A 57,671-nucleotide genomic window follows, 5' to 3' on the forward strand; every position below is an offset into this window, starting at 1 on the left:
TATTTGTGACTAAACTAGTTAATCACGTTGTCATTAGCCTTATTTGATGCTAACCTATTTGATGTCAATACGTCAAAGAACTGTCTCTCTTTCGAGATTGTGGCCAACCGTTGTTGGCCTTCCTTATATTTGGGAGTGCAAAGGTATTGCACTTTTTCTTTCTTGTCAAGAAAAATTTGAAATTTATTTTTTCAAATTTTTCAACTTTCTCCTGTTTAACTACTTGATAAGAAGGCGATTACTATTTGCTAGCTACCGTCTGTTCGTGTTTGGGAGTGCAAAAGTAGGAGACTATTTTTATGAATGCAAGTCTCTTACAAAAGTTTTTCAAATAATTTAATCGGCCTGTAAGAATGGATAAGCAAAGTGCCTGGGACTCACATAAGTTTCCTTAATTGTACGTGCGGAAACCCACCGGTACAAATTCAGCGCAGATCCCGCCTTATCATTCGTTCCAGACGCCCGGGCACCGCCAAATGGCTGTTGTCCCACTACCGCCCCCGTTGGTTTGTCGTTAATATAAAAGTTACCAGCGGCATTCTGGAGCACTTTTGATACTTGATCGATCACATACCGGTCCTTCGCAAAGATAGATCCTGTCAGCGCATAAGGCGATGTTGTGTCGACAACCTGAAGAATAGCGTCAAATTCAGATGGCTCGTACACATAGATCGACAGTACGGGTCCGAATATCTCTTCGCACATGGTTCTGTATTGAGGATCGTTTACCTGTAGGACGGTTGGTTCTATAAAATACCCTTTCGAGCCGTCGTAGTTTCCACCGGCCACAATCCGTACCGCATCACTTTTTTTAGCCGCATCTATATAAGCTGTGATTTTTTTAAACGATTTTTCATCGATCACAGCATTAACGAAATTGGTAAAGTCTTCGACCGCGCCTGTTTTGATCTCGCTTAGGAATTGTTTCACTTTTGCTTCAACAGCTGGCCACAATGTTGATGGAATGTACGCGCGTGAGGCAGCTGAACATTTCTGCCCCTGGTATTCGAAGGCACCACGCACCAGCCCTGTCGCCACTTCTTCCGCATCTGCGGATTCGTGGGCAACGACGAAATCTTTACCCCCTGTTTCACCAACGATACGAGGATACGATTTGTATTTGTGGATATTGGCTCCAATCGTTCCCCAGATGGTTTGAAAGACACCGGTACTACCGGTGAAATGAATGCCTGCAAAATCCGGATGATTAAAAATCACGTCACCAGCCACAGGGCCATCCACGTAAATTAGGTTTATTACGCCGTCAGGTAGACCCGCTTCTGTCAATACATCCATAATGACTTTGGCGGATAATACCTGTGTATAAGCTGGCTTCCACACAACCGTGTTTCCCATCATGGCCGCCGATGTAGGCAGATTTCCGGCAATGGCCGTGAAGTTGAACGGCGTCAACGCAAAAACGAAACCTTCCAGCGGTCTGTATTCTAAGCGATTCCAGACACCCGGTGATGAATTTGGCTGCTGACGATATATTTCTGTTGCGTAATGAACATTGAAGCGAAGAAAATCAATGAACTCGCAGGCAGCATCAATCTCAGCCTGATATGCATTCTTCGATTGACCAAGCATTGTTGCCGCGTTGATTTTTGCCCGGTACGGGCCGGCTAATAAATCCGCTGCTTTCAGAAAAATGCTGGCTCGGTGTTCCCATGTCAAACTAGCCCAATTTTCCTTCGCGGCCAAAGCAGCGTCAATTGCCTGCTCAACATGCTGTGCATCTCCCTCGTGAAAATACCCGAGCGTATGCTGATGATCGTGGGGTGGCGAAACCCGCAGTTTGCGCTCTGTTCGCACCTTCTGACCGCCAATGTACATTGGAATATCAGTTTCTGTAGCGCGGAAATCCTGCAAGGCTTTCGTTAACGCTTCGCGTTCTGATGAACCTGGCCGGTACTCTTTCACCGGTTCGTTTACTGGATTTGGAACGTTAAATAACCCAATCGACATAACTAATTGATGATTATGGGACGATATGGCCTTAGTTAGCAACGGTTACTCTGCTTTTCTGACCAATCGCTCCTTTTGTGTTGTGAAGCATTTTAGCCCGTAAATGTACGGGTTGGTCTAGTTATCCACTAATCCACATCAGTTTTACATATTTTCAGGGGCTTGAGTTCGATTCATTAAACTGATTTACCGTACTTTGTAACTTTACTTTGACTTTCTTTATGCGATTTTATAGCACAAATAGCCCTCAGCAAACTGTTTCCGCCGAGGAAGCCCTTTTTCACAGTTTACCTGCTGATAAAGGCTTGTACATGCCGACTCCCCTACCGCATTTAGGTGCCGATTTTTTCGAGAAGATCGCCGGTCAGTCGTTGGCCGACATTGGGTTTGAAATCAGTAAAGCTTTATTCGGTGATGAGATTAGTACGGCTGATCTGGAAAATCTGACTCATCAGGCTTTTTCGTTTGACACACCGATTGTTGAGCTCGAACCAGGGAAGACGAGTGTACTGGAGCTGTTTCATGGTCCTTCACTAGCATTCAAAGACGTTGGTGCTCGTTACATGGCAGGCTTAATGTCTTATTATTCGAACCGTAATGATAAGGAAGTAAATATTCTGGTGGCTACTTCAGGTGACACTGGGGGAGCTGTCGCGATGGGTTTTCATAACGTTCCGGGTGTTCGCGTTTCTATCTTATATCCCACGGGGCGGGTGAGCGAACTTCAGGAAAAACAACTGACCACACTTGGCGGCAATATTCAGGCGTTTGAAGTAGATGGCTCATTCGACGATTGTCAGGCCATCGTTAAACAGGCTTTTGTTGACCCTGAATTGAATACGCATCTGTCGCTCTCATCGGCGAATTCGATCAATATCTTTCGATTGATTCCACAGGGCTTTTACTACGTTCGCGCTTATGGACAGGTGCGCAAGTATAGCAAGCCCGTCGTTTTCTCTACCCCAAGCGGAAACTTTGGTAATCTCAGTGCCGGTGCCATGGTCCAACAAATGGGCCTGCCGGTAGCCCATTTTGTGGCAGCAACCAACCTGAACAATGTTGTACCCGCTTACATAAAGACGGGATTGTATGCAACTAAGCCATCTGTTGCTACGGTCTCCAATGCGATGGATGTTGGAAGTCCCAGTAACTTCGTTCGGCTTTCTCATCTCTACAGCGATGGGTATGATCGCTTCAAGGAAAACGTTTCTGGCTATTTTTACGATGATGACGAAACCCGGGCGGGGATGCAGCGAATCGATGATCAATACGGCTATGTGGCCTGTCCTCATACGGCTATCGGCATTATGGGACTAGAAGCTTATCTGGCAGAAACGAAATTGGATTACACGGGTGTTGCTCTGGCTACGGCTCATCCGTCGAAATTTAAGCCGCTGGTCGAAGAGGTTCTAGGACGCCCTATTCGTGTTCCTGAGCGGCTAGCCATTTTGGCTGATCGGGATAAGCAAAGCATCCGCATCCCTGCTGATTACGAGGTTTTCAAAGAATCTTTACTGCAATCCGTTTCCTAAACGGTTATCCACAAAAAAGGCCTGACAGTCAAACGGCAGGCCTTTTTTGTGGATAACTACCAACACACGTGGATAACTAGTAACACAATTAATTAACGGTATCCCCACGCAGCGCCCGGAATCGTTTCCTGGATTCGGCACCATAAATACTTCCGGGGTATTGTGTCAGAACCTTTTGGTATGCGTCCATAGCGGCTGCTTTATCTTTCAGCCGATCTTCATAAATCTTTCCCTGCGTAAACAGCGCATCATCACCCAGAATATCTTTCGGGTAGGAAGCGGTTATCTTTTTCAAATCTTCCAGCGCTTCTGCGTTCTTCCCCTGTTTAAGGTAAGTATTTGCGCGAAGCCAAAGGATCTCATCAGCCAGTGGGTGTTCGGCGTACTTTGTCCACATGCCTTTGAGCGCTTCAATAGCTTCATCCGTTTTATTTTGAAACAGCAGCAGATCGATGGCTGCGTATTCGCGCATGGCGGCTTCGGTACTATCCATGCCCGTGTTATCCACAATCAGCAAACTTAACTGCTCGGCATCGTTGGCTATTTCGCGCGATGTAGCAATTTTCAATACATCCAGAATATCCTTGGCTACCACTAGATTTCCTCGGTAGTAGTGAAGCTTGGCATTTTTCAGCTTAGCCTCATAACCCAGCAACTCTTCTTTTTGTGACTTTTCAACCTGAGAATACAGCAGTGTGGATTCCCAAGGTTCCCCTTTCAGCAAGTAGATATCGCCTTTGTCGAGTTTGCAACGGTCAACGAAATTTTTGTCCGTCTTACCCAATTCAATGGCTAGATCAAGCACCGTTAAGGCTGTGTCTTTGCTGTCGAGGTAATTGCCGTATAGATTGGCCGTACTCCGGAGGGCTTCGAGCGTTTTAACATTGGTGCCGATTTCCTGAAGCATTTTCTGGTAGTCACCAATCAATTTACGAATTTCAACCTTGTCAACCGGATACGTATTTTTCACTTGCTCTTCGCGAGCCTGAATAACCAGCCGCCGAGCAAACGGATAGAGTTGACCCTGTGGATACGTCGTGGTTATATATTCGAACGACTCAGCGGCTGTTTTGTACTCTTTGTTGTTCATCGCCAGCATGCCGAGATCATATACACGGCTACCGTTCAGTTTTACGCGCTTATCAGTCGCTTTCTCCTGTAGCAAGGCTCGGCCAAATTTCTGCTTTTGCACAAAATACCAGATCAATAATTCATTGTAGGCGAGTTCATTCGGTTCTTGCTGTATTTTGGCGTACAGGGCTTTTTCCACAAGTGGCTCATCCTTGGTGTTGATAAACCCCTGAAGGGCTGCCAGCACCGTTTCTTTTTTGTCTGGCTGTTTACTGGTTGTTATGATTTCATTGATCGCTTTTTCGGTTTGACCCGTCGCCCGGTAGAGGCCCATTAAGTCCTCGCTGTAGGCCGTTGGCTCCTTACTGACCTCTCGGGCCGTCTCGAGTGCCCGGACCGCCCAGCGGGCCTCTCCTGCTTCGTTGAAGGCACTCGCTATCTTTTCGAGCTTGTTGGTCGCTGACTTGCTCGATTGCAAAGCCGCATTAAATTGATTACTCGCCAGCACCGTGTCACCCTGTTGGGTAGCTAACTGGCCCATCAGCAATTGGTAGTATGGGCGGTTCGGCTCATCGCTTCGTTCCTGCTTGCGCAGGTATTTGGCGGCTTCATCCGTCTTGTTACTTTTTTGCAGGCTATTCACATACCGCGACAGGCGAATCCAGGTCACGTCGGTTTTCAACAGCTTGGCATATTCGTTCGCGGCTTTTTCGAACTCCCCTGCTTTGTAATATTCTTCGGCCAACGTCGCCCCCCCCTGCCCCAAGGCAAGTCCGGCTGACAAGAGCCACATCAGCCCAACAAAGACTTTTGACCTTATTAACATTTTATATAAAAGATTTTTTAAAGAAACATTATTATAACCATTAGCTGTGTGGATATGTGTATAAATAAGTTGTCCACTTCTCAAGATACATAATGTGGATAAGATCCACAACATATCCACGTACCAGTTTAATGTTATCCACTTCTAACCTACTGGTCGCTAGGTAAATAACATTTTATCCACATTTTTCTTGCATAACGAGTGTGGATTTGTGAATAAATTTTGTGCACATTTTCGAGTGGGGACAGCGTGTGGGTGAGTTTGTGATATGTCGTAGTTTCTCCACAAGAATCGTCCGAAAAAAAAGGGATGTGGATTACTGCTCGATTCATCCACATCCTCTTATCCCTTTATAAACAATTTATCCACGTTTAACCCCTAGTTATACACATGGTTATACACATAAAATTTTAACTTTTTTAATTTAGAATTGACCTTTCCCTATCAAGCTGAAAAAGGTCCTCTTAGGCAGTGAATAACTGGCTTATCGGCTCTTTTGAAAGAGATAGATCAAACTGGACGAGTTGCCTGTTTGCTTGGCGTGGTTATTCGAGGCTAATCCTATCCGCACACTTTTCAGATAATCGGTCTTACCTGTCATGTACCGTGTACTCAGCATAGCAATATAGAATGCGTCAAATACCATAGGCTTTTTGTCAACAAGCGTTAACCCATGTTTTTTGAATAGTACCTCAATGGTTGATGGGGTAAAATGATGCAGGTGACGAGGTACATCGTAAGCGGCCCAGTACTCCTTGAAGTACTGAGCGTCGTAAGAGTCTGAGTTCGGAACAGCAATCAGCAACGTCCCCTTTGGGTCAAGTAAGTTATTAAGTTGCGGTATTGTCTCGTTCAGGTTCGGAATGTGTTCGAGTACATGCCACAGCGTAATGATGTCAACGGGTTGCTTCCCGCTAAGCGATTCAAGGCTTGGCTGAATATCGGCGTTCAGTTTTTTTTGCGCAATAGCACGAGCGTCCTGATCGGGTTCCATCCCTGACACTTGCCAACCAGCCTGTTTACATGTATCCAGAAAAGCGCCCGTCCCGCAACCTACGTCGAGCAGTTGACCCTTGCCCCCGTTGAGTTTGTTGATCAGTGTTAACTTCGACTGAAGCGTGTGATTACGAACTAACCGATACGCTGTATTGATCAATCCACTGCTCTCATCATTGTGCGAAACATACTGCTCCGATTTGTAATAAGAGCCTATCGACGTTTTATCAGGTCGCGGGTTTGTAAATCTGAATCCACAGGTTTGGCATTGGTCAATCGTGAATTTTTCACTACTAACGAGATAATCTTTACAAACCAAAAAAGGCGTAAATGCAGTGCTGTCACAAACTGGACATGAGTGTGTGGTTTCCAAGATGAGAGGGTGAATTGCGTGAAAACAAGGAGGCCCTGATTACTTGTTACGCAACCAGGGCCTGACTAATTAATTAACGGCCCATATAGACCAGAAGAATCGAAACATCGGAAGGACTTACCCCGCTGATGCGGGATGCCTGACCAATCGTTGCTGGCCGAAGCCGTTTTAATTTTTCTTTTCCTTCAAACGACAACGCTTTGAGCCGGTCATAGTCGAATGTTGGATTGATCGACAAACTTTCCCATTTATCTAGTTTCTCGGCATTCTGTTTTTCCCGGTTGAGGTAATCCTCGTACTTGATCTCAATGACCGTTTGTTCCAAAGTCTCCTCCCCTACCCCAGGCATATCCGGAAGAAAACTCAGCAACTCTTTTACGTCAGACTGGTCTATCTCTGGCCGTTTCAGGAGTGTGTATAGACTGTTCTTCTCGCGTAATGGGGAACTACCCTTAGCTTCCAGCCAATCATTTATCTCTTCCGGTTTTACTTTAGCTAATCGTATTGCCTCGGTTAGTTGGGCAATACCACTACGTTTGGTAACCATCATTTCATACCGTTGCTGCGATGCCAGACCAATGGCATAGCCCTTCTCAGTAAGCCGCAGATCTGCATTATCCTGCCGTAATAAGGTACGGTATTCAGCTCTTGAGGTAAACATGCGGTATGGTTCTTCGGTGCCTTTCGTGATCAGATCGTCGATCAACACACCGATATAGCCTTCTGAACGCTTGATCGTAAATTCAGCTTCTTCGTTCACGTTTCGGTGCGCATTGATACCGGCCATCAAACCCTGACAAGCCGCTTCTTCATAGCCCGTTGTACCATTGATCTGACCGGCGAAAAAGAGATTTTTGACTAACTGCGTCTCAAGTGTTGGCTTTAATTGCGTGGGTGGAAAAAAGTCATATTCAACCGCATAGCCTGGTCTGAACATGCGTATATTCTCAAAGCCAGGTATTTTTCGCAAGGCATCGTACTGAACCGTTTCGGGTAGCGAGGTCGAGAATCCGTTCACGTAGACTTCGACAGTATCCCATCCTTCCGGTTCTACGAAAATTTGATGTCGATCTTTATCCGCAAACCGATTGATTTTATCCTCGACCGATGGACAGTAGCGCGGACCCAGCCCTTTGATCCGACCCGTAAACATGGGCGATTTTTCAAACCCTTTCTTGAGTTCGTCATGAACAGCCTGATTTGTGTACGTTATCCAGCAGCTGCGTTGTTTCGTCAGGGCTGGGGTATTCGTGTAGGAAAACTTGCCTGGTTTTTCGTCACCTAGCTGTTCTTCCATCAAATCATAATTGAGACTTCGGCCATCGACTCGGGGAGGAGTTCCGGTCTTCATCCGACCCGACTCGAAACCGAGCGTAATCAGCTGTTCCGTCAAACCCGTTGCCGCTCGCTCCGCTGTTCGTCCGCCACCGAATATTTTTTCGCCAATAAACATTCGACCATTTAGGAACGTGCCGTTTGTGAGGACAACTGCTTTGGCAAAAAAATCGACACCCAGACTGGTTTTTACACCCGTTATATGACCGTCTTTAACAAGTACTTCATTAACGGTATCTTGCCAGAAATCAATATTTCTGTTTTCTTCTAACGCTTTTCGCCATTCTGACGCAAACACGTGCCGATCGCTTTGACAACGGGGACTCCACATGGCAGGGCCTTTCGATCGATTCAACATTCTAAATTGAATCATACTCTTGTCACTAATGATTCCCGACAGTCCGCCAAGTGCATCGACTTCACGCACAATCTGCCCTTTGGCAACACCGCCCATAGCCGGGTTACACGACATTTGTGCAATGGTCTGCATATTCATTGTGATGAGCAATACCTTAGAACCCATAGTGGCGGCAGCACTAGCCGCTTCACAACCGGCGTGCCCTGCTCCAACTACAATGACATCGTAAGAAGAAAACATTTTTGATGATTTTTGAAAAATGTTTCACGTGGAAACTTTTCACAAAATTGATAAAAGTTGATGAAAAGCAAAAAAACGTGAATGACTTAATAGTAGGGCAACAAAAAACCGTCAGCCTTTGTGCCAGACTGACGGTTAAAAAAGAAACGGGTAATCAATCTCTATTTACTTACTTTTTGCAAATACTGATTGGCTTCCTTTTTGTAAAACAGATTATAGTTAGGCGTCACTGACCGAAGTACTTCAACCTGTTTCGTTTTATTCTGCATGTTCGTAGAATCAAAGAAAGAGGGCGAACTACGCTTCGTTGACTTAGCTGCTTCAGCTTGGCGCTTTGGATCTTCCTCCTGCTGCTTGAGCGCTTTTTCGGACTCAAGCAGGCGAGTCAAGATTTCATTCTGACGGTTGATGGTTTGCGGATTCACACGTTTATTGACCAAATCAGTTTCCGTCTCGTCCATTTTCTCCATTAGTTCTTTAACCTGCTTCTCCTGTTGCTTACCGGCTTCGGTCCCTTTTGCACTCTCTTCCAGCTTCTTAAGCAGATTACGAATCATCGCCTGCTCAGCGGCCATTTGCGAAAGTTCTTCGGAAAGTCCCCTGCCCGTCTTCCCGCCTTTTTGAAGCTGCTGCATACGGCCATTTAATTGCTTCTGCATCTCCCCCATCTCACTACCCGGACTATTTCCTTTCTTACTACCTTTTCCCTTGCCGGGCATTGCCATGGCATTCATTTGTTGCTGCATGTTTTTTAACACGTCGCTCAGCATCAAAGCAAGGTTGTTAATGGATGTCATAGCAAACTGTTGTTTCGAGGCTGCCATGCTCAGCCGACGATCACGCAATTGCTGAACGCTTTCGTCCATGTACGATTTCATGTTTGTCAGCTCGCGGGTTACGAACGACTGAATTTGCACGACACGGCTGGCCAATGCATTAAGACTGTCCTCAATAATTTTAGCATCATCCTGAAGTTTCAGTTGCTCTTGCGACAGCTTGGTCACGCGGGGATCCTGTAGGCTCATACCACGAAAATCCTTCATGACATGCTCTTGTCCGAAGGAAAGTGTAATGAGATTCTCAAGAATATTCCGAAGGTCATCCATGTTCTCCTGCATTTCCTGCATCTCCGACGACTCCATCGATTCCTTCATCGATTTGCTCATGGAACGCATTGATTTGGCCGATTTGCTCTGCGACGACGAAGCCTTTTTGCTTTGATTTTGTTTCATCTGCTTCGTGGCCTCTTCCATCTCCTTCTCAATTTCTTGCTGTTCCTTTTCTGAGGATTCAGGCTTGTTGAGTTCATCTTTCTCGGCCTGCTTCTGCAACTCTTTTAGTTGCTCTTCGGTCTTCTTAAAATCCTCCTGTGACTTTTCCTGTTGCTTCTGTTGCTCTTCAGACGATTCATTTTTCTTGGCATTTTCTTCAGCCTGCTTGTCCAACTGCTCCGCCTGTTTCTCAAGATTCTCCGCAATGTTGTTAACTTTTTGTTCCAGCTGCATTTGCTTGAAGAGCTTCAACGCCCGGTCTAGGTCACGTTCCAGATTGCGCTCTTTTCGACTTAACTTATCGAGCATTTCAGATGCTTTTTCATCCTGCTTGCGTTCCAGTAGCTGCTTCAATTGCTCATAAAGCTGTTTCGATTCAGGATCAAGCAAGTCATTGAAAAGCTTCTGCAACTGCTGCATTTTGTCCTGCATCTCCTGATTTTTCTCCGCAAAGCGCTGCTGCGTATCATTCGTTTTCTGGAACTGCTCCTGAAGCTTCTGAACCTCTTTCATCAGTTCTTCACGCTTCTGCAAAATATCCTGCAGCTGTTTCTTATCCTGAAAGTCTGACGATTTCTTGGTGCGCATTCGGTCTTCCATGGCGCTTAGCTCTTTCTTGATTGCCTGTGTTTTGCTAAGTGCATTATCAATTTGCTGCTCGGTCTTCTCCGCCGATTCATCGACTTGTTTCTGGATTTCAGCGTTCGATGGGATGACGAAATTCAACTGATTCGATCGGCTGGACTTGGGTCCATTCACACCATCGTTGTCCCACACCTGAACGAAATATTCCAGACGGTCTTCTTGGCCGAGCTTCAAACTGTCGAGCGACCAGTTATAAATAAAGTTCTGTGAGGTGGTCGATCGGTTGACAGGAATCTCCTTACTGTACATAGGTGATGGCTTCCCATTACGATTGATCTTGTAGTTTAACCGCAGTTTAGAAAAACCGTAATCATCCGAAACCAGCCCGGAAAGTGCGATATAATTGTACGTAACCGTGTCCTGAATACGATCAACCGAAATCTGTGGGAAGCGGTCGGGTATCACCTGAACATTGTACTGGATAGTTGACGGTGTTGAAATCTGACCATTCTTCAGCGACACCGTGTACATGGCGTTCTGCATTAACCGGCGATTGACCGTAAACGTGTTGGCATCCGCTAAGCGTGCTGGTGTGGGTTTAGCGTCGGTGTTAAAACGAAGCAAAAGCGAATCTGTGTGATCGGCGGCAAACTCCCAATTCACTACTGTTCCCTGTGGCACAAGCAGGTTACCAACGTTCGCCAACTGCTCGGTTGGCTTGTTGAGGTAAGCCGGATAATCGAGCCGAACGTTGAACGACAGTACAGCCGGGCGATCAATGAGCGTCACTTTATAGGTGGGAGAATTAAAACCTGATGCCTCTAAATGAAAATTAAGATCCCGTTGCAGGTTATCAAAATTGTAGGTAAACCGATCTCCCGACTGCTCAAGTTTAAACCGTGTTCCGTTGGTAACCACGTAAACAGATTGAGGTAATGCGTCGCCTGATAGCCTAACAGAAAGTGGGAAATCCTCATTTCGAAACGCCTTCATCGATTTGTTCTGCACGACAAATTGAAAAGGAGCTTCTTCTACAAATTCCTCATTATAGTTTACTAATCGCGTTGATGAGCTGGTGAAAAAGGCTGGATTCAACACTAGTATCAACAAGATAAGGGCAAGGGGCGGTATTGCGTATTTCAGAAACTGTCGGTTGCGACTAATCTGAATGGCATTAGAAAATCGGTTGATGAGCAACTGCTGTGAACGCTGATTCAGGCTTGCTTCCAGTAGGTCGCTCTGGTCGGTCGAGATACGCTGGAGCTGTAGCGTGTTCAGAAGCTTATCCCCTATCTCCGGAAAAAAGAGACCAATCTGTTTAGCCGCTTCATCATTCGATAACGGCTTGTTCAGTCCATAAAGACTCATGAGTGGTCGCAGGACCAACAGATATAAACCAGCCAGAACGGTCAGCAAAAAACCAAAGAAAAGAATGCCACGTCCTGTAGAATCGAACCGACCAATAAATTCGGCCGTGTTGATCAGTAAGTAGCCACTTCCGAGCAAGGCAATGAAGAACAAAACGCCTTTCACCAATTGATTCTGAAAGTAACGCTTCTTGTATTCCTCGATGCGTTGCACTAACATCGTGTACGAGTTTGATGAGTGCATAGGGGTTCAGGTTGAGCTATTGAACGAGTTCAGACTGGAAGTAAGTGATAACGTGTTCTTTTAGAAAATTCTCCTGAGCCAATAAATCGGCATGAGGAATTGATTTTATCAGGGTCCATTGAGGCCACCCATCTTTATCGTAGCCATCAAATGTATAATACCCCGATTGGCTCAAAACGCGGCAGACGGCAATGTGCATTAAGTCCTGTTTGACCTCTTTAGAAAATCGTCTGGGACCTTTGCCCAGTTCCTGTACGCCAATCAGGAATAAAACGGCGTTGAGGTCAGCCGGGCGTTTTCCAACCAACATTTCCAGTTGATCAAGCAACACTTCCCAAGCCTCATCTATGGGTTTTGTATTCACAGTAATCCAGGTATTTATTGTTCTGTGTAATTTACAATGATTTCTATTAACTAACGAACAATCACCATGTTTCGGTTTATCCGCACCCTATCCGTTGACTTTATAAATCTACTTTTTCCTACCCTTTGTCTGGGTTGCAATCGATCACTGGATATTAACGAAAAACTACTGTGTACGCATTGTCGAATTAACTTACCCGAAACAGGTCAGCATCGCCAGCCCTACGACGTAACGTTGCTCAACAAGTTTGGCGGCAAAGTGCCTATTGAGTTTGTTGCTTCGTTCATGTATTTCTCAAAAGCAGGAATCGTGCAAAAGCTAATCCATCAGATCAAATACAAGGGTCAAAAAGAGGCTGCAAAGGAGATCGCAGAATGGTATGGTAGTCAGCTGAAAGCAGAAAGTGATCTGATTCAGGATATAGACGTATTGATTGGCGTTCCGTTGCACAAAAGCCGTCAGCAACAGCGCGGTTATAACCAGGCTGACTGGATTGCGGAAGGACTTGCCGAAGCGCTTGGCGTTCCGGCACGAACAGACTTGCTTATCCAGAAACGGTTCAAAGAATCACAAACGCGAAAGAATAGAATCGAACGCTGGCAGAATGTAAACACGGTATTTGCGGTGCCTAACCCAGAAGAGATTCGGGGCAAAACCGTCGTAATTGTCGATGATGTACTAACAACAGGGGCAACGATTGAAGCCTGCGCCATTGAGCTATTACAGGCTGGCTGTAAATCGGTCGGTGTGCTTACGTTAGCTGCTACGCATCGGTAATAGAAACTATGGGGAATAAAAAAGCGGCCATTCATTGATGAATGGCCGCACTCTACGTTTATTTTTCGCTAATCAGGGACGCTATTTATTACGGCCAACACCGATCATCGCACAACGGAAACCAATCATTGCCGTTGCCGAATCCTGATCCAGGAATCGACGTGTACCCGGAGACAGCCAATACGCTACGTCATTCCAGGAACCACCTTTGTAAACGCGCAATTTATCATCGATCAGCGACTGCTTATTTTTCGAATCGTAATCCTTGGCTTCATCCAGGTAGCCGTTCCGACGAATCGGGTTCAGGTCATTTACATCCTGATACGATAACGGACGATAAACGTCATATACCCACTCATTTACGTTTCCGGCCATGTTGTATAAACCGAAATCATTGGCAGGATACGAATAGATCTCCGCTGTGATGATCGCGCCATCATTCGAGCGACCAGCAATACCCGCATAGTCACCACGACCACGTTTAAAGTTGGCCAGCATCTGACCCTGTTTCCGACCCTTCTTAGGGTTCCGTACCGACGAGCCATCCCACGGATAAATCCGCTGGTTGATCTGATTCTCATCCATGTACTGCGTTCCGATCAGGGCTTTTGCCGCGTATTCCCACTCGGCTTCGGTTGGAAGACGATAGTCGGGTAGAATCATGCCGCTTTCCAAACTTGGTTTTGACGGAGTCGTTGACGTTGAGGCTTCTGCCAGAGCAGGTTCTTCAGCTGCTTTGGATTTCCGTTTCAGCGAGAAACCGCCCCCCTTTTTCTTCGGAGCACCCCCCTTTGCCAACTCATTGTTTACGGCATTTGACCGCCATACCGCGTAATCACTTGCCTGTACCCACGATACGCCGACAACGGGGTAATACCGGAAAGCCGGATAACGAAGATACTGAGTAACATAGGAGTCATTGAACGAAAGTGGATTTGCCCAAACGGTTGTATCAGGCAAAGCCGCTTTTACTACTTCTTCGGACGAGTCGCGCGTGATGGCGTTTAGATACTCAAGGTAGTGGACGTTCGCCATTTCGGTTTCGTCCATGTAGAACGACTGGATCGAAACGGTGCGCTCCCGGTTATCGCGACTGTTCATCACGTCCTCTTCGAGCGCGCCCATCGTGAACCGGCCCCCTTCAATGAAAACAAGGTTCGGACCAGCTTTCTGTCCCGCAAATTTCTTGACCTGAAAACCATCTTTCTGGTTGTAAGCAATACCCGTAGCCGTACTTTGCTTGCCAGGTTTCACGCTGGTTGGGTGCTTAGACTTACAAGATGCAAGGGCCGCCGTTGCCAGTAGCACATAAGCCACTCGTTGCAGGTGATACTTTTGAATCATTGCTCTATTTTGTGTAAAAACGTAGGTGCAAAAATCGTAATTAATTTGTCAACTCTCCCAGTATTTCTGTCAGTTGCTCAACGGAATATACGTCGTTATGCGTAAATACTAGGCGGCTTTTCAGTTCCTTCAACGAACAACGGGCTGGATTTCGTTTAATGTACTCAATTACCTTGCCAAACCGGTCAGACTTGAAGAAGTCATCATTCCCGTTAGAAACGAAGTATCCTTTCAGGATATTATTCTTAAGCGTCAGTTTTTCAAGGTATAACCGTTCTGCACTCCACCGAACGTTCACCATTTTGATCAGATTTTTGACTTCTTCCGGCATTGGGCCGAAGCGATCCGAAACTTCCTGACTGAATGCGTTCAATTCGTCGACATCCTGAATACTGTCTAACCGGGTGTATAAAGCCAGTCTTTCCGAAATGTTAGATACGTATCGCTCGGGAATAACCACCTGAAGATCGGTTTCAATGATCGTGTCCGGTAAAGCCAGTTTCAGATCACCGGGTTTGGTCTCGAACAAATCCTTAAACTCATTCTCCCGTAATTCCTGCACCGCTTCGTCCAGTACTTTGTGGTACATCTCAAAACCCAGATCATTCACAAAACCACTCTGTTCCGCTCCCAGCAGATTACCCGCGCCACGGATGTCGAGGTCGCGCATGGCGATTTTGAATCCTTCGCCCAGGTCCGAAAAATCCTCAAGGGTTTGGAGTCGTTTCCGAGCATCCGATGTCATCACCGACGGCGGTGGAGTCAATAGATAACAGAAGGCTTTTCGGTTCGAACGGCCTACCCTACCGCGCATCTGGTGCAGATCGGACAGGCCAAAGTAGTGCGCGTTATTGATCAGGATCGTGTTGGCATTAGAGATATCAAGACCGGATTCGATAATGTTGGTCGAAATGAGTACGTCGAAATCGCCCTCGATGAATCGGGTCATCACGCGTTCCAGCTTATCACCTTCCATCTGGCCGTGGGCAACGCCAATCCGCGCTTCAGGAACCAGTCGCAAGATCAGGTTACCGATCGATTCAATATCGTTGACGCGGTTGTGAACGAAGAAAACCTGACCACCGCGCCGAACCTCGTAACTGATTGCATCGCGGATCGTTGCTTCATTGAACGGATGAACTTCGGTGGTTACAGGCTGGCGGTTTGGCGGTGGGGTAGCAATGACGGAGAGGTCACGCGCACCCATAAGCGAAAAGTGCAGCGTACGTGGGATAGGCGTCGCCGTGAGCGTCAACACATCCACTTCCACCCGCATTTCTTTCAATCGATCTTTTGTTTTAACGCCAAATTTTTGCTCCTCATCAATAACCAGCAAGCCTAAATCTTTGAATTTAATGTCTTTATTGACGATTCGGTGCGTTCCAATCAGAATACCGATTTCACCGGAAGCAACGCCTTTCAAAATTTCTTTCGTCTGGGCTGCCGTCCGGAAGCGGTTTATGTACTCAATTTTTACCGGAAAGTCGGCCATGCGTTCGCTGAACGTCTTGAAGTGCTGCATCGCCAAAATCGTTGTCGGCACGAGCACCGCTACCTGCTTATTGTCGGTTACGGCTTTAAAAGCCGCACGAATAGCGATCTCTGTCTTGCCAAACCCAACATCGCCACAAACCAGCCGGTCCATTGGGTGCGGCTGCTCCATATCGTCCTTGACATCGTTGGTTGCTTTCGCCTGATCGGGGGTGTCTTCGTAGAGAAAAGACGATTCGAGTTCGACCTGAAGAAAACTATCGCGGCTGTAAGCGAAGCCAGGCGCATTGCGTCGTTTGGCATACAGGGCAATCAGTTCGCGGGCAATGTCTTTTACCTGCTTCCGAATGCGTGACTTCTTCTGCTCCCATTCCTGCGAACCCAGCTTGCTCATGGTTGGCGGCCCACCTTCCCGACCGCTGTATTTCGCGATCTTGTGGAGGCTGTGAATGCTGACTAGCAAGATGTCATTATCCCGATAAATCAAGCGAATCGCTTCCTGTTCGTTGCCCGCATGATCTACTTTCTCTAGACCGGCAAAGCGACCGATTCCATGATCGACGTGGGTCACGTAATCACCGGGTTGAAGCGTTTTTAATTCGCGTAAGGTTAGCGCTTTCGATTTGGAAAACTTGTCCTGAACGCGAAATTTGTAATACCGATCGAATATCTGGTGATCCGTGAAGCAGGCTATTTTTAGCGCGTCGTCAATGAACCCTTCCCGCAAACCAACAGTCATCGGCTGAAACTTAACGAATGGGTCAAGTTCCTCAAAAATGGTTTTTAGCCGGTCGAGCTGTTTGAATGATTCAGCCGCAATGATGTTGGTATATCCTTTCGATTGATTCTCGCCCAGTACATCGACCAGACGCTTGAAATCTTTATTAAACGAGGGCTGGGGTTTGGAATGATACTGTTGCCGGCCCTCGGTTTTGAAATAGAATTTACGACCAAATTCCACCGTCCTGAAGCCTTTCAATTGATTGAGAAAGCTTCGTCTGGTTTCAAACAGATCATTCGGGTCTGCTACAATCTGAATACCTCCGCTGTTGGCCAATACCGTTGTAAAACTTTGCTCGGCTTTCTCGTAACACTTCTCGATCATTTCGAGCGTAAACTCAACATCTTTCACCCAGATCGTAGTCGCATCAGGCAGGAAGTCGAAGAATGGTTCGCGGGTTTCCTCGATGAGTTTGGTCTGAATATTCGGTATGATGTTGATAAAATCAACAGGGTCGGTCGATAGCTGCGATTCCGGGCTAAACTTGCGAATGCTTTCAACCTCATCATCGAACAGATCGATCCGGAATGGGAACTCGCTGGCAAACGAAAACACGTCGATAATGCCACCACGCACTGAAAACTGTCCCGCTTCGTAGACGAAATCCGTTTTCTCGAATTCATAATTCTGAAGCAGCTCGGCTACAAAGTTTGTATCCAGCTTCTCCCCTACCCGAATTGTCAAGGTATTGGCCTGCAATGACCGTTTGTTGATCACTTTCTCCGATAACGCTTCCGGATACGTAACCATCAGCAAGCCGCTTTTGGGAGCTGGATTGAGCTTGTTGAGCACCTCCGCCCGCATCAGCACGTTTGCGTTCTCAACTTCCTCATACTGGTACGGCTTCTTATACGACATCGGGAACAGCAAAACCTCCCGACCCAGCAGATTCTGGAGGTCATTGAAGAAGTAAGCCGCTTCGTCGCGTTCCGTCAGCACAAATAAGTGATTGCCGCCCACCGATTTGAAAATAGTCGAGGCCAGTACAGCGTCTAGACTTCCGGCCATCCCTTTGATTTGCAGGCGTTGCGGATCGCTGGACGGTTTGTGGCTGAACGGTTCAGCTAGCAATTTTATAAAACTATCGTCGGCGTAAATACCGAGCAATTCTTCTGGTTTCAAGCGACGTTCAGGTTGTATGAGCAAACGCGAAAAGCCGCTGGAAGGACATTCCGGCGGCACGTAGATGTAACAGCAGGTTTGGGAAATTTGTTGCGTCCCAGGCTTATTTCAGATCGGCCAATAATTTATAATCGATACTCTCCTGATCCAGCAGTTTCCGGATGCGGGGACTGTCTTCCAGCACAACAATTAGCTCTTTTTTGTCGATAGCCTGATCGTCTTCATCGATCCATTTCCAGTCTTCGGCGGTGGCATCCAGCAGGCTCAGGACGCTTCCCATTTTAGCCGGATCACGCTCTTTGCTGATAAAGTCATTCGTGTTGGTAACATATAAAACGATGCGTTCGTCTTCGAGCCACTGCAAATCGTTCAGCGAATCATTCAGCGATTCCAGGTTAAAACTCAGGTCAGGTATCTCCAGTAAGTCGGCTATCTCTTCGTAGAACTGGCGAAGTGTGACTGTCTTTTTACCATCGATATGGGCAATGAAGTCGTCTGCAAAGTGGGCTTCGAGTTCACGTTCCGACTGGCAGATTAAGATGTTTGGGGTCATATGCTTATGCTAAAAATTGGTGGTTTTGAAGGCTTTGGAAGATGTTTTCACGTGGAACTGATAATCAGTTACTTATAATCTTATGTAACCAGTTTAAACCTGGTTACTTGTACGTTTTTGGGCAAATTAAGCCTGCAAAAGTACCGCTCTTGCAGGCAAGAAAAAACCTCCAATCAGGAGGTTTTTTGACTTCATTAGTTCAATGAAAATAAGGGTATTCGAGCAGCCACCATATTGTGAAACATCAACTCGGTGATCATCGGTGTCATATACTTTATCAAGGGAAACTCCGATATTGATTCCATAACTTCCAACTCCGAATCGGCTTTGAAGATGCACCACAGCTTTTGGCGATCGACGGAAAGTGAATACGAAAGCAGGAAGCCTTTCTCCATTAATTCTTCCACTTTGAGCCGTTGGGCAGGGATGCGGTTTGTGAAACCTTCATCCATCACAGCCGGAAGGTCAAATTCAACCATATACTGGCTCATAGGCATTGTCGTTAAACGTCGGCCGGACAATTAGCTTCCGGCTATCAGCAAATTAACAATCTTTAGCTCATCTTCGTTGATCGAGTGCGGAAAATTTGGATACAATTTCGCCGTAACCTCAGCGCCCATTCCCCGAAATATCCCTTCCGATTCCAGAACACGCTCTTTTGGTACGTGCGAATCGTGATCACTACATCCCAGAAAAATGGGCGTGTTGTCGAAGGTGCCTTCGTAGTTTCGGGGTGTTCCTTCGGGCCCGATCAACCCACCACTCAAGCCGAAGACTCCACCATATTGGGTGGGATTGCGCGCTATGTATTCAAGTAATAGACAAGCACCCTGCGAGAATCCTAGCCAGTAAACCTGAGGCATCTTAAAATTGAAGTCAGCTTGTAACCTGGCCCGGAGACTTGCCAGAACATCTAACGCTGACGATAAGTAAGGTTCGTTTTCCTGCGTTGGCCGCAGAAATGAGTAGGGATACCAGGTGTTGCTCTGCGCTTCGGGAGCGATAAACGCAAAATCAGTATCGTTGATATGGCCTGCCAGGGAAAGGATATCGTTCGCCGAACCACCCCGGCCATGAACCATAATCATCACCTTCGATGCTTCTTCGAGCGGCTTTCCAGCGGTTCGGATGTTGTTCGGATTGTGGATCATAAGGATATGGAGATAACGTTTACGGGTAAGCACAGCGTCTCAGAGATTGTCTAATCTATGCGACGCTGTATTCCTCTATTTTATACTGATCGCTGGCAATGCTGCTTCCAGTTTTGCCCGGCGTGCCTCATATTGGGCAGGCAATTTGAGCGATGTTCCCAACTCAGCAACGGGCTCATCAACGGCAAATCCCGGTGGGTTGGTCGCTACCTCAAAAAGAATACCACCGGGCTCACGGAAGTAAATACTGTTAAAGTAATTGCGATCCTGAACCGGCGTTACGTGATAACCGGCACGCATCAATTGCTCCTGAATGACTAGCTGTGTTTCGTCCGAATCCGTCGAGAACGCGACGTGGTGTACGGACCCAGCGCCTTGCAACGAATGCACGTCCTTCGGCGAATGAAGCACATCCACGTAATTGCCGGAACCACCGATGCCCGCTTTAAACCGGAACCGTCCCTCCTCTTCACTAACGAGCGTATGCTGCATGCTGTCGGTTAGAAGCCTGATCGTGCGATCCGGATTCAATTCGTTCAGCGTGACCGTATGGAATCCGCGTAGTGAGAATTCCGCCGGAATCCGGCCGTTGTCCCAACCCGGACGCTGATCGTCGTTCGTGAACACGAGTTCGATACCCATGCCGTCGAAATCCTCGAAGCGCAGATACGTTTCATCAAAGCGTTTGTAAGGACCTGCGTACGTTATGGTACGCTCATGCAAGCGATCCATCCAGAATTGTAGCGAGGCTACTGGTGCCGAGAAGGCGGTGTAAGTTAGCTGACCAACGCCTTTACGACCACGGGGTAGTTTGCCATAGGGGAAGAACGTAAGGATCGTTCCCGGCGAACCCGTCTCGTTGCCATAGTATAAGTGATAGACATCCGGTGCATCGAAGTTGACCGTTTTCTTGACCAACCGAAGACCCAGGATGTCTGTATAGTAATCAACGTTTCCTTGCGTGTCACCGGCTAGCGTGGTAACGTGGTGAAGGCCATTTATGAGGGTTTCCATATGCGTATGTGTTATTAACGGGTTGATTGATTTACACCTACAATTATAATGTCATTACATTTAATGTATATACAATTAATTGAAAAAAAATGTTCAATAAAAAATGTCCAACCCGTAGAGGCCAGACATTTTTTATTGTTATCGGATCGCTTTCGGGCGGTCTGTGTCGTAGTAGATCAAATTTCAAACGATAGTTACTCCATCAGGAATGGATAATCTTCCTGCATGTAAACGTCTTTGTAAGCTTCTTCGGCGGGTGGGTATGGAGACTCTTCCGCGAATTTGACGGCTTTATCCACAATAACTTTGATCTTCTGATCGATGGCCGCCAGGTCTTCTTCGGTTGCAATCCCTTTCGACAGGATTGTAGCCTTCACCTGTTCAATAGGATCACGCATTTTGTACTCCTCAACCTCTTCCTTCTTACGGTACTTCTGCGGATCGGACATGGAGTGACCCCGGTACCGATAGGTACGGAATTCAAGAAAGGTTGGCCCTTCTCCGGCACGCGCGCGTTCAGCAGCACGGCTAACCGACTCATAAACCGCTTCGACACTCATCGCGTCGACTGGCTCAGAAGGCATATCGTACGCTTCGGCAAGCGTGTACAGATCAGTAACGTTCGATGTACGGGCAACCGACGTCCCCATGGCGTATCCGTTGTTCTCAACGACGAAAATAACAGGTAGCTTCCAGAGCATGGCCATGTTGAAGGCTTCGTGCAACGCACCCTGCCGAACAGCACCGTCACCCATGAAGGTGATGCAGAGGTTTCCGGTTTTGTTGTATTGCTCCGAGAACGCGATACCCGCTCCCATCGGAATTTGCGCACCGACAATACCGTGGCCGCCAACGAAGTTAACGGACTTATCGAAGATGTGCATCGAACCGCCTTTTCCTTTCGAGGAACCCGTTTGTTTACCGAATAACTCAGCCATGATCGCACTCGGATCAGAACCAAGGGCGAGTGGGATACCATGGTCGCGATACGCCGTAATCCACTTATCGTCTTTGGTCAGTGCTGAATAAGAACCTGACGAACAGGCTTCCTGACCGATATATAAGTGACAGAAACCCCGTATTTTCTGTTGTCCATAAAGCTGACCGGCTTTTTCTTCGAATTTCCGCTGTAGCTGCATGGATTCGTACCAGTACATGTACCGCTCTTTAGGATGCTCTGCTTTTGCAGCAGCTGGAGCTTTGCCGTTCTCTTTAGCGGGTGCCCGCTCGGATTTCTCTTTGACGCTTGCCATGAGGAATGAGTTCAATATAAATCAGCAGTCGGTTGGCGACAATTGAGAGCCTGTTTACCTAACAAACCGACCGTATCTTTGTTGCCAATATCAATTGCTTATTTAGTCCAATGAGCTAGATGAACAATTAACTGCTGCGAAATTACGCATTATAGTGTTATACAATACACCTATGCACCTGGAAAAGCTGAGCCTGACCAATTTTAAGAACTATGAAGATGGCCGGTATACGTTCGGGCGGCAGGTGAATGTGATCGTTGGACCAAATGGGAGCGGTAAAACCAACCTGCTGGATGCGGTTTATTTTCTGGCACTGAGCAAAAGTGCCTTCCAGAGTCAGGATGCGCTAAGTATTCTGCACGATGCCGACTACTTCATCCTTGACGGCGTTTTTGAGGAACACAATCGGTCTGTGCAGATCACGATCAGTATTCAGCGGGGACAGCGGAAAGTGTTGATGGCCGATAAGAAGCCGTACGAACGCATCAGTGAGCACATTGGCCGCTTTCCGGTCGTGTTGGTCGCACCGAACGATACGGATCTCGTACGGGAGCATAGCGAAGACCGACGCCATTTCTTTGATGGCGTATTGTCGCAGCTCGATGCCGATTACCTCCGAAACTACCTGATGTATCAGCAGATACTGAAGCAGCGGAACAGCTTGTTGAAACTATTTGCCGAACGGAACCAGGTCGACAATGACCTATTGGATACTTACGACGTTCCTTTGCTGGACCTGGGCCAGAAGATACACGATCGGCGGAAATTGTTCGTTGAGGAGTTTTTGCCTGCTTTCCGGGCCCACTACGCCTACCTGAGCGAAGCGCGTGAAACGGTGAATATTGTTTATGAATCGGAAGTAAGTGACTCGAACTTTGCGGAAGAGTTCCGTCATTTCCGTCGGCGTGACACGGTGTTGCAGCGTACGACCATGGGAATCCATAAGGATGACTATGGCTTTATGATCGGTGATGTGGCACTGAAAAAATTTGGGTCACAGGGGCAGCAGAAAACATTTGTAATTGCTCTGAAACTGGCCCAGTTTGATCAGCTTCAAGCCGAGAAGGAGGTCAAGCCAATCTTATTGCTGGACGATATTTTCGATAAGCTCGATGACCGACGCATCGGTAAGCTTATCCAGCTAATGGATGAAGGTACGTTCGGACAGCTTTTCATTAGCGACGCCCGCCCGGAGCGCACCCGTGAACTACTTGCCAATGTACAGACTGATGTACGCTTTTTTGAGATTGGCGGATAGGTAATAACGATCCAGTCGCAGTCCGATTCTTAACCCAACTTACTTCCCTACAAAATTTGGCCCGGCGCTTCGCAAGTTCGTCGGGTTTTTTGGTTGGTTCACGCTGATATTTCAGCCGTTCGTCACATAACGAAAAAGATCGTGGAAACCGAGAACTATATTTGAGTTTCCGAAGTTCATCTCGTAAAAGTTCTATTTTTTTTACGATGAAAGAGCGGATTCTGGCGGAGACTGAACGGTTATTTTGGCGATATGGTGTACGGTCTGTGACCATGGAAGATATAGCCAAGCAGCTTGGCATCTCGAAGAAAACCATCTATCAGCATTTCACCGATAAAGAACAGATTCTCTATCAGGTTTTACAGGATAAACTGGTCAAAAATCAATCTGAGATGGATTGTATGGCCATCAGTACAGATAATCCGGTGGAGGAAATTCTGCATGTACTCACCATCATGCAGAAACATACGGACCGAGTTAGCCCTAATCTACTAATCGATATAAAGCGTCATTATCCGCAGGCGTTCGCCTTATTCCGTCAATATAAAGAACGTCATATTATGCAGTCTATTCTTGATAATATTCAAAAAGGTATGCAGCAAGGGTTGTATCGGACTGATATAAATCCCGCGATTATGGCTCGCCTGCGAGTCGAGCAGATTGAGCTGGCTTTCAACAACGATATCTTCCCAACTGACGAGTTCAGCATGATGGAAATACAGCATGAGTTGATTCATCACTTCGTGCGCGGTATGCTAACTGAGAAAGGATTCACCATTTACAATCAGTATGTTACGCTTAAAGACGAACACAACCTCCCTGCTTATGAAAAAAAATAGTCTACTCCTCATTGTTACACTTTGTCTGTCGACGAGCTGGCTGAGGGTGATGGCGCAGGTACCTACGCAACCCTCGGTTGGTCAGCAGCCCACTGGAGCAGCCGCCAGCGGTCAGCAACCCGGAGCGCAACAACCTGCCGGTACGGGAGCCGTGGTAGCCCAGCCGGGTACTACACCGGGCACAGGTATCGCTGTTCCTGGTCAACCCGGCAGTAGTGAGTCGGGTGCTGTCCCTTCATTGAACCCCTCGACTGGACCGGTAAACCTTCAGCCCAGCGTAATTTCAACGTTTAATTCGGGATTAGGGCTTGCCCCAACGGGGTTGACAGCTACGGGTCAGGTAGGTACCGGAAAAGGGTTTACGTTACAGGAAGCGATTGATTTTGCGATCCAGAAGAACGTCAATGTCCGTAACAGCCAGCTTGATGCTGTAAGCTCCGAAGCACGGATCAAAGAAATCAGAGCTTCGGCCTTACCGCAAATTGCCGGAACTGCTTCATTAACCGATAACCTGATCATACAGCGAGCCTTTTTGCCTGCCAATTTTTTCGACGTAAATGCGTCACCTGATGCGCCAGCCGTACCGGTTCAGTTTGGGGTGAATTACGCTGGTAACGCAACGATCAATCTTAATCAGGTTATCTACAGTGCCAGCTTGAACGTTGGTTTGCGGGCAGCCGCTACGTATCGTGAACTGGCCCAGCGTAACCTGCAATCCAGTAAAGTTACTGTAGCCGAACAGGTCGCCAAGGCATATTATGGTGTACTGGTGGCGGTAGAGCGGGCGAAACTACTGGATTATAACATCAGCCGACTGGATACGATCTTCAATGAAACGAAGGCCATGAACCAGCAGGGTTTCGTTGAAAAACTCGATGTGCAACGGCTGGAAGTTCAGGCTAATAACCTGCGCGCCGAGCGGCAAAACGTGCAGAACCTGATCGAGTTGAGCTACACGCTGCTGAAGTTTCAGATGGGTCTAGGGGTCAATGATGAGATCACCTTATCGGAGCAGCTTCAGGATCGTTCCATCGACGATTTACGGCCCTTAATTTCACCTGACCCCACTTTTCAGTACCGCAGCCGGATTGAGTATTCGACGCTGGAAACGCAGATCAAACTGGCAGAGCAGGATATTGAACTGACCCAGAAAGGCTATTACCCGTCGGTGTCCGGGTTTGCAAACTACGGCTACAACAGCGGACGCAATATTTTCAGTCAGCTTATTACCGCTCCCTGGCTCAATTTTGGAACTGTGGGCTTGAGCTTGCAGGTGCCCATTTTTGATGGATTCCTGAAAAAGAGTCAGATCATTCAGAAACGGATCACTCTGCAAAAGGCGCAGAACAGTGGCGAATTGCTACGTAACTCGATCGATCTGCAAATCCGGCAGTCAAGCATCGTATTAAATAATGGTTTACAGACGCTACAAACGCAGCAGCGTAACCGTGATCTGGCGCAGGAAATCGTACGCGTGTCGCAGATCAAGTACAAGGAAGGTGTCGGTTCGAGCATTGAAGTCCTGAACGCGGAGGCATCGCTTCGTGAAGCGCAGACCAACTACTTTTCATCCCTATATGATTTCCTGATCGCTAAAGTAGATCAGGATCGGTCATTGGGTCGGCTTTATGTCGGGAACTAAGCACTACAAGTCAGGCCAGGTCAATTGGAAGGAGTTCAGGAGTCATGGCAAAATCAGAAACCTTAAATCGTAATCCATTCGAATGAAATCATACTACGCTATTGTCCTGGTGAGTTTACTGGCAGCCTGCTCACAGGAAAAAAAATCAGACCTGCAAGGTAAACGGGACGAACTCGCCGAGTTGAAATCGCAACAGACCGAGCTGAATTCGAAGATCAAAACGCTGGAAGGCGAGGTAACGAAACTCGATCCGAAGAAGACCGAGGAATCCCGGTTGAAAGACGTAACGGTGGCTCCTTTATCGATCGGTACGTTCAAACACTTTGTCGAATTACAGGGTACGATCGACGCGAAGAACAACGTGCAGGTATCGCCAAAGTCAGGGGGCGTCGTTACGGCGGTCTACGTGAAAGAGGGTGATCAGGTCCGGGCTGGACAAGCGATTGCAAAAGTCGATGATCAGCTTTTGCGCGAATCGGTATCCGAAGTGAAAACGCAACTGTCGCTGGCCAACACGGTCTTCGAAAAACAGGCATCGCTCTGGAAACAGCAGATTGGCACAGAGATTCAGTATTTGCAGGCTAAAAACAACAAGGAAACGCTGGAACGTCGTTTGTCGACGCTGAACGCTCAACTGAGTCAGTCAACGATAACGGCTCCCATTTCGGGTGTGGTTGATCAGGTAAACGTAAAAATTGGTCAGTCAGCCGCACCAGGTGTGGGGCTCGTTCGAGTGGTGAATTTGTCGCAGTTGAAGGTTGTGGCTAAAGTGTCGGACACCTATTCGGGCAGCGTACACAAGGGTGATGCGGTGCAGGTTCGGTTTCCGGATATAAGTCGGGAGTTGAGCTCACGGATCACATTCGTGTCAACAACCGTAGACCCGCTTAGCCGGACATTTACCATCGAGGCTCCCCTCCCATCGGATAATAGTTTGAAACCGAACATGCTGGCCCAGATCAAAATCAACGATGCCACGAAAGTGAACGCCATTGTCATCAACCAGAACCTGATTCAGGATACCGAAAACGGAAAGCTGGTGTATGTGGCCGTGAGCGAAGGCGGTAAGAAAATAGCCAAGGCAAAAACGGTGAAAACGGGCCAATCCTACGGAGGCCAGATTGAGATTACGCAAGGGTTACAGTCGGGCGATCAGATCGTGACGGCTGGTTATCAGGATCTGGTTGATGGACAACCAATCAATTTCTAATTGAACCGTTCAGCACATGAACTCGAAATACCTTCAACATGAAATTTGAACAATACAAAACCCTCGGCTTTACGAACTGGTGCGTCGAAAACCGGACGGCGATTTACATATTCACCTTCCTGATTACACTCGGTGGGTTGTTTGTGTACAACAACTTGCCGAAAGAGCAGTTTCCGGACATCAAGATACCACAGGTATACATCAATACCGTTTACGTTGGTACGGCCCCGGCTGACATCGAGAATACCATTAATAAGCAGATCGAGAAGCAGTTGAAGTCCGTTTCGGGCGTGAAGCGGATCAAGTCGAATGCATTGCAGGATGTATCGGTCATTCTGGTCGAGTTTAATCCGGATGTGGAGTCAGCCGAAGCCCTCCAGCGCGTTCGGGATGCGATCGATAAAGCGAAGCCCGATTTGCCCCAAAAACTGGATTCTGGCCCAACAGCGCAGGACGTGGATATTTCGGAGCTGCCGATCATGAATGTGAACATGGCGGGCAATTTCTCGCTGAAGCAGCTCAAGGAATACGCCGAGGATTTGCAGGACGTCATCGAGGGAATGCCCGAAATTCGGCGGGTCGACATCATTGGTGCGCTGGACCGCGAAATCCAGATCAACGTCGATTTGCCACGTATGCAATCCGCCGGATTGGCATTCAGCGATATTCAGCAGGCTATCCAGGGTGAAAATATCAACGTATCGGGCGGTGATCTGAACGTAGACGGTATTCGCCGGACGGTACGGGTGAAAGGCGAGTTTACGGACGTTACCCAGCTTCAGAATCTGCAAATTCGTACTGCTACGGGTGCAACCGTTCGACTCGGTGATATTGCGGAGGTGCGCGACAATTTCGAAGAACAGCAAAACTTCGCCCGGCTGAACAACAAATCGGTCGTCACGCTGAACGTCATCAAACGCGCTGGTGCTAACCTGATTTCTGCCGCCGACCGGATCGAAAAGACCATAGAAGAGTACAAGGAAACGCGCTTCCCGGCGGGTCTGGACGTGAAAATTACGGCTGACCAGTCAGAGCGTACGCGCGAAAGTGTCAATGACCTGATCAACACGGTTGTTCTGGGCTTCATCTTCGTGGTGTTGGTACTGATGTTCTTCATGGGTGTTCGGGATGCCATTTTCGTAGGCTTGTCGGTTCCACTTTCGGCGCTGGTCGCTTTCGTACTGATGCCGGTTGTTGGTCCCGTTGTTGGGGCTACGTTCACGCTGAACATGATGGTGCTGTTTGCCTTTCTGCTGGGCCTGGGCCTTGTGGTTGATGATGCTATTGTGGTTATCGAAAACTCGCACCGGCTCTTTAACGATCACAAAGACTGGGACATCAAACAGGCCGTGAAAGCGGCTGCCGGTGAGGTATTCGTGCCGGTATTGTCGGGTACGCTAACGACAATTGCCCCGTTCTTCCCGCTTCTGTTCTGGCCGGGTATCGTGGGTGAGTTCATGAAGTTTCTACCCCTAACGCTTATCCTGACTCTGTTTGCGTCCTTGTTCGTAGCGTACGTGATCAACCCCGTTTTTGCGGTCACGTTTATGAAACGGCACGAAGACGATAACCACGAGGACAAACAAAGTTTCGCCGAAATCAAGCGGCCACTCATGATCATGACCGCTCTGGCGGGTGTTGGCTACGTGATCGACCGTGGGATTGGCAACCTCTTTGTGCTGTTCATCATTCTGTATGTGTTCAATCACTACATCCTGACGCCGAAGTTGATCGTACCGTTTCAGGCCCATTTGCTACCAGCACTAAAGAACGGCTATCGTCGGTTGATTTCGTGGATACTGACCGGTTGGCGGCCCGTACTGGCTATCCTGTCTGGCTTTGCCCTGCTGATCATTACGTTCGTTATCGTTGATATTGCCAAGCCTAAGGTGCTGTTCTTCCCTAGCGGTGAGCCCGATTACATCTACGTCTATAACGTGATGTCGGTGGGTACGGACGCTCGTGTGACGGATTCGGTGACGCGGGTGATCGAGAAGCGGGTCTTCAAAATTCTTGATGAAAATAAGGCTACCGATATCGTTAACTCAGTTATCTCGAACGTTGGCAAAAATGCGGGTGATGCACAAAACCCTGATCGGGCGGCAACACCGCAGAAATCGAAGGTGACGATTGCGTTTAAACCGAACGAGGAACGGCACGGTATTTCGACGGATTCGCTCTTGGCTAAAGTCCGGATTGCCATGCGCGGTTTGCCCGGTAGCGAAATTTCCGTAGAACGTGAATCCAACGGACCACCGACCGGGAAGCCGATTGCCATTGAAATTGCGGGCGAAGAGTTCGACGAATTGAAGAAACTGGAAAAACAGGTACAGCAGAAAATCGCTCAGGCCGGTATTCAGGGAATCGACCAGTTAAAATCGGACCTGATTACGAACAAACCCGAAATTGTGGTTGATATCGACCGCGAAAAAGCAGAGCGCGAAGGCATATCGTCGGGGCAGGTAGCGCTGGCGATCCGGACGGCCTTGTTCGGCCTGGAAGTGTCTAAATTCCGCGATGCGAAAGATGAATACCCGATCATGGTTCGGCTGAAGCCTGATGACCGGAGCCAGATCGATCGACTGCTGAGTCTGAATGTTGTGTATCGCGATATGGTGATGGGCGGTCAGCTGCGGCAGGTTCCCATCACGTCGGTAACGAAGATCAGTTATTCGACGACGTTCAGCCAGATCAACCGGAAAAATCAGGAACGACTCGTTACCCTCAGTTCCGATGTTGTACCGGGTTTCAACGCCAACGAGATCGTGGCGCAGATTCAGGAAGTGATCAAAGACATCGAAGTACCAAACGGGTACACCGTCAAAATGGGTGGTGAACAGGAAGATCAGGCGGAGTCGATGAACTTCCTGGTGTCGGCGTTTGGTATCGCCATGCTGCTCATCTATCTGATCATGGCGACGCAATTTAATTCGGTGGTGAAGCCGCTGATCATTTTTGTGACGATTCTGTTCTCGCTGATCGGCGTACTGCTTGGGTTTGTTATCTTCAACAAAGATTTCTCGGTGATCATGTCGGGGGTCGGTATCATTGCCCTGGCCGGTATCGTGGTGAAAAACGGTATCCTGCTCATTGAATTTATCGAAGAGCTTCGGGGTCGGGGTATTCCGCTGCGGGAAGCCATCATCGAAGCGGGCGGTATTCGACTCACACCGGTACTCCTAACCGCTTCGGCGGCTGTACTGGGACTTATTCCGCTGGCACTGGGTATCACCGTCGACTTCGTAGGTCTATTCCGTGATTTCGATCCGCATGTGATTATAGGGGGTGACAGTTCTGTGTTCTGGAACATTCTGGCCTGGACGATCATTTTCGGCCTGACGTTCTCGACCATTCTGACGCTTGTCATTGTTCCCTGTATGTACTGGATCAACGAGCGAATCCGGATGAAGTGGTTTGGCAAAAAAGACCCCGCGCTGGAACACAAAGAACAACTGGAAGAGGAACTGGTGTAGACTAAAAAAGACCGATGACGCATGCCGATGGGGTTTTTTCCTATCGGCATGCATCGTTTTACCGCGTAGCATCGGCGCGCTCATGGCTAATTCTGGTGATTATATTCATGGTTTACGCTCACTCAGGTGACAACGAACCCCTGTTGATGAGAGAAGATTTTTATCGTTTATACCGTAACTCAAAAAAAATACACCTAGCTGTTTGCGATTGCAAGCTATTTGCCGACAAATAAGTACCATCGTTTGATCATGATCAATGGTCTTTCGGTTAAGTTAATCACGCTTTTATCCACACTAGAGTAGCCGCGCCTGAATTGTTAGGCGCGGCTTTTTGTTTGCACGAAGGGGTCAAACACGTTATCATTGACAGCTACTGTACACGCAAAAAACACTGGCGACTGGTACTGGTTTTATCTGTTAGTGGTAATTAGGGCTTTTACTAAATAAACGCAGCTAGTTGTGCGCGCAAACCCCCACAAACAAAGAACTCATCTTATTGGCAACCGGGATAATTAAATCCATTCATGAACCGTACTGCTCTCTTTTTTATTCTCCCGGCAATTTTATTGCTCATTGATACCTACGTCTACCAGGCGATCAAGACCCTAAGCCGGTCGGCCAGTGAAAGCACCCAGCGAACGATCGCTATTATTTACTGGGGCTTTACAGGATTATCGATTTTACTGTATGTGATCATGCAGTTCCTGCCGCCCGACTCCATTAGTCGTACTACGCGCACGTTTCTGTGGGCGGCCATCGCCATTCCTTACTTCTCGAAGTTTTTTGCGGTACTGGTCATCTTCATTGGCGACATTGCCCGGTTCTTTCAATGGGTCGTGTCGCTATTTTACAAACCCGAAGTGAGTGAGGCTGTTGTGGACACGACGACCAAAACTATGCCGTCCACTGATTCAATTCCTCGCTCGGAATTTTTGATGAAAACCGCCCTTGTCGTTGGTACGATTCCGTTGGTAGGCTTCAGTTGGGGTATTCTGTCCGGGGCTCATGACTACCGAATCCGCCGAATCAAATTACCGCTGAAAAATCTGCCCTCCGGCTTCAACGGCATGACGATTGCCCAGATCTCGGACATTCACTCGGGGAGTTTTTTCAATAAAACGGCGGTGCGCGGGGGGGTCGAGATGCTGCTTGGTCAGAAACCGGACATTATATTTTTTACGGGTGATCTGGTCAACAGCCACGCCGAAGAGGTGAATACCTATATCGATGTATTCAACAAACTAAAAGCGCCGATGGGTGTCTATTCGACCCTCGGTAACCACGATTACGGGAAGTACGTACAATGGCCAAGTGCGCAGGCCGAGCGACAAAACGTACTGAACGTGATTGCCGCTCACAAGCAGATGGGCTGGAATATCATGCTTGATGAGAACAAGATTCTGGAGCAGAATGGCGATAAAATTGCCCTGATCGGGGTTCAGAACCTTGGCTTTGGTCCGGCGGCACTGCGGGCGGGTAACCTCGCCAAAGCGTATCAGGGAGCCGAAGATTACCCGGTCAAACTGTTGTTATCGCACGATCCCACGCACTGGGATGCCGAAGTTCGGCCTAAATACCCCGACATTGATGTGCAGTTTAGCGGACATACACATGGGGCGCAATTCGGTGTCGATCTGGGCGATGTGAAGTGGAGTCCGGCACAGTATTTCTACAAGCAATGGGCTGGCCTTTATCAGGAAGGTGACCAGCGACTTTATGTCAACCGGGGCTACGGCTACATCGGGTATCCGGGGCGGGTGGGTATCCTGCCGGAGATAACTATTTTCGAGTTAACAAAAGCATAAGATGATGACGCCGAAAAATGGGTAGATTGAACGCTGGTAGCGGACAGTCTACCCATTTTTGCCTACTGGGTTAACTAATTCCTTACTCATTCGGTTACCTTATCTACCCAATCAATTAATCACCAAACACGCATGAAAATCGTTTTCATCACCGGGATTTCCTTCTTTATGTCGCTCTTCTCCTGGTTAGTACCCGATCAAAAAGAAGAAACGAGAATCCCCGTTTGCCACACAAGCGGTAATGATATGTCGGCGATGGCCGCCGATCCCGCCTTTCAGCGTCTGCACGAAGCGCCCCTACCCTTCACCTACACAGGTGCCGGTGAGATGATTAAGTTCTCGACCCCCGACGGCCAGTCTGCCAACGGATTTTTACTGAAAGCCAGTAAGCCTTCCAACAAGTGGTTGCTGGTCTATCAGGAATGGTGGGGACTGAACGATAATATCAAACAGCAGTCGGAAACGTTCTACAATGATCTCAAGGATGTAAACGTGCTGGCAGTGGATATGTATGATGGCAAAGTGGCTACTGAGCCAGCCGAAGCCGGAAAACTGATGCAGGCTGCCAGCAAAGATCGGTTGACCAGCATTCAGAAAGGGGCCATTGCCTACGCAGGTCCGAAGGCTGAGTTCGCGAGTGTCGGCTGGTGCTTCGGTGGTATGCTGTCGTTACAGTCGGCTATGCTGGAAGGCAAGCAGGCAAAAGGCTGTGTGATGTACTACGGCCGTCCGGAGCAGGATGTAGAGAAGCTAAAGACGCTCAATACGGATGTGCTCGGTTTCTTCGGAAGTCAGGACAAAGGCATTTCACCGGAATCCGTCAAAACGTTTGAAGAGAACATGCAGAAAGCCGGCGAGAAAGTGACCGTCAAAATGTACGATGCCGGTCATGGTTTTGCTAACCCGAGTAACCCGGTTTATAATAAAGAAGCAGCCGCCGATGCCTATAAACTGGCACTGGCCTATCTGAAGGACAAGCTGAAGGCGTAGCCAGTCAGTACAGGACGTTTTCCAGAAGAGCCTGATTGCAGCGATGCGGTCAGGCTCTTTTAATAAAACTTTAACGGTACTGCCAACGTTCTGATTAAACGCTGAGGCTGTAGATCTTTCTAACCTACAAATCGGGTGAAAGCCCACCAACGCGATGAAAACAACAAGATGGAGTGCGTTTATAGCGGGTGCTTTGTTGAGTGCAGCTTCGGTTAGTTTCGGACAGAATAACGGTCCTGTTTATGGGCAACCCTATCCAAATAACAATGGCTACAGCCAGAACTATCCAAACGGAAATGGCTATGATCAGACCTATCCGAGCCAACCGTATCCGAACACAAATGGCTATGATCAACGTTATCCGGACAGATACGCTAATGGCCAAAACTACCCAAACCCATATGGTCGATATGACCAGTATGGACGTCCTTATCTACCCGTGCCCGCGCAACCGCCGGTGATCATCGTACCTCCACGGGTTATTGTTGCTCCGCCGGTTGTGTATGGACCTCCGATTGTCGTGCGTCCATACGCTGTTTATGGTTACGGACATCACGGCTGGGGTGGCGGGTATAGAGGCCGTCGCTGGTAGGCAGATTTTCTTGTGAAGTGTTTGGTTTATAAGCGGTTCGAATCGATACGATTCTTAAACCAAACGATAAATGAACAGTTTAATAAACAAACAGTAGACAAAATCATGAAAACGATAAAACTAGTTCCTTTGCTGACCGCAGGTTTGTTGATCGTTCTGATGGCAAGTTGTGGTCCCTCATATGTTAGCACAGGCGTTGGATACGCTCCTCGTCCCTATTATGGATATGGTTATAACTCGTACGGATATGCTCGTCCATATAGCTATTATCGTCCGCCGGTGATTGTAACAAGACCAAACGTAATTGTGCGCCCTCGTTACAACGCGGCTCCTCGCTACTACAATAGCCCGAACGCTCGTAGTGGCTTTGGCGGCAATGGCGGAGGCTACCGGGGTGGTAGCCGTGGCCGAGGGCCAAGGTAATGGTATGTAATCATTAGTAAAACAATCCCCCGACATTTAACTGTGCCGGGGGATTGTTTTTATTACCTTACTAAAGCTGGTTCAGGTGGTGGTTGTAATCGCCGGATTGGATAATCGCTTTGTCGTCGGACGGGTAATTGTAGATATAAACCCAGCAGTCGATAATGGTCCCTCGACACCGGACGGGAACAATTATCCGAACATATTCAGTTGGTGACTCGAATTCAGAGCCAACTCCTTCGTAATAGTCCAGATACGTGAGAACGGTTTCGCTATTTTTACGTATATCATAAACAGTCCCCCACACGACTGTCGGGCTGTTTTTTTGATAGACTGCACCCGGATAACTCCCTAAATCGAGAAGCGTTCCCGGAAACGATCCTTCGCCGGTATAAAAGGCACGTTGACGAAGATATTGAGAAAATGCATTGTCAAAAGTTGGCCGCAACGTACCATAGACGAACAGAAAGTTAGACGAATTGCTCATAATAGGCTAAATAAGAGATTTTTAGCCAGTATTGCGACTTTCAGGGGCAAAATTGCGTTATGAACAAAACAGGTTGATGCATGAAAAAGACGAAATTACTTCTGTTGACTGCAGTGTCATTGATGCTGCTTGAAGTGCCACTTGAAACGATGGCTTCTGCCCGTGAACATACGACCGAAACAGTAGCCATCGGACGTAAGCGAAAGGGGTATAAAGTCAAGCGCGGAGGCCTGTTTAACACCGGATTGTTTCGCAAAAAGAATCCGTGTGGTTGCCCGAATCATTAAGCAATTGTTAAGAAATTGTATTTATACCAGAGATGAGCCTTTCTTTAGGCTTTTTTCGTTTTATTAGTTGTAAAATTCTGTGTTTCAGCGCAAAATTTTGTATCTTTGCGGCAAAATTATCTATCTGGACTGTGATTCGTGTGATTGTTATGATTACGCTGATTTGGATCGATCATAGTTCATCAGGATACACAGAAGACTTCAGTTCAGGACAGTATGCAAGCAATTCGCAACATAGCAATCATCGCCCACGTTGACCATGGCAAAACTACGCTGGTCGACAAAATTATTCACGCGTCTAAGCTCTTTAGGGATAATCAGGAATTTGGCGACCTGATCTTAGACAACAACGATCTGGAACGGGAACGGGGGATCACCATCGTTTCGAAAAACGTATCGGTTCGCTACAAAGACGTTAAAATCAACATCATCGATACACCGGGCCACAGTGACTTCGGCGGTGAAGTTGAACGCGTTCTGAAAATGGCCGATGGCGTTTGTCTGCTGGTCGATGCTTTTGAAGGCGCTATGCCACAAACACGGTTCGTGTTAGGTAAAGCACTTTCGCTGGGGCTGAAACCCATCGTTATCGTTAACAAGGTCGACAAAGAAAACTGCCGTCCTGACGAGGTACATGAGCAGGTATTTGACCTGATGTTCAACCTGGGTGCAACAGAAGATCAGCTTGACTTCCCGACCGTATACGGTTCGTCGAAACAGGGCTGGATGGGTCCGGATTGGAAAACGCCAACCGATAACATTACTTATCTGCTTGATACCATTGTTGAGCACATTCCGGCTGCACCGCAACGGGAAGGTCTGCCACAGATGCAGATCACTTCGCTCGACTATTCAGCTTTCGTTGGTCGGATCGCTATCGGTCGTGTACACCGGGGTATCCTGAACGAAGGTGCCAATATGGCTCTCGTGAAGTCGGATGGATCGGTGAAGAAAGTCAAGATCAAAGAACTACAAACCTTCGAGGGACTTGGTAAATTGAAAGTTGCCGAAGTCCAGTGTGGCGATATTTGCGCCGTTACGGGTCTTGAAGAATTTGAGATCGGTGACACGTTAACGGATGCCGACACACCGGAAGCACTAGATCGGATCTCGGTCGATGAGCCAACGATGAACATGCTGTTCACGATCAATAACTCGCCATTCTTCGGCAGAGAAGGTAAATTCGTGACATCACGTCACCTGCGTGACCGTCTTTACAAAGAGATCGAGAAAAACCTGGCGTTGCGCGTAGAAGCTACGGACAGTGAAGATCGCTTCCTGGTATTCGGTCGCGGTATTCTCCACTTGTCGGTCTTGATCGAGACGATGCGTCGGGAAGGATATGAACTACAGGTTGGTCAGCCACAGGTTCTTTACAAAGAGGACGAGAATGGCCATAAACTGGAGCCCGTTGAGACACTTGTCGTTGACGTACCGGAAGAAACAGCTGGTAAGGTAATCGAACTGGCGACTCAGCGCAAAGGTGAACTGCTGATCATGGAGCCAAAAGGCGATCTGCAACACCTTGAGTTTGAAATTCCGTCGCGTGGTCTTATCGGCCTTCGGTCGAATGTATTGACCTCTACGTTCGGTGAAGCGGTTATGAGTCACCGGTTCAAAGAATATCAGCCCTACAAAGGACCAATTCCTGAGCGGATCAACGGTTCGCTGATCTCAATGACCAGTGGTTCCGCTACGGCCTACTCAATCGATAAACTTCAGGATCGTGGTTCGTTCTTCGTTGAGCCCGGTGATGAGATCTACACCGGTCAGGTAATTGGCGAACATAATCGCCAGAATGACATCGTGGTAAACGTACAGACGGCAAAACAGTTGACCAACATGCGGGCCTCGGGTTCGGATAACAACGTCAAGATTGCGCCGAAAATATCGTTCTCTCTCGAAGAATCAATGGAGTACATCCAGAAGGACGAGTATCTGGAAGTAACACCGAAGGCGATGCGTATTCGTAAAATCTTCCTGGATGAGAACGAGCGCAAACGGAATCAGAGCAAATTTGCAATGGCTTAATTGCTAGGTTATATAATAAGTTTCAACAAGAAAAAGGTCTTCAGATTAATCTGAAGACCTTTTTCTTGTTAGTAGTCATCTAGAATGGTTGTACCAGTCGAAAGGCAGCGGTCTGTTTAATATCATCCGGAATACCGGACTGGGGCATAGCAGCGGTCGAATTTGATAAGGCTGCCTGTGCTGTAATGTACTCGTTCTGTCGGTGGGTATGGCGATAACCTGCAACGAACAGTGTTATCCCGACAACAATCATAGCCGTCTTCTTCATAACGTATTTAAAATCACTCAAAAATTGATCTTCATCCGAGAACAGTCTCGGTTGCAGTATTGCTAGTTCAGTCGTAGCTGTATCTGGAAATTGTTCACCAGCTTCTGTCGATAACGTTCCAGTTTCCGGTAAAGACCCACGAAAAGGAAGTACGTTCCAGTTTTCCTTTTGCTGCAGATGCCAGTATTCAGACTCCATACTTCCTTGTTTTAGTTCGTTAACCTGTACGTTTGATACCGAACATGTAGTAAGGTTTAAGACAATTGAACGGGGAGAACCGTTGTAACCACTTGATACTAATTTCGTTAGGCGAGGCTCGCTGATCGAACAGGTGGTTTTTGTCATAGTATCAGAATGAGGTTCAACGGTACGACGCGATAGAACCCAGTACATATAACGTAGTAACTACAGTTAATGTTAAATTTCCTGAGTTACCGGCATATACTAAGACGTGAAATACACGTTTGGTCATTATTAAAAACTAATTCCTAATCGAACGGTCATCCGGTTGTAGACTCTCGTTTCGTGTTTGGCAAGTTCATTCCAGAAAAGAGGTTTGTCGGCTTCCGCTTCCTGTCGTTTATAGCTGAGGGACAAAATGAAATTCGAATTGGTTGGCCTACCGATCCGGAAGCCAATGCCGGGCGAAATGACCCAACCGCCCGTGGTCTTGTAGCCTGTCGGATCTTCATTTAACCAGGCAACCCCCCAACCGGTATCCAGACTAGTGAACACGCGCAGGTTTTTTTGGCCGGGCTGCGCCAAATCGTAGCGGATACCAGCGCAAATGGGCATGAGTAAGGCGGTATTGTACCAATCGACACCCACCGTTCCGCCAACGGCCAAACGCGGACTTAGCTGAACACCATTGAAGGTCTGCGCAGTCAGGTTTGTCCGTTTCGATACTGATTCGGACGATTGTATCCCGTATCGAACCTGCCCAAATAACACGCCGAGTTCGGTCATGTTCGTAAAAACGGGCTTGAAGCGTTCCTTCTGCCCGAATCCTACGGTCGATATAAGGCTAAACAGGATGAATAATGACGTTCTCATAGCTAGAAGATTGCGGTTTAGTAGGGTCGATCAACCGCAATTTTACTGAGCTGACGCAACTGGGCTGGATTGGTATAATCGAATTGATAGAGCCCATCGCGACCGACCATAAGCAGCGTTTTGCCAAGCGGAATAACATCGTAGGCATTCATCCCGGACAGATGCTCCAGTTGCTTGATATCCATCGCTGAACTGGCATTGAACGATTTTAGACCATGCTGACCCTCACAGATGAAAAGAGAAGGAAAATCGACGCCTAACCCATGTGGATTCTGCATTGGGTAACTCTTGATCAGACGGGGACTGGTCAGGCTGCTCACGTCGACAACATCTAACTGGTTCGTAAATCCTCCGCACTGAGAGCCGTTTCGAAGGGTTACGTAGGCGATGTTGTCATGCACCACAACCGGATCACACACCCGCGCATGCTGGAAAGTGGACAGATGAACAGGTTTCGCCGGATTAGCATTGTCGTAGATGAGCATACCCGTCTGGGAGCCGATGAATAATTTGTCTTTGTACGGGAAAATCGTTTCTATACCCCACCCCATCGTTACTCTGTTGCGTGGCGTTGGTTTGGTCGCATCTTGAATATCAAACAGTTGTAAGTCTGACTGGCTCACGGTGTACAGAAAGTTATCGTACAAGGCAAATCGCGCCATAGACCCGGACGTACCATTGGTGGCCGGTGCCGGCGAACTGGAAGAGGATGCAAAATTTAGGACGCCATCGAACTGGACACAGTTTGGGCAGTTGTTACGCCATTGCCCGGCCGATTCGCAGTCGGTTTTGATCGTTTCTGTTATATAATCTACCCGCTGATCGCTTAGTGTGACGGTTTGCGTATTTACGCTCCAGAATCCGCCGTCAAACTGTCCGTTGGTGAATACCGACTCTACACGGCTAACTTCTTTCGGATGAGCCGGATCGCTGATGTCGAACGCAACCAGATCCATGTAGCTGTCGGCATAGAGAATGTTGTTCCGGACGGCCATATCGCCATTGCCGGGAATCCGTAAAAAAGCTACTGGATTTGGGGCTGTGGGATTCCGGTTATCAATGAGATGAATACCTTCTTTGAGCTCATTAATGAACAGATAACCGTCTTTGGTGTAAATCTTACCGGGATTCTGTAACGCGCGCGATTCTTCCACACGAACGCCTTCGCGAACCTGTCGAATCGTGAGAGTAACTGGCGTGAAGCGCTTAAACGTGCGGGTTTCTTCACATTGATCAGTGCAGCTTGTTTGTCCAATCGCAAGTATGACAAACAGAATAAGTAAACGATTGACGTTCATAGGCTGAAGGAGATGAGGTTATACTAGCAAGACCCGGAGTCCGATAAAAGCGTTGTAAGTATTCTACTATAAAATTGCCCGGCTGTCTTGATTACGGCCGGGCAATATTGATCTTACACAAAAAGTTAACAAAAATTCGTCTAACCGAAAGGCTCGCTACGTCAAATCTGCTTCACCATGAAGTTTGGCCTCACAATTTTTTATAGACTAACACACCGGGCTTCGGACCGCCGTGGTAGAGATAAAGCTGCGTTGCCGTTGGCGATTCGAATCGGACTACGGTCGCTAAATTAGCCAGATACTCTTGTTCGAACTGTTTGGCTGCGCCGGAACCAGCTTTTTCGGTACTGACCACTTCGTTGATCTGCATGGTTCCATCAACCGTTGCAAACATCCGGGCTGTGTAGTCATTCACCGATGATTTCCCACTGGCAAGAAACGGCGTTATGTCAATCGGTGGGTTTCGGTTGTCATACGTGAACTGTATGGTCACGGCAAAAGATGAGTCCGGTTTCGTGAGCTGCCAGGTACCAAGTAAATTGGCCAATACAGGTGCTACTTCGTGTTCTCTTTTTCCGCACCCTAACACAATGGCCAGGAGCAGCAGCGAGACGGCTAATCGGTTTATCATGAATTCGTTTTTGTTGGATCAGCGATTTTTCCAACAAATAACACAGTTCCTGACGTCTTTTCATGAATAACGAACACAAATGGCCGATTGCAGAGCTTGGCAACCGGCATTGATGTCGTCGAAACGCCCCCTGTCGTAACCGCAGCCGCTTCCGTACCCTTCTCATCAACAGCCACAAACGTGTTCTGTTTGACGAAGCTGAGGGTCAATCCACCCTGCGGATTCATCTTTGTAAAGTCGGCCTTGTCAGTGAACGCCGTGGACATGCCCATCGCACCTAAGACATTGTTCAGCTTGACCTCATAATTCAGCGTGAACTTGGGCAAGCCAAGATCCAGCATGGTATTGACCATATCTTTCTGCAACTGAGTCCAGTCAGAACCGCTGAAGTTTTTCAGGAGATCATCTGCCGACAATGATTCGACGGGTAATAGAACCGTCATGGCGAATTTGTCTGACCCGTAAGGCAGTTCGAAGGCCGAATACGTTGATCGGAACCCCTGCCGTACAGCCATGTTCTGCCGCATCATGCGTACCGTCTTCTCAACGCCCGAAGCCAGTTTAAACGGTGAATCGACGGTTAGCTCCGGATTGAATGGTGCTTTCCAGTCGCCTTTGAAATACAGGGCATTCAGCAGAAACATAATATTATCCGGTTGTATCTGATCGAGTACTTTCGGAATACGGCCATTGGTTTGCTGACTGGCCCAGCTATTGATTTTTCCGACGGTAGCCGGATCGTTAAAGTCTTGCGCTGACACTTCAGCCTTGAACTCTTTTTTCAGCACATCCTGAAACGACGTTGCTACCGAAAACGTGTTTCGATACCAGACCGAATTCGCCAGTGTCAATGTCACTTTTGAATCGACAGCGGGCAGATTCTCCATCAGATTCTGATAGGTTTGATTGGCTTCGGCCAGCGTTTGTGCATCGAGGTTCAACGCCTTCTGAATCTCCTGTGCCGTCTGTCCATTGGCACCGTTCAAAATCATACCAAGGGCAATATGGAGGCTCAGCGGAGAGATAAACACATTGTTTGCCTGTCCTTCCTGAGCGTTGACGCGTTTGGCCAGATCGAAGGCAAACTGGGTTGTCTGGGTCGCGAAGGGAGCCGAAACGCGCAGATCGCCGGTGGCCGTAGTTGTGTCCGTTCCTGGTGAAACGACGCTGTTGTTACAACTGATAGCCGTTAGAAAAACACCGGCAGTAACGGCTGCCAGCATTGAAAAGGGATTCGTTTTCATAGTACGGTAAGCTGGTTTTGGGTTGAATGGGTCAGTATACAAGGGCCAATTGTATACTGACCAATCTAGTCAGGCACCTATTTGCACTCGTTGAGCGCCTTGCGCTGAGCTCTCAATGCCTCAACGAGCGGCTCAAAGCCGGGAATGGTACCACTGCCATACTCAAACGTGACGCGATGTTTCTGATCACCTGTCTGAAGTTCAATGTATTCGGCGCCCCCATCCGCACAGTCGGGGCAACCGATTCGGTCGGGCTGTTTGGTAAACGCATTCACATTTGCTGCCGCCGTCTTCAAGGCGTTCCAGACATCATCGCTGATGGTAAACTGGCATGTCTTTGCTGGATTCCGCGGATTTCTGCTGGCTTCGGTCTGCGTGAGCGTGACCAGCGTACCGTTAAATTCATAATCGAACAGACAATAGCCAATACACATGCCAAAGGAAGTTCCGGTGCGGATCGTTACGGTGTCTGTTGTAGGCTCCGATTGAAGAGAAACGCTCGTACAACTACCGAGTGCTACAAAGAGTAGCATACCTATGACACGAAGTTTCATAACCAGCTAAAGTTAAAAGTGATAATCAAGGCCAAAGCTCATCCCTGTCGACGTAGGCGAACTATGTACCTGCGACGTTGGCTGAGTAGTTTCGCCCAGCGTTGGCTGATACATACCAGCCAATGACGCCGACCAGCGACGGGAGGGACGATACCGGAACCGGGCCCCCATCGTTGCCGCCCAGGAAACAGGCCGGTAGACACCATCTTTCCCTGTAACAACAAGATCGTCACCGATCGTGTTACGAACAAAAATATTGGTTAGCAATCCACCCAACACCGCCATGCTCAGACGCTTGCGTGGGCGTATTTGATAGCCCAGCTGAAGAGGGACCTGAACGTACTCGAAGTTGTTGGACAATTCCTGCTGATACGGACTGTTGTACGCCTGATAGTTAGTGGCCGTGGCTACATTGTCGTAACTGGCTTTCGGCGTATTGCTGTAGGCCATATTGCTGGTAATCAAGCTACTCCGTACGGCGTTGACGTACAGGTTTCCGGATGTCGATGCCTGATCGGCGGCTAGACTTACGAAGGCCCCCGAAGCGACCTGACTAGGGCTCTCGACTGTAGAACGCGCGGCCAGATACCCTATCCCCGACTCTACTGACCAATGATCACTGAGTTGAACACCGGCCCCGGCCTGATACGCTACAGAAAAATTAGACCGGCTGTTGATCGATGGCTGACTGGTTCTGGCTGAATTGGCGAAAGCCGCCGTTTGCGTCGAACGAAGCGATACCGCTGGATTAAAAGAGCTTGGCATCATACTCACCGAAGCCCAGACCTGGCGGGATTCGTGTCTTGATTTAGTCGCTTCTGGTTCCACAGACAACTCAGTGGGCCGGAACCACACAATTCGCTGGATTTTCCCCGGAGACCGTAGCCGCATGGGCCGTAGGTCGAGCTGTTCGATGCTGTTTCGACGTAGTTGATCCGATTCACTACGATTCACATCAGCGACTGGTGTCATCGTCGTAAAAGCGACCGTTGCTGACGAATTGCTCGGTTGAATGAATACGCTGGCCTGATGTGACATAGCCGCATTTGCTGTTGATCGCACTAGCCGCTGAACAGTTGAATGCTGCTCGTTGTTCGCGGTTGATTGACTTGCGATCCGGGCCACCAATTGATCTACCGACGGTTTGGGTAATCGATTCGATAGCCGAGCTACTGCGTGTTCCTCCGGATGAATGGTCGGAGCGGGAACCGGCTGTTCAGCACTGTTTGCCGTTTTCTTGTCTACGCTTGCTAGGGCCTCTGATTCCGGCTTATTTGTTTCTATCGAGGCTACCCCCCCCCCATCAACTGGCTTGCTTGAAGCGTGTTGTGTGGTCTGTTTACTGGCTTCCTGCTGCGCAAGCTGCTGATGCGATGGTTGCCGGGATTGTGAGCCAATAGTCCACCAGCCTACCAGCAGTAAGGCTAAGGCAGCCGCGAGACCAACACCCCAAGTAAGCGGTTTCGATGCCAGCAAACCTGCTGTCCACAAGGGTATTATCTTCGTGCCGTTTGATTCATCCAGCCGGTGCTCAATAGCCTTCCACACGCGCGGTGGTGGTGCTTCCGAGGCCTCGTCGAAAGCCTTTCGCCAGAAATCGTCCGGTATGTTTTTATCTATTTCATCCATCGCATTGGTAGTAGTCACGATTGGCGGCCCAAAGCTGGGTGGCCATCAGCAAACCGTTTGTCCGATTGTATTTTCTGTTGTAATAGGCTGCGCGCTCGGGAATATTGTGACTTTGAGGTTCCCTCGGCTATGTCGAGCATTTCGGCAATTTCGGGATGGTTGTAGCCTTCGATTGCATATAAATTGAACACCGTTCGGCAACCGGTGGGCAGTTCCTGAATCAGTTGGAGCAGGTACTGGTAGTTCAACGAGGGTAGACTCTCATCGGCCTGAGGCAGTATCGGGGCCAGGTCCTGCACATCGGCGGTGTTCTCCCACGGTTTCAGCTTTCGCAATTGCTTGAGCGCAGTATTAATGACTATACGTTTTAACCAGGCTTCTAACGGGCATTCGAATCGGAACGAATCGATGTAACGGTAAATCTTTACAAAGGCATCCTGCAAAACATCTTCTGCTTCATCGGAGTCATGGATATACCGCTTGCAAACGACAAAGAGCTTTCCGGCAAACCGCTCGTAGAGCTGTCGCTGCACAATCCTGTCCTGTCGTCGGCATCCTTCGACTAATGCGTATTCATCCTGCATATCCTGTTGACACCTTACTAGACCTCGCTGCTGTTGAAACCGTTGGAACCGGAAAAAAATTTTTGCTGTATTTTTTTGAAAGATACGGCAATCGCTAGAATGGGATAATTTTTCCTGGTTAAGTTAATAAATGTACCTTTGAATAACATTCACTAGTACGTTATGAATCGTTATAAGGCGGTGTGCTGCTCATCTGGCAGTTAATCGATCGACCGAAATCGTTTGTGAAGAGATTCAGGAGAGAATTGAGGGCAGAATGGGTAACTAGGTCTAGGTCGCTGGGGGCAAAAAATAGCTTATTGGCCCTTTTTCGGACAATAAGCAAAGAACTGATTTTAAAGGCACAAAAATTGTTACTGATCGCCCGAAAGCAGTAGCACTCAGGGTCGAAAGTCGGGCGTCGTGTCGTCTACTGGGTCATGAGTAGCAACGCCCGAACAGCTGGTTGTGCCATACGCGATCGGTTTGTCATTTGTAAATCGTTCAATGGGTAGCCAGCTGCAAATCGCAGGGGCTATACCACACGGAAAACCATTTCTGGAAAGTTATATAAACAACAATAAGATCGTGCGATCACGATTGGCGTAGTGAGTATCTGTTATGAGAACAACTTTTTCTTTTTCGACGGCCCCCTTTATCCTGACAACGACTTGTTTTCTTTACCTGGCCGGACACGTTAATCAACAACCCATCTCCCCTATTTTCCCGTCGCCTGACCGCAGGCCGCTACAGCAGTCCAGTATCACTGCTAAAGCCGATTCGAATACGCTATACCTGCCGGATGATCTTCAGGCTACTTTGTGGGCCGAATCGCCTATGTTCTACAATCCGACGAACATGGATATTGATGCCCAGGGGCGGGTTTGGGTTACGGAGGCTGTCAATTACCGTAAATTTAACAACAAGGCATCCGATCGGCTCGACCATCCGGACGGTGAGCGGGTCATGATTCTGGAAGACACGGACGGTGATGGCAAAGCCGATAATAGTAAGGTCTTCGTGCAGGATCCCGATCTGGTATCGCCGATGGGTATTGCCATTATTGGCGACAAGGTCATTGTGTCGTGTTCACCAAATATCGTTGTGTATACGGATGCCAATGGTGACGATAAGCCCGATAAGAAAGAAATTTTTCTGACCGGTTTTGGTGGGTTAGATCATGATCACGGCCTTCACGCCGTTACTGCTGGTCCGGATGGTCGCTATTACGTCAATGCCGGAAACGCTGGTCCACATGTTGTTACGGACAAAAGTGGCTGGACGCTTCGGTCGGGTAGCTTGTTTGTTGGCGGAACACCGTATAACAAGCTCAATCGGGGTAACCAGGTCAGCGACGATGGGCGCGTATGGACTGGTGGACTGGCCCTGCGCATCAACCCCGACGGCTCCGGACTGAAAGTGATGGCGCATAACTTTCGCAACAGCTACGAAACGGCGCTCGACTCTTATGGCAACATGTGGCAGAACGATAACGACGACCAGACGGTGGCCAGCCGAACAAGTTGGCTGATGGAAGGAGCCAATGCGGGCTATTTCAGCAACGACGGTACCCGCAACTGGCAGGGCGACCAGCGGCCCGGTCAGCCGATTCCAACCGCTCACTGGCATCAGGAAGATCCGGGTGTCATGCCCGTCGGCGACATCACCGGTGCCGGCTCACCCACGGGCATGGTCATGTACGAAGGCGACGAACTGGGCTCGCAGTATCGGGGTATGCTGTTGAGTGCCGAAGCGGGTCGGAATGTTATTTTCGGCTATAAACCCGAACCCTGGGGCGCGGGCTATCGACTGCAACGCATGGACCTGATCAGCACCCTACCGAAGGCCGATGAGACCTATAAATGGAATAATGCTGACAAGGATACGCGTAAGTGGTTTCGGCCAAGCGACGTAACCGTTGGTCCCGATGGCGCGATCTACATTGCCGACTGGTATGACCCTATCGTTGGCGGGCATCAAATGCAGGATACCAAAGGCTACGGTCGTATCTACCGGATTACGCCAAGAGGGAAAAGCCTGAAAATACCCAAAATCGATCTTCGTACCACACCGGGGCAGATCACGGCCTTGCTGAATCCGGCGGTGAACGTTCGTATGCTGGGCTTTGATGCATTGCAGGAGCAGGGCGAAAAAGCGGTTGTACCCGTCATGGCCCTGCTGTCGTCGCCAAATCCGTTCCACCGGGCGCGGGCAATTTTCCTGCTGGCGCATCTCGGTGCAGAAGGGCAATTCGAGGTTGAGCGATTGTTAAAAGCGGCTGATGCACAAACACGACTAGTGGCCCTGCGCGCTTTGCGAAGCATTACGCCCGAAAACTCAAAGGCAAATCCAGTTTTGACTGAGTCGCAAAAGGCGCTTCTCCCTCTGTTGGGAAATCTTTGCACCGATCCTAGCGTGGCCGTTCGACGCGAAGTGGCGGTTGCGCTGCGCGACGTTCCTTATGCTGACTGCCGGTTGATGCTTCTGAACCTGGTTAAAGGCTACGACGGACAGGACAAGTTCTATCTGAACGCGCTCGGTGAGGCTGCCGATGGGAAGGAAGAGGCTCTGGTTGCCGATCTGCGGCCAACGCTGCCCAAGAACCCCGTTGAGTGGGATCAGCGCACGGCTAATCTGATTTGGGAACTCCACCCGGCTTCCATGGTATCACCCCTGCAAAAGCGGGCCGAAGCGCAAACACTCACCGCCGATGCCCGTCGGCAGGCGATCGTTACACTGGGATTTATCAAGAGTCGCGAAGCGGCCAACGCCATGATTGATTTGACCAAATCGACCGATAAGGCTGTTGCTGATCAGGCTACGTACTGGATAGGTTTCCGACGGGGAAATGATTGGGCCAAGCTGCTGAACTGGGATGAGGTCATGCCGACAAAATCAGCCACGCAGGACCAGAAAATGCTTGCCAAACAGCAACAACTGCTCGACGAGCACGTTTCGGACGCCGAAAAGCGGAAAATAGCTGCCGAGATGTCTCGGAATTCGGAGGGGGCCAGGGTGCTGATTGGACTAGCGGCAGATAATAAACTATCAGCTGATCTGATCAAAGCGGCTGGTCCCGGCATTCGTACCAACAAAGACCAGACGATCCGGACGATGGGTAAGGAGTATTTTCCCTGGAAACCACAGGCTGCGACCACAACCACCGCAGAAACCAGTCCGGCCGTCGTATCATCTTCATCGACCATTCCCCGGCAAAGTGCTTCGACAAAAGCAACTGCCGATGTTGATCTTGCACCCGCTCCTGGTTCTACCAAAGCGATGTCAAAACCAGCTTACATCGAACCTACGCCTGGTAAACCGGTTGAAAAAGTAGCCGAACCTGAAGCCACTGCGGCCAAGCCGGTCGATAAGCCAACGGACTTGAAACCTGCCTCCGTCAAGACGACTGGTAAAGTTGTGGAAGCTGAAACCACTTCCGTTAAAACGAATAGTAGAGCCGCCGACGTTGCCCCCACTTCCGCCAGAACGACCGATGCATCAAATTCTGCGGTCGCTAAAGTAGCGATGTTGACGGGTGATCAGAAGGCGGGCAAAGCAGTATTCAGGACGATTTGCACAACATGCCATAAACATGGTCAGCAGGGAACCGATGTTGGCCCCGACCTGACCCAGATTCATCAGAAATTAGATAAAAATGCGCTGCTGAATGCGATCATTTATCCGAGTGCCGGTATCGCATCCGGGTATGAACCATGGCTCATCACCACCAAAATGGGTCAGACGTACTACGGTTTTCTGGTCAGCGATGGTGAGCAGACTATGGTTATAAAGGGGATCAAAGGCCAGAAGCATACGATCCCGACCAATCAGGTCGCTTCCCGTCGGCAATACAAAACCAGTCTTATGCCTGACCCCAGTTCGTTGGGCCTGACCAATCAGCAACTGGCCGATCTGACCGCATTTCTATTGAAGCAGTAGAGAGAGAGAGAGGTTTTTCAGATTGATGTGTCTGTCATACGCCGTATCTTGGAGATACGGCGTATGACAGACACATCAATCTGAAAAACCTCCTAAGTTCAGCCACTGTGGTAATCAGATCGTTAACCAACTCACTTAACTACGTACCCCAGCTTCGCTAATTCCGCAGCGGTGAGGTTAATAACGTTCACATCGAGTTTTATGGGCGATAGTGGCGTGTCGGTAGAGTCCGTTTTTACCGACACGATCGTATCGATTACGTCCATTCCCTTGAAGACCTGTCCAAAAACGGTATACTTATCGTCGAGCCGGTGTTCGCCTTTCTTGTTCTGGACGATGTAGAACTGGCACCCTGCCGAAAGCATCTGCGGATTATCATCACGCCCGGCACCAACAGCTCCGTATACGTGCCGAATTGCTGGCCGGAATTCAGGTTTCAGCAGATACGGCGAATCGGCAAACCCCGCTGGTGTATCCGGGCAGCCACCCTGTGCCACAAAATTTTTGATCACCCGGTTGAACGTCAGTGTATCCCAGTAATGCTGATTCGCCAGTTTGACGAAGCTCGCTTTGTGATTAGGCGTTTCGTCGTAGAGCCAGAACAGCACGTCGCCCATACTCGTTTTGATTTGACCTATGGGGTACGTTTTCGCTGGCTTGGGTGGCGTTGAAAACGAAAAAAGGTAAGCAAGAAGCAGGACAAAAATGGGCATTGCGTTATCGGTTAGTGAGCTATATACGCTTAAATATACCGCAGGAACGGCAGGATATTAAACCCTCCCCCACAAATTGGGGTCATAGCTACAGTCGTTGTGGAAAAACCACTGTACATTCATCTATCCCAACGGCATACCTTCGTAACAACCAATGAATCCTGTTCTGACCCTATTTTTCGTCCTGATCGCCCTGGCTACGTCTGCTCAAAAAGTGCCAACCACCCCAGCGAAGCAACCCGATTACGCCCGCGACTGGAGACGGGCTGACTCATTGGCATCCAAAGGGTTACCTAAGTCCGCGCTCGATATCGCCAGTCGAATTTACAAAGAAGCTAAAGCGACCCGTAACTATCCGCAGGTTGCCAAAGCGGCCATGCACCGAATGATTTTTCGGAGTTTCGCCGATGAAGATGCTTACGTAGAGCTCGTTCAGTCCATGCAGGCCGACATTCGGGATACACCGGAGCCGTCCCGATCGGTGCTTCAATCTGTTCTGGCCGATATCTACTGGCAGTATTTTCAACAGAATCGCTACAAATTCTATGATCGCGCCACGGTAGGCCGGGCCACGATAGGCCGGGCCGCAACGGGTCGATCTGGTGGCAAGACCAGCCCGAAAGGATTGAACACGGCCACCGATTCGCCTACGGGAACAACCGATACAACGGCAGATTTCAGAACCTGGGATGCCCAGCAACTCGTTGGGGCCGTAACGACAGCCTATCTGTCTTCTGTTCGGGCGAAAGAGCTGTTACAGAAAACGCCAATTGCTGAGTTCGATGCGTTGCTCGACAAAGGAGATGCCGATACGCGTCCACTCCGCCCCACGCTGTACGATTTGCTGGCGCACCGGGCCATTGGCTTCTTTCAGAACACAGAACCTGACCTGTTGAAACCCACGTTCACGTTCAACCTTGACCAGCCCGATTATTTTGCCGCATCGGATGTATTTGCGAAACTGACCATTCAGAGCCGTAATTCGTTCTCCGGGCGTTATCAGGCCCTGGTGTTGTATCAGCAGTTGCTGGCTTTTCACGTATCGGACAACAATCTGGCCGCGCTCGCCGATGCCGACGTTATGCGACTCGAATTTGTGCATCGCAACAGCGTTGTTCCCAATAAGGATTCGCTTTACAAACAAACCCTTACGCAGCAGATCACCCGCTATAAAAATCAACCGATCGAAGCCGTTTACGCCTATCAGCTGGCCTCGTTTCTGGCTAATTTCGGAACGCCGGTTCGCCCGCTCGACAATGGCGACGAGGTATCGAACGAGGTAGTTAGCCCAGGTCCCTCTCGCTGGAATAATAAACAGGCTGCCGACATTTGCCGGGATATAATCAAGCGCTTTCCGAAGACACGGGCCGAACAGCAGGCTACTTACCTGTTGAATCGCTTGCTATTGCCGGTGTATTCGGTTACGGTAGAACACATCAACACGCCGGATCAACCCTTTCGCGCTCTGGTGAACTACCAGAACGTGGGTAAAATCACGTACCGGATCGTTCGGTTGACTGTAGCCGAACTGGCAACCTACCGCGATAATTTTGGTGACGATAGCCAGCGGAAGCGGCTTGGCAACTGGCTGAAACGTCCGGTCGTCGCTGAAAACGCGGTGACATTACCCGATGATGGCGATCTGAATCCGCATTCGATCGAACTACCGATAGCGGGTCTTCCCATTGGTCAGTATTTAGTGCTGGTAACAACAGACGGTAAATTTCAGGGGAAAACCGAGTCCGTTCAGTACGCATCGTTCTCGGTTTCCCGACTGAGCTACTTCTTACAGCCGGTAAACTACCAGGACATCAACCAAAAACTGTTCGTAACCAATCGACTGACTGGTTCTCCTTCGCCAAATGTGACAGTCTCGATTACCGAAGTAAGTGGGCAGAAAGCGCTTCGGACAGATGCAAACGGGCAGATTCGGGTTGCGCTTAATGGCATGCCCACGCAAACGGCGTTTACGTACCGGATTACCGATGGGACCGACACGCTGCTCACGGAGCGACAGTATCACTACCGCTACATGAGCGGTAATAATCAAGACGAAGATCCGTCGCGCACGTATACCAAGCTCTTCACCGACCGGGCTATCTACCGGCCTGGGCAGCTAATCTATGTGAAAGGGCTGCTGTATGAAGGTAAACAAAATCAGTATGCGGTAAGCGCCAATCGGTACATCAAGATCGAACTCATTGATCATAACGGCGAGCGCGTGACGCAACAAACGCTCAAAACAAACGAGTTCGGCACGTTTACGGCCAGTTTCACGGCACCCGTTGGGAAATTGACCGGTACGATGACCATTCAAACTCCCTTCGAATCCATTGCCGTTCAGGTGGAAGAGTACAAGCGGCCAACGTTTGAAGTCAAGGCTAATCCCATCAGGCAGTCGTTTAAACTGGGGCAGACGGTTACACTTACGGCGGAGGCCAAAACATTCTCGGGTGCCGTTGTCGATGGGGCCGATGTCCGGTACCGGGTTGTGCGGAAACTTCGGCAGCGGTGGTACTGGTGGTATATGCCGAGAACTACAAACCAGGCTGAGATCACGAATGGAACTGCCCAAACGGATGTGAAAGGGATCGTTAGCCTTACGTTTCCGGCAACGCCTGACCTCGACAAGTCCCGGCAGGACAACCCGGTCTTTGACTTTGAGGTAACTATCGATGTGACTGACCGAGCGGGCGAAACCCGGAGCACAACCCAAACGCTTCAGATCGGCTACTCGGCCCTACAGGCAGAACTGACGATTCCGGCGGAGGTCGAAAAAGGTAAACCGGCAGCTTTCCCCGTAAAAATTACCAATCAGTCGGGCGAGAATGTGTCAGCAAAGGGCCAGTTGATGATTTACAAGTTACAGCCGCCAGTTCGCCAGTTGCGTACCCGGTTATGGAGTCGCCCCGATCGCCAGTTCTTAAGCCGGGAGGAGTTTGTACGGCTATTCCCGAACGATCTGTATGCCAATGAAAACGATCCGCGATCATGGCCCAAAGGGGAAGTCGTACAGCAGCAGACCATCACGACGCCAGCGGATTCGCTGATCAAACCCGATCTGGCCAACTACGCAGCCGGTGAGTACGTGGCCGAATTAACCGTAACGGACTCTGCGGGTGAAACGACGAAAGAGCGGGCCTTCTTTGCCGTTGTCGACGATAAGCAACCGGTTGCCTCCGCGCGTGTCGATGGATGGGTGCAGGTTCGCAAAGCGACCGCCGAACCCGGTGAAGAAGCTGTTTTCTGGATCGGTAATTCGCAGCCGGGTTGGGTGTTGATGACCGTTGAAGAAAAACAAAAGATCGTTCGGGAAGAGTGGCTGAAAACAGACGGCCGCCCGAAACGGGTAACCCTCCCTGTTACCGAAAAACAGCGTGGCGGATTCGCCGTCCATTTTGCGATGGTGCAGAACGGTCGGCTTTATCAGAAATCGCAGTCGATCACTGTTCCGTTTACCAACAAGCAGCTTACGATTAAAACGGAGACCTTCCGAAACAAGCTAAAACCCGGTCAGCCCGAAGAGTGGACACTGACGATTGGTGGCCTCAACAAGATGCCCGCCGAGATGGTTGCGACACTGTATGATGCCTCATTGGACGCCTTTGCACCACTTAACTGGCCAACGAATTTTTATTGGCCCTACGCACCTGTCTTTTATGGCTGGCAATCGGGCAGTTTCAACGCGCAGTCCAGTGTGGCTCTGGTGTATTCAGAACGGCGGCAGTCGCCGATTCCGGACCGCACCTATGACCAGCTCAGCTGGATGGGCTATCGCTTTTCGCCCTACGGTAACCGCCCATTCATGCAAAAGCCGATCGGGCCTTTTGGCGAATCCGATCAGGCGATTCGTGTCACAATTCGCCGGACTGGTCAGGTCATCAGCGGAACGATCAAACAAAAAAATGGGTCGCCCATGCCGGGTGTTAACGTGTTGATCAAGGGAACGACAACGGGTGCAGCTTCTGACGCAAAAGGACTTTTTTCCTTGACGGCTGAGTCAGAAAAGGAGGTTACGCTGATCTTGTCGGCCCTTGGCTATGTCAGCAATGAAGTCGTTATCCGACAAAAAACGGTGTCTCTACAACTAATGCCCGATGTTCGTGCACTGAGCGAAGTCGTGGTGTTGGGTTATGGGACTCAGCAAAAGCGGTCCCTTAACGGGGCTGTCGCAAAAATGAACGCAAATCAGGCAATGGCTGCTCCGTCCGCGGCTGGTAGCGTTGCAGCCGATAAGGCCATGAATACGTCGGGTGCAGACAGCGAGCCGAAAAAAGAACCCGTGCTAATCAACCCCCGCACGAATTTCAACGAAACGGCTTTCTTTATCTCGCAGGCCAGAACCGACGATCAGGGACGCATTGTCCTGAAATTTACCATGCCCGATGCACTGACCCGCTGGCGTTTGCTGGCGTTTGCGCACACGAAAGATCTGAAAATCGGTACGCTGGAACGCGAAATCATTACGCAGAAAGAGTTGATGATCACCGCCAATGCACCCCGGTTCCTGCGCGAAGGTGATACGATCCGCGTAACGGCCCGCGTCAATAATCTAACGGACAAGGCTATGTCGGTACTGGCCAGTCTCAGCTTATCCGACGCGTTAACGGGCGAACCGATCAATCAGAAACTTGTCCGCACGAGTTTACAAACATCAGTTACGGTGCCAGCCGGGCTCGGGCAGGCTGTTGGCTGGACGCTGGTTGTACCGGCAGGGTTGGAAACGGTACGCTGCCGCTTAACGGCACAAGCTGGTACATTTACTGACGGGGAAGAGTTTACCGTGCCGGTATTACCCAACCGGATGCTGGTGATCGACACGCAGCCCTTCTGGGTTAACGGGACCGGAACGGGTTCGGCAAGTACGAAAGAATTCAAGCTGAAAGAACTGACGAACCTCAATCCCGAACTCCCCGTTCAGAACGAGCGATTGACAGTGGAGGTAACGAGCAATCCGGCCTGGTACGCGCTACAATCGTTGCCTTACCTGATGGAGTACAGCTACGAATGCGCCGAACAACTGTTTAGCCGGTTGTATGCCAATAGCCTGGCGGCTCACATCGTCGGTAGCAAACCGGCGTTCAAGCAGGTCATCGCCGACTGGCAGAAAAATCCGCCGAGAAGTCCATTGCAATCCAATGAGGAATTGAGGGCCGTCACGCTCGAAAATTCGCCCTGGCTGGCGGAAGCGCGGTCAGAAGCGGCTCGTCAGGCGCAACTCGGTCAACTGCTCGATCAAAACCGGATGGCTACCGAGCAGGGTCAGGCGTTCGAGAAGTTGCGGCAATTACAAACGCCAAGTGGTGGATTTCGTTGGTTTGGCGGCATGGAGTCCAATCTGTCGATGACGCTGCATATTCTGAGCGGGTTGGGTCATTTGCAGAAACTGGGTGTTCGTTTCCCCGACGACATGCAGACGGCAATGGCTGAGATGAAGACAAACGCCATTCGGTATGCCGATACTGAAATGAAGCAGTGGGTCGATGAGCAGAAGAAAGACAAAGCAACGTCTACCTGGTATTTTTCAGCGGTTCAGTATCTCTACGCCCGCAGCTTTTACCTGGATAAACCCGTTGACAAAGAGGTGTTGGCTTTTTTGAAACAACGCGTAGCCGACGATTGGCTCAAGCAAAGCTTACAAGGCCAGGCTCTTTCGGCGCTGGCGCTGAATCGGTTTGGCAACACGCAAACGGCTATGGCTATTTTACGCTCGTTGCTCGAACGGACACGGCAATCGGAGGAGTTAGGCATGTACTGGCCCGACAATGCCAGTGGTTTATCGTGGTACCAGGCGCCCATCGAAACGCAGGCGTATCTGATCGAAGCGTTTGACGAGATCAAACAGGATCAGGTCGCGGTTGACGCAATGAGACGCTGGCTGATTCGTCAGAAACAAACACAATCGTGGTCGTCAACGAAGGCAACAACGGAAGCCGTTTACGCCCTTTTGTTACGCGGCAGTGACTGGCTAGATACCAAATCGACCACGCAGGTGAGTCTGGGGGGGCAGCCAATCGAGAATCGGGTGACGAAAACGGAGGCCATTACGGGTTACCAGAAAGTGACGTACTCGGCTGCTGAGATCAAACCGGAGATGGGGGTTGTTCAGATTACGAAGCAAGGCAATGGACCCGCCTGGGGGGCACTGTACTGGCAGCATTTTGAGCCCCTGGACCGCGTTATGCCGGGTAGTGCGGGCCTCTCGGTGCAAAAAACGCTGTATGTGCAACACGATTCACCCAACGGTCCGCTGATCACGCCCGTAACGGCGCAAACCTCGCTCAAACCGGGCGATCTGATCAAAGTTCGATTGATTCTTAAAACGGATCGCGCGATGGAGTATGTGCACCTGAAAGACAGTCGAGCCTCTGGGTTCGAGCCGGTCGCGGCATTGTCAGGCTACAAATACCAGAACGGACTAGGTTATTACGAAGCCCCACGTGATGCCAGCACGGACTTTTTTATGAGTTACCTACCCGTGGGAACGCACGTATTCGAATACGATTTGCGAGTAGCCCAGACCGGCGATTTTGCCGCGGGTGTCGCGACGGTTCAATGCTTCTACGCACCAGAATTCTCCGCCCATTCGGCTGGTGAGCGTGTACGAGTGAAGTAACCTGTAACGCGGGTGGAAATCCGCGAGTTAACCAGCGTATAGTGCGGCTCGCGGGTTTCCACCCACGCTACGGTTTTAGTTGATAGCTACGGCTTCCAGTTCAATACCGAAGCCATAGTGTAACGGCAACACAGGAACGACCGAACGCGCTGGGCGGTGGTCGCCGAAAAATTGCCTGTAAACCTGATTGACGGTTCCCCAGGCGTTCATATCGGCTATGTAAACGGTCACTTTCAGGACTTTTTCGCGAGTGCTGCCAGCCGCCAACAGAATCGCATCCAGATTTTTCAGGATTTGCTCCGTCTGCTCTGTGTAAGTAGCGTTGGTCAGTTTTTCACCGGAGGGCGTAATCGGCAAAATGCCTGATATATAGATTACATCACCATGCACTACCGCCTGTGAATAGTGGCCACCAGGTTTCGGGGCGTTGGGCGTATCGATAAAGACCATCGTGAATAGAGAAGTTGTGAATAAATAGGGTCATGAAAAGCAATGGGGGTAGCTTGGCTTTTACCAATCTACCCCCATCATGTTAACTAGCGTCTATACTTTCTAGACAATAGCGTCTATCAGCGCGGTTATTATCGAGACGACAAAGCTGAAGAGTAAAGCCGCAATGAATCCCGAGACGTGAAAGCCGCTGACCAGATACGACGTCAAATACACCATCAGAACGTTGATGACGATAAGGAACAGCCCCAGGGTCAGTATCGTGATGGGAATCGTCAATACCGTCAGGATTGGCTTAACGAACGCATTTAGTAAGCCAAGTACGATCGCAACAATTAAGTACGTGCCAACTCCGCCCGATACCGAAATGCCCGGAATGAACATACTGGCAATGTAAACGGCTACTGCGCTAATAAGGATACGAATAATCAGTCCCATAGAAAAAGCTTGTGTTTGGTGAGCAACACCGATCAACCATCCCTCTGATGTATGACAGCGTCGAAAAGCAAACCGCAAACCCGAATCTATTGTTTTTGATGGCGGGACTGTAAAACAGCAATAATCTCGTCTAGATCAATATTTTTCTGTTCGAGGAGCACCAGAAAGTGAAAGAGCAGGTCAGCGGCTTCGCCTTTGAAAAGGTCGTCGTTGTCATCTTTCGCTTCGATCACCAGTTCAACGGCCTCCTCGCCCACCTTCTGCGCGATCTTGTTGACACCTCGGTTGAACAGCGTTGTCGTATACGATTTATCCGACGGATTGACTTTTCGATCGTGAATAATGGCTTGCAGATAGTTCAGAAACTGGCCCCGGCCTCGGCCTGGGTTGGCTTGTCCCGAAACAATCGGCTCTGTACTAGCCTGACGCTGGTTGACTTCATCGAAGCACGTATCAGCGCCCGTATGGCATACCGGCCCGGCTGGATTAGCTTTGATCAGTAACGTGTCACCGTCGCAATCGACCCGGATCTCGTGAACGTGCAGAAAGTTATTCGATGTTTCGCCTTTGGTCCAGAGCCGCTGTTTGCTACGGCTGAAGAAGGTGACAATATTATCGGTAACCGTTTTGTCGTACGCTGCGCGATTCATATAGCCCAGCATCAGCACCGTGCCGGTTTTGGCATCCTGAATCACAGCGGGAACGAGACCGTCGGGCGATTTGTCAAAGTTTATTTCGGAATTCATGCCGCAAAGGTAAGTCGCTAGGCGCGAATCGTCTGCACAAACGCCTGAATGCTCGCTGCCGAAGTGCCGTTTTCCTCCAGATGCCGGATGAAGGCGCTCCCCACAATGGCTCCATTCGCGTACTGAGAAGCCGTATCGAAGGTTTCGTGATTGTTGATGCCAAAGCCAATCAGCAGCGGATTACGCAGATTCATGGCCTCGATCCGTTCAAAATAGGCGCGCATGGCGTCGCTAACGCCCTTGACCGAACCCGTAATGCTGGCCGACGAAACCATGTAAATAAATCCGTCGGATTCTTCGTCGATGTGCCGGATGCGACTTTCGGCTGTCTGGGGTGTAATCAGACTGACATTAACAATGCCGTACTTGCGGAACGTTGCTGCATACTCAGCCAGATACAGATCAAGCGGCAGGTCAGGAAGGATTACCCCGTCTACGCCTACTTCACGACACTGCTGGCAAAAGTTTTCTATGCC

Annotated in this window: 42 protein-coding genes (1 of these 42 running past the window's edge); 15 read left to right on the forward strand and 27 right to left on the reverse strand. The window is 49.1% G+C overall.

Features of this window, described 5'->3' with window-relative positions; translation table 11 throughout:
* Positions 1-336: 336 nt before the first annotated feature.
* On the reverse strand, positions 337-1,968 hold the full coding sequence (gene pruA, locus GK091_RS00005; RefSeq protein ID WP_164034599.1) for an L-glutamate gamma-semialdehyde dehydrogenase: 1,632 nt from the start codon (positions 1,966-1,968) through the stop codon (positions 337-339).
* 221 nt (positions 1,969-2,189) lie between these two features.
* On the opposite strand from pruA, the gene thrC reads away from it, so the two are divergent.
* Positions 2,190-3,500 carry a threonine synthase gene (gene thrC, locus GK091_RS00010; protein WP_164034600.1) on the forward strand — a complete coding sequence of 437 codons (1,311 nt, stop codon included), beginning with the start codon at positions 2,190-2,192 and terminating at the stop codon, positions 3,498-3,500.
* 88 nt (positions 3,501-3,588) lie between these two features.
* Here thrC and GK091_RS00015 read toward each other — a convergent pair whose 3' ends face one another.
* The 5 genes from GK091_RS00015 to GK091_RS00035 form a co-directional block, all read right to left on the reverse strand.
* Positions 3,589-5,397 (reverse strand): tetratricopeptide repeat protein, encoded by a 1,809-nt coding sequence (locus tag GK091_RS00015; RefSeq protein WP_246202103.1) that lies wholly within the window; start codon positions 5,395-5,397, stop codon positions 3,589-3,591.
* 484 nt (positions 5,398-5,881) lie between these two features.
* A complete protein-coding gene (locus GK091_RS00020; protein ID WP_317166257.1) occupies positions 5,882-6,553 on the reverse strand; it encodes a class I SAM-dependent methyltransferase in 672 nt (223 codons plus the stop codon).
* Positions 6,554-6,839: 286 nt separating this feature from the next.
* Positions 6,840-8,699 carry a tRNA uridine-5-carboxymethylaminomethyl(34) synthesis enzyme MnmG gene (gene mnmG / locus GK091_RS00025; protein WP_164034602.1) on the reverse strand — a complete coding sequence of 620 codons (1,860 nt, stop codon included), beginning with the start codon at positions 8,697-8,699 and terminating at the stop codon, positions 6,840-6,842.
* 161 nt (positions 8,700-8,860) lie between these two features.
* Positions 8,861-12,166 (reverse strand): DUF4175 family protein, encoded by a 3,306-nt coding sequence (locus GK091_RS00030; RefSeq protein WP_164034603.1) that lies wholly within the window; start codon positions 12,164-12,166, stop codon positions 8,861-8,863.
* Positions 12,167-12,182: 16 nt separating this feature from the next.
* Positions 12,183-12,476, reverse strand: a complete 294-nt coding sequence (locus tag GK091_RS00035; RefSeq protein WP_170312661.1) for a hypothetical protein — start codon at positions 12,474-12,476, stop codon at positions 12,183-12,185.
* A gap of 120 nt (positions 12,477-12,596) precedes the next feature.
* On the opposite strand from GK091_RS00035, the gene GK091_RS00040 reads away from it, so the two are divergent.
* Positions 12,597-13,307: a ComF family protein gene (locus GK091_RS00040; protein WP_164034605.1), complete on the forward strand. Its 711-nt coding sequence runs from the start codon at positions 12,597-12,599 to the stop codon at positions 13,305-13,307.
* 81 nt (positions 13,308-13,388) lie between these two features.
* Here the strand turns inward: GK091_RS00040 and GK091_RS00045 are convergent, their stop codons facing one another.
* The 7 genes from GK091_RS00045 to pdhA form a co-directional block, all read right to left on the reverse strand.
* Complete coding sequence (locus tag GK091_RS00045) at positions 13,389-14,651, reverse strand: SUMF1/EgtB/PvdO family nonheme iron enzyme (RefSeq protein WP_164034606.1); 1,263 nt, start codon at positions 14,649-14,651, stop codon at positions 13,389-13,391.
* Positions 14,652-14,691: 40 nt separating this feature from the next.
* Positions 14,692-18,045, reverse strand: coding sequence for a transcription-repair coupling factor (gene mfd / locus GK091_RS00050; protein ID WP_164034607.1), 3,354 nt, complete (start codon positions 18,043-18,045; stop codon positions 14,692-14,694).
* Between the two features lie 103 nt (positions 18,046-18,148).
* Positions 18,149-18,598 carry a barstar family protein gene (locus tag GK091_RS00055; RefSeq protein ID WP_164034608.1) on the reverse strand — a complete coding sequence of 150 codons (450 nt, stop codon included), beginning with the start codon at positions 18,596-18,598 and terminating at the stop codon, positions 18,149-18,151.
* 194 nt (positions 18,599-18,792) lie between these two features.
* Positions 18,793-19,089, reverse strand: a complete 297-nt coding sequence (locus GK091_RS00060) for a muconolactone Delta-isomerase family protein (protein ID WP_164034609.1) — start codon at positions 19,087-19,089, stop codon at positions 18,793-18,795.
* A 30-nt stretch (positions 19,090-19,119) separates the two neighbouring features.
* On the reverse strand, positions 19,120-19,749 hold the full coding sequence (locus tag GK091_RS00065; protein ID WP_164034610.1) for an alpha/beta hydrolase: 630 nt from the start codon (positions 19,747-19,749) through the stop codon (positions 19,120-19,122).
* A 75-nt stretch (positions 19,750-19,824) separates the two neighbouring features.
* Positions 19,825-20,763 (reverse strand): ring-cleaving dioxygenase, encoded by a 939-nt coding sequence (locus GK091_RS00070; RefSeq protein ID WP_164034611.1) that lies wholly within the window; start codon positions 20,761-20,763, stop codon positions 19,825-19,827.
* A 194-nt stretch (positions 20,764-20,957) separates the two neighbouring features.
* Entirely contained in the window at positions 20,958-22,016 is a 1,059-nt protein-coding gene (gene pdhA / locus GK091_RS00075; RefSeq protein ID WP_164034612.1) for a pyruvate dehydrogenase (acetyl-transferring) E1 component subunit alpha, read from the reverse strand.
* A 172-nt stretch (positions 22,017-22,188) separates the two neighbouring features.
* On the opposite strand from pdhA, the gene recF reads away from it, so the two are divergent.
* From recF to GK091_RS00120, 9 genes are all read left to right on the forward strand, one after another.
* Positions 22,189-23,274 (forward strand): DNA replication/repair protein RecF, encoded by a 1,086-nt coding sequence (gene recF, locus GK091_RS00080; RefSeq protein ID WP_164034613.1) that lies wholly within the window; start codon positions 22,189-22,191, stop codon positions 23,272-23,274.
* A 206-nt stretch (positions 23,275-23,480) separates the two neighbouring features.
* Positions 23,481-24,113 carry a TetR/AcrR family transcriptional regulator gene (locus tag GK091_RS00085; RefSeq protein WP_164034614.1) on the forward strand — a complete coding sequence of 211 codons (633 nt, stop codon included), beginning with the start codon at positions 23,481-23,483 and terminating at the stop codon, positions 24,111-24,113.
* A complete protein-coding gene (locus tag GK091_RS00090; protein WP_212592934.1) occupies positions 24,100-25,755 on the forward strand; it encodes a TolC family protein in 1,656 nt (551 codons plus the stop codon). Before GK091_RS00085 ends, GK091_RS00090 begins: the two co-directional genes overlap by 14 nt.
* Positions 25,756-25,837: 82 nt before the next feature.
* Positions 25,838-26,965, forward strand: coding sequence for an efflux RND transporter periplasmic adaptor subunit (locus tag GK091_RS00095; protein WP_164034615.1), 1,128 nt, complete (start codon positions 25,838-25,840; stop codon positions 26,963-26,965).
* 38 nt (positions 26,966-27,003) lie between these two features.
* Complete coding sequence (locus GK091_RS00100) at positions 27,004-30,438, forward strand: efflux RND transporter permease subunit (protein WP_164034616.1); 3,435 nt, start codon at positions 27,004-27,006, stop codon at positions 30,436-30,438.
* Positions 30,439-30,962: 524 nt separating this feature from the next.
* The gene (locus GK091_RS00105) at positions 30,963-32,243 is read left to right on the forward strand and encodes a metallophosphoesterase (protein ID WP_164034617.1); all 1,281 of its coding nucleotides are present in this window, start codon (positions 30,963-30,965) and stop codon (positions 32,241-32,243) included.
* A gap of 132 nt (positions 32,244-32,375) precedes the next feature.
* Entirely contained in the window at positions 32,376-33,233 is an 858-nt protein-coding gene (locus GK091_RS00110) for a dienelactone hydrolase family protein (RefSeq protein ID WP_164034618.1), read from the forward strand.
* A gap of 154 nt (positions 33,234-33,387) precedes the next feature.
* Positions 33,388-33,825, forward strand: coding sequence for a hypothetical protein (locus GK091_RS00115; RefSeq protein WP_164034619.1), 438 nt, complete (start codon positions 33,388-33,390; stop codon positions 33,823-33,825).
* A gap of 279 nt (positions 33,826-34,104) precedes the next feature.
* Positions 34,105-34,248 carry a hypothetical protein gene (locus GK091_RS00120; RefSeq protein WP_164034620.1) on the forward strand — a complete coding sequence of 48 codons (144 nt, stop codon included), beginning with the start codon at positions 34,105-34,107 and terminating at the stop codon, positions 34,246-34,248.
* A gap of 70 nt (positions 34,249-34,318) precedes the next feature.
* On the opposite strand, the gene GK091_RS00125 is transcribed toward GK091_RS00120, so the two are convergent.
* Positions 34,319-34,735: a gamma-glutamylcyclotransferase family protein gene (locus tag GK091_RS00125; protein ID WP_164034621.1), complete on the reverse strand. Its 417-nt coding sequence runs from the start codon at positions 34,733-34,735 to the stop codon at positions 34,319-34,321.
* Positions 34,736-34,815: 80 nt separating this feature from the next.
* Between GK091_RS00125 and GK091_RS00130 the strand changes: the two genes are divergently transcribed.
* Positions 34,816-35,022 (forward strand): hypothetical protein, encoded by a 207-nt coding sequence (locus tag GK091_RS00130; RefSeq protein ID WP_164034622.1) that lies wholly within the window; start codon positions 34,816-34,818, stop codon positions 35,020-35,022.
* A gap of 216 nt (positions 35,023-35,238) precedes the next feature.
* Positions 35,239-37,053: a translational GTPase TypA gene (gene typA, locus GK091_RS00135; RefSeq protein WP_164034623.1), complete on the forward strand. Its 1,815-nt coding sequence runs from the start codon at positions 35,239-35,241 to the stop codon at positions 37,051-37,053.
* Positions 37,054-37,132: 79 nt separating this feature from the next.
* Here typA and GK091_RS00140 read toward each other — a convergent pair whose 3' ends face one another.
* The 8 genes from GK091_RS00140 to GK091_RS00175 all read right to left on the reverse strand — a co-directional run bounded on the left by GK091_RS00140 (position 37,133) and on the right by GK091_RS00175 (position 44,314).
* Positions 37,133-37,666 carry a hypothetical protein gene (locus GK091_RS00140; RefSeq protein WP_164034624.1) on the reverse strand — a complete coding sequence of 178 codons (534 nt, stop codon included), beginning with the start codon at positions 37,664-37,666 and terminating at the stop codon, positions 37,133-37,135.
* A gap of 129 nt (positions 37,667-37,795) precedes the next feature.
* Positions 37,796-38,374 (reverse strand): hypothetical protein, encoded by a 579-nt coding sequence (locus GK091_RS00145; protein WP_164034625.1) that lies wholly within the window; start codon positions 38,372-38,374, stop codon positions 37,796-37,798.
* 17 nt (positions 38,375-38,391) lie between these two features.
* Entirely contained in the window at positions 38,392-39,672 is a 1,281-nt protein-coding gene (locus tag GK091_RS00150; RefSeq protein ID WP_164034626.1) for an LVIVD repeat-containing protein, read from the reverse strand.
* A 190-nt stretch (positions 39,673-39,862) separates the two neighbouring features.
* The gene (locus GK091_RS00155) at positions 39,863-40,303 is read right to left on the reverse strand and encodes an META domain-containing protein (protein WP_164034627.1); all 441 of its coding nucleotides are present in this window, start codon (positions 40,301-40,303) and stop codon (positions 39,863-39,865) included.
* A complete protein-coding gene (locus GK091_RS00160; RefSeq protein WP_164034628.1) occupies positions 40,300-41,547 on the reverse strand; it encodes a serpin family protein in 1,248 nt (415 codons plus the stop codon). Before GK091_RS00160 ends, GK091_RS00155 begins: the two co-directional genes overlap by 4 nt.
* A gap of 77 nt (positions 41,548-41,624) precedes the next feature.
* Positions 41,625-42,101, reverse strand: coding sequence for a hypothetical protein (locus GK091_RS00165; protein ID WP_164034629.1), 477 nt, complete (start codon positions 42,099-42,101; stop codon positions 41,625-41,627).
* A 12-nt stretch (positions 42,102-42,113) separates the two neighbouring features.
* A complete protein-coding gene (locus GK091_RS00170; protein ID WP_164034630.1) occupies positions 42,114-43,730 on the reverse strand; it encodes an outer membrane beta-barrel protein in 1,617 nt (538 codons plus the stop codon).
* A gap of 14 nt (positions 43,731-43,744) precedes the next feature.
* The gene (locus tag GK091_RS00175; RefSeq protein ID WP_164034631.1) at positions 43,745-44,314 is read right to left on the reverse strand and encodes an RNA polymerase sigma factor; all 570 of its coding nucleotides are present in this window, start codon (positions 44,312-44,314) and stop codon (positions 43,745-43,747) included.
* 600 nt (positions 44,315-44,914) lie between these two features.
* Here GK091_RS00175 and GK091_RS00180 point away from each other — a divergent pair.
* Positions 44,915-48,232 (forward strand): PVC-type heme-binding CxxCH protein, encoded by a 3,318-nt coding sequence (locus GK091_RS00180; RefSeq protein ID WP_164034632.1) that lies wholly within the window; start codon positions 44,915-44,917, stop codon positions 48,230-48,232.
* Positions 48,233-48,363: 131 nt separating this feature from the next.
* Here the strand turns inward: GK091_RS00180 and GK091_RS00185 are convergent, their stop codons facing one another.
* Positions 48,364-48,945: a peptidylprolyl isomerase gene (locus tag GK091_RS00185; protein ID WP_164034633.1), complete on the reverse strand. Its 582-nt coding sequence runs from the start codon at positions 48,943-48,945 to the stop codon at positions 48,364-48,366.
* Between the two features lie 154 nt (positions 48,946-49,099).
* Here GK091_RS00185 and GK091_RS00190 point away from each other — a divergent pair, with 154 nt between their 5' ends.
* Positions 49,100-55,561 (forward strand): alpha-2-macroglobulin family protein, encoded by a 6,462-nt coding sequence (locus GK091_RS00190; protein ID WP_164034634.1) that lies wholly within the window; start codon positions 49,100-49,102, stop codon positions 55,559-55,561.
* A gap of 75 nt (positions 55,562-55,636) precedes the next feature.
* Here the strand turns inward: GK091_RS00190 and GK091_RS00195 are convergent, their stop codons facing one another.
* The 4 genes from GK091_RS00195 to trpA all read right to left on the reverse strand — a co-directional run.
* Positions 55,637-56,011 (reverse strand): RidA family protein, encoded by a 375-nt coding sequence (locus GK091_RS00195; protein ID WP_164034635.1) that lies wholly within the window; start codon positions 56,009-56,011, stop codon positions 55,637-55,639.
* 102 nt (positions 56,012-56,113) lie between these two features.
* On the reverse strand, positions 56,114-56,449 hold the full coding sequence (locus GK091_RS00200; protein ID WP_164034636.1) for a phage holin family protein: 336 nt from the start codon (positions 56,447-56,449) through the stop codon (positions 56,114-56,116).
* Positions 56,450-56,535: 86 nt separating this feature from the next.
* Positions 56,536-57,195 (reverse strand): bifunctional phosphoribosyl-AMP cyclohydrolase/phosphoribosyl-ATP diphosphatase HisIE, encoded by a 660-nt coding sequence (gene hisIE, locus GK091_RS00205; RefSeq protein WP_164034637.1) that lies wholly within the window; start codon positions 57,193-57,195, stop codon positions 56,536-56,538.
* A 17-nt stretch (positions 57,196-57,212) separates the two neighbouring features.
* Positions 57,213-57,671: the 3' portion of a tryptophan synthase subunit alpha gene (gene trpA / locus GK091_RS00210; RefSeq protein ID WP_164034638.1), read on the reverse strand. Its footprint extends 348 nt past the window's final position; only the last 459 of its 807 coding nucleotides appear in the window; its start codon lies off the right edge, out of view — the gene reads right to left on this strand; its stop codon occupies positions 57,213-57,215.

The organism is Spirosoma agri, from assembly GCF_010747415.1.
Lineage (GTDB): Bacteria > Bacteroidota > Bacteroidia > Cytophagales > Spirosomataceae > Spirosoma > Spirosoma agri.

What these genes read in the sequence shown, in the direction of transcription:
- pruA (WP_164034599.1), bottom strand. Translation starts at nt 1,968, where the DNA reads ATGTCGATTGGGTTATTTAACGTTCCAAATCCAGTAAACGAACCGGTG.
- thrC (WP_164034600.1), top strand. Translation starts at nt 2,190, where the DNA reads ATGCGATTTTATAGCACAAATAGCCCTCAGCAAACTGTTTCCGCCGAG.
- GK091_RS00015 (WP_246202103.1), bottom strand. Translation starts at nt 5,397, where the DNA reads ATGTTAATAAGGTCAAAAGTCTTTGTTGGGCTGATGTGGCTCTTGTCA.
- mnmG (WP_164034602.1), bottom strand. Translation starts at nt 8,699, where the DNA reads ATGTTTTCTTCTTACGATGTCATTGTAGTTGGAGCAGGGCACGCCGGT.
- GK091_RS00030 (WP_164034603.1), bottom strand. Translation starts at nt 12,166, where the DNA reads ATGCACTCATCAAACTCGTACACGATGTTAGTGCAACGCATCGAGGAA.
- GK091_RS00035 (WP_170312661.1), bottom strand. Translation starts at nt 12,476, where the DNA reads ATGTTGGTTGGAAAACGCCCGGCTGACCTCAACGCCGTTTTATTCCTG.
- GK091_RS00040 (WP_164034605.1), top strand. Translation starts at nt 12,597, where the DNA reads ATGTTTCGGTTTATCCGCACCCTATCCGTTGACTTTATAAATCTACTT.
- GK091_RS00045 (WP_164034606.1), bottom strand. Translation starts at nt 14,651, where the DNA reads ATGATTCAAAAGTATCACCTGCAACGAGTGGCTTATGTGCTACTGGCA.
- GK091_RS00055 (WP_164034608.1), bottom strand. Translation starts at nt 18,598, where the DNA reads ATGACCCCAAACATCTTAATCTGCCAGTCGGAACGTGAACTCGAAGCC.
- GK091_RS00060 (WP_164034609.1), bottom strand. Translation starts at nt 19,089, where the DNA reads ATGAGCCAGTATATGGTTGAATTTGACCTTCCGGCTGTGATGGATGAA.
- GK091_RS00065 (WP_164034610.1), bottom strand. Translation starts at nt 19,749, where the DNA reads ATGATCCACAATCCGAACAACATCCGAACCGCTGGAAAGCCGCTCGAA.
- GK091_RS00070 (WP_164034611.1), bottom strand. Translation starts at nt 20,763, where the DNA reads ATGGAAACCCTCATAAATGGCCTTCACCACGTTACCACGCTAGCCGGT.
- pdhA (WP_164034612.1), bottom strand. Translation starts at nt 22,016, where the DNA reads ATGGCAAGCGTCAAAGAGAAATCCGAGCGGGCACCCGCTAAAGAGAAC.
- recF (WP_164034613.1), top strand. Translation starts at nt 22,189, where the DNA reads ATGCACCTGGAAAAGCTGAGCCTGACCAATTTTAAGAACTATGAAGAT.
- GK091_RS00085 (WP_164034614.1), top strand. Translation starts at nt 23,481, where the DNA reads ATGAAAGAGCGGATTCTGGCGGAGACTGAACGGTTATTTTGGCGATAT.
- GK091_RS00090 (WP_212592934.1), top strand. Translation starts at nt 24,100, where the DNA reads ATGAAAAAAAATAGTCTACTCCTCATTGTTACACTTTGTCTGTCGACG.
- GK091_RS00095 (WP_164034615.1), top strand. Translation starts at nt 25,838, where the DNA reads ATGAAATCATACTACGCTATTGTCCTGGTGAGTTTACTGGCAGCCTGC.
- GK091_RS00100 (WP_164034616.1), top strand. Translation starts at nt 27,004, where the DNA reads ATGAAATTTGAACAATACAAAACCCTCGGCTTTACGAACTGGTGCGTC.
- GK091_RS00105 (WP_164034617.1), top strand. Translation starts at nt 30,963, where the DNA reads ATGAACCGTACTGCTCTCTTTTTTATTCTCCCGGCAATTTTATTGCTC.
- GK091_RS00110 (WP_164034618.1), top strand. Translation starts at nt 32,376, where the DNA reads ATGAAAATCGTTTTCATCACCGGGATTTCCTTCTTTATGTCGCTCTTC.
- GK091_RS00115 (WP_164034619.1), top strand. Translation starts at nt 33,388, where the DNA reads ATGAAAACAACAAGATGGAGTGCGTTTATAGCGGGTGCTTTGTTGAGT.
- GK091_RS00125 (WP_164034621.1), bottom strand. Translation starts at nt 34,735, where the DNA reads ATGAGCAATTCGTCTAACTTTCTGTTCGTCTATGGTACGTTGCGGCCA.
- GK091_RS00130 (WP_164034622.1), top strand. Translation starts at nt 34,816, where the DNA reads ATGAAAAAGACGAAATTACTTCTGTTGACTGCAGTGTCATTGATGCTG.
- typA (WP_164034623.1), top strand. Translation starts at nt 35,239, where the DNA reads ATGCAAGCAATTCGCAACATAGCAATCATCGCCCACGTTGACCATGGC.
- GK091_RS00140 (WP_164034624.1), bottom strand. Translation starts at nt 37,666, where the DNA reads ATGACAAAAACCACCTGTTCGATCAGCGAGCCTCGCCTAACGAAATTA.
- GK091_RS00145 (WP_164034625.1), bottom strand. Translation starts at nt 38,374, where the DNA reads ATGAGAACGTCATTATTCATCCTGTTTAGCCTTATATCGACCGTAGGA.
- GK091_RS00150 (WP_164034626.1), bottom strand. Translation starts at nt 39,672, where the DNA reads ATGAACGTCAATCGTTTACTTATTCTGTTTGTCATACTTGCGATTGGA.
- GK091_RS00155 (WP_164034627.1), bottom strand. Translation starts at nt 40,303, where the DNA reads ATGATAAACCGATTAGCCGTCTCGCTGCTGCTCCTGGCCATTGTGTTA.
- GK091_RS00160 (WP_164034628.1), bottom strand. Translation starts at nt 41,547, where the DNA reads ATGAAAACGAATCCCTTTTCAATGCTGGCAGCCGTTACTGCCGGTGTT.
- GK091_RS00165 (WP_164034629.1), bottom strand. Translation starts at nt 42,101, where the DNA reads ATGAAACTTCGTGTCATAGGTATGCTACTCTTTGTAGCACTCGGTAGT.
- GK091_RS00170 (WP_164034630.1), bottom strand. Translation starts at nt 43,730, where the DNA reads ATGGATGAAATAGATAAAAACATACCGGACGATTTCTGGCGAAAGGCT.
- GK091_RS00175 (WP_164034631.1), bottom strand. Translation starts at nt 44,314, where the DNA reads ATGCAGGATGAATACGCATTAGTCGAAGGATGCCGACGACAGGACAGG.
- GK091_RS00180 (WP_164034632.1), top strand. Translation starts at nt 44,915, where the DNA reads ATGAGAACAACTTTTTCTTTTTCGACGGCCCCCTTTATCCTGACAACG.
- GK091_RS00185 (WP_164034633.1), bottom strand. Translation starts at nt 48,945, where the DNA reads ATGCCCATTTTTGTCCTGCTTCTTGCTTACCTTTTTTCGTTTTCAACG.
- GK091_RS00190 (WP_164034634.1), top strand. Translation starts at nt 49,100, where the DNA reads ATGAATCCTGTTCTGACCCTATTTTTCGTCCTGATCGCCCTGGCTACG.
- GK091_RS00195 (WP_164034635.1), bottom strand. Translation starts at nt 56,011, where the DNA reads ATGGTCTTTATCGATACGCCCAACGCCCCGAAACCTGGTGGCCACTAT.
- GK091_RS00200 (WP_164034636.1), bottom strand. Translation starts at nt 56,449, where the DNA reads ATGGGACTGATTATTCGTATCCTTATTAGCGCAGTAGCCGTTTACATT.
- hisIE (WP_164034637.1), bottom strand. Translation starts at nt 57,195, where the DNA reads ATGAATTCCGAAATAAACTTTGACAAATCGCCCGACGGTCTCGTTCCC.